This window comes from Rhizobium nepotum 39/7 (assembly GCF_000949865.1).
Taxonomy (GTDB): Bacteria; Pseudomonadota; Alphaproteobacteria; order Rhizobiales; family Rhizobiaceae; genus Agrobacterium; species Agrobacterium nepotum.
The window spans coordinates 288,358-329,784 of sequence record NZ_JWJH01000003.1 but is presented as its reverse complement, the minus strand read 5'-3'; the positions used below and the strand labels follow the sequence as shown (position 1 = coordinate 329,784).

The following is a 41,427-nucleotide window of genomic DNA, read 5'->3' as shown; positions in this document are numbered from 1 at the left end:
AGTAAAAGGGGTGAATGTTCAGTGCTGATTGACAAACCAAAAGCGTGATCGCCCAAAATAAGTGAACAGTGAGTCTATATTGTTCAATAATTGTGGATTGCGGCTGAAAAGTGGGCAGCAGCGGTGGCGGGCAGGATTTGTAGTGACGCTATCCGCTATCTGCTCTAAGTCAAAGATGCCTGCGGGCGCAGCATTTCGTTGACATACATCCTGACGTAAGGGTCAATCACACTACGGCTGATCTTGCCGTTCCTCCCAAGGACCTCTCTTTGTACTAAACTAGAGAAGAGCTGGAGGTCATTTTCATTAGTGAAATCGAAGACAGATGAACCTTTAACATCGTTGATGCAGTTTTCGATCAAGAGGTGCTGTGACTTCTCACCCATGTCGTAGCTGTGATGGCGAACCTCTTTTGTAACACGCAACGATAAATTGACCATTTCAGCTTTTAGGCTCTGAAGCTGCTCGATAATAAACTGTTCTGAACTAACCGTTTTGGTGTCGATACCAGCCAATTTGAATTTGCCGAAATGCCCAAGGAACGGCGAATAAGATTCGTCTTTCTCTTTCTTTGCAATACTGCCCTTAATCGCGGCAGATAGCCTTTTCTTAAAATCCCGGACGTCATCAAACCGAAGGTCCGCCCGATAGCCTATATGTTCGACAGGCGATGTATCAAAACTGTAGTCGGTCTGATCATCTTTGATGACGATAGTCGGTTTGTCGAAAGCCAGCCTAAGCCCGAGTTCAAACATGACGTTTGCATTCTTGCCGCTCACATCACACACAACAATGGGATCGTCGTATAGGTTCTGCACGATCCTTGCATGAATTACGCCGATATCTTCACTCTCACTGACGAGCCGAGGCGAATAGCCAGCGTCTTCGATGGCTTCGTTAAGGATGATGCGTACCCGGTCCCAATGGGACTTTTCATACTGCCCCATTGTAGCGATAGGCATGATGATGCCGCAAAAAGGACGGCTTACCTCTTTATTCGAACCTTCCGTCACGGGCTTTTGTGGTTTCGCGTTCATTGGAAATGCCTGCTCAATATCTTCGACTTAATCTCCTGAAACTCGGCATCGGAGATTGCGCCGGAATCCAGGAGGGCTTTGGCGCGATTGATTTCGGCTACAACCGTGTCAGTTGGGGTGACATCAATCGTCTGCCCTGAGACCAAAGCTGGTGCTTGGGCTTGTGGCTGCTGAGCGGCTTGCGGAAAGCCATGGAAATTTATCCCTCCCGATGCAGCGCGCTTCTCTTCCAATGTCCGGACACGGCGCTTTTCTTCCCAAGCGTGTTCCTGAGCCTGAGAATAGGTGTAGAGCTTTGCAGCTGTTTCAGGATCGACACCAGACACACTCATTATTCCACCGGGAGGGTTGATGAACGAGAAGGATAGGGAAGCGCCAAATAGGTTTGGCATAATGTTTTCGTCCATTTTCGCGTCCTGCAAATCCTTCCATTGCCGGTCCATCATCTGATAGCCGCCGAGAATTTTGCGCTGAACAAAGATCACCCGGCTATTCGTGATGAAAATCGCTAATCTGCGCTGGAAAAGCGACATCACGCGGTTTTCGATTACGTAGCCCACTACTTCCTCACCAGACATCAGCGTGTTGATGACCTTGGCTTGAATTTTCTCGCGTCGTTTTCTGCCGCCTACAAAGACAAAAAGCAGGTAGAGGGCGAGAAGAGGAACCCCGACAAGCGACATGATCAAAACGGTCGCAAGGAAGAGAAAGAAAATAATATTGAAAATACCACGCATTTTATATCCGAGAGATAAGAGGTGACTTGATACTGCTGGTGAAGCACGTCTAAGTTTAAGCTAATCCATTTTTCGCGTGATTTGTAAAGTCTATGGGGGTTCGATGGACATCGGGTTGATATTCAGGACAGGCGAGCCGCTTGACCGTAAACACTATGCGGTGGGAACTGCGCTCGTTTTAATAGTCTCTTTCGCGATATGGAGCATATTTCATACCGTTCTTCCCCGTCTTCCCTTGATTCTGTTTCTTCCGATACTAGCGGTCCCGGTAGCATTTCTCTTCCTGTTCAGGCTACGGCGTATCGTTGACATTGGATTTTCAAGCTGGACAACGGCTGGCTTTACGATGGTCGCTTATGCAGCCTTGGCGATTTTTGTGGGCAACGTTTTTCCGCCTTTGAAATTTCCCGTGGCGATTGTTTTCGAACTGGCGCTGCTGCTAGTGCCAACCGGAGCCAATATTCGAACTACTCGTCACTGATAGTCATTGATTTCTCAAATCTCTCCGCGAGAGCTACGATATTCGTGAACTGCTCAGCTATTGAGTGTTCAAGGTCGCTGCACCTTCTTTCGTCCGCCTCACTTTTGAATACGGAGATAAAATGTCCTCCGTTATCATACCCCTCTGTAATGCTCTGACGTCGCTCTTCATTGAGGCAAAAAATCGCATGCTCTATCGATTCGAACCAAGCTTGAATTTCGTCCCCAAACACAAATCTCGCTCTTGCACTCAACTCCACCATTTCCGAATAAGCTTTCCCAAAATGAGTGCTTTTGTGACGTTCGCCCAAGGAAATGAAATCAGAGTATAATTTGTATCGCTCTTGAAAAAGGCTCAATCGGTAGGTCTTCTTCGCGGTCTCTTCTGCCAACGTGTGTTGTTGCTGAAGCAAGTTCGATTGTTCGTTGATTGTTTTCAACTGCGCATCAACAACCTTTTGGTTCTCTACGAATTGATCGCGAGTTTCCGTCAATTCCTGCCTCTGCGTGAGGACTGCCGCCACGAGCCAAATGAATGCGAGCGGCGAAAAGACGCCAGCAATGAAATCCCCAACTTCGTTGAGGGAGTTGTTCGTGGGGTAGATAAGAATCCGATCAAGCCCAATCCAGCCTACGAAGGCGAGTGTGTAGGCGATGGTTGCGATGCCAGCCACGATCAGCCAATTGACCTTCTTCCAGTCCGGCATCTTCACATCACCAAGTTTAAGCGATGAATATCGAAGAATTTCTTGCATTTGGCATCGTGCTGGAAATGAATCATTTCAGCCGCAGCGGGCCTCCACGTCGAAGATATGAGAGCGATTATTTTTTCTTTCAACGCGGCTTCAACTTCACGAGGAATGCCTAACCCCGTCGAATAAACTAGCGTGTTCCTGTTTGGGACACCTGTCGGCTGTGTGTTCAGCAAGTCCATGTTCTGGGCAGCAAACCCGAAACCCATGAACACCAACTGCCGCGCGCTTCGCACCACCGTTCTCAGCTTATGTATTACTTCAAGGTCGGTGATAGTCTCCGACCAAGTGATGAGGTTTTCCGCCATAGCCGCGAAACGATCCGCTTTACCAAACGGGAAAGCACTGAGATTTCCTAGCCATCCATACGGATGTATAATGTTAATCTGACCTACAATTTTCCGCGCGTCTTCCAGTGTCAATTCATGGAAACCGCGCATCAAGGCATGTTCAAGATAGTGTTCGATGCACCTGTCATAGTTGAAGCAAATTATACTAATATTTTGCCCGACACTCTCAACATCGTCGGCTTTTACCCCATTCATTAGCGCTTTTGCGAAAGTCCAAATCCATGTTTCGTCCCCAACGCTAAAATTATCTGGAAAGTTATTATCATCACTTATGATGCTTTTCTTTTCAGCGAGTGAAATTGCGTGAGCTATATGTAGCTTTCCTATCTCAGCCACTAGCGGGTCACTTGCATACCGAAAAATATACTCGTCAATGCTCTCGGCACTATCGATTCCCTTCGCGATCTGACGCGATTTTTCTAAGTGCAGATTGAATTGTGCAACCTTTGCAGGGTCATTTCGACCAAATATTTTCTCATAGTGCTGAAAGACGTCGCGCGATCCAGCGGCGAGCCGGCTTCCGAATTCATCCAATCGAAAACTACAATTCGACTTTATGGTTTGAATTAGTGTTGAACCGACCGGCAGCCCGAACTCCGCACTCGCTCCAGCACCAATTACGAACACGGTATTATCCTTAAACATTGTCTAAGCCCGTAAATGAAAACTAGGCGCGCAGCCGCAGTTGCGCTGCCCGCAAAACGTCTTCTGAGAATAACGGCTTCCATCGCTCTTGGACAACCAGCGCCTCCACCGTCAAATCAACTCTGCCTTTTAGAAAAAATTTCGTGAAGGTCTCAGAAGCGGGGCTTGTCACAAGTCGTCGCGCCGTTTCTTTACCCCCGAGCTTTCTAAGCATTTCCCGAAACTTTGTAGCATTGTGTCCGAACTTTTTAGCCTCATCATCGGCGTGCATCATGGCGAGGTGGAACTCCTTTTCGAGTGCACGCATATCCTGACTCTCGATATTTTTGCCCTTCGCCATAGAATCGAGATATTCGACCGCGTCTTGCAAACCAAATACGGCATTTCGTTCATTCTGTTCGGGCAGGTTTTGGTGCTGTCTCTGGCTAAGAAAATGGGGGATCGCACGAAGCAACTCATTCCTGTCTTCGTCCGTAAACACGATTTTCCCAAAGCCCTCTGGGACGAAGTTTTTGCGCTTCACAGCCAAGGATAGGTCTGGGGATGAAGGCAACGCTGGAATAATCCTCCAAATGTCATTGAAGCTGATCGAGCCGTTCGTCTCGATGAAAAAATCCAAAGTCCAATCACCTTCGTGTAGGCACGTCTCCCAGCCCTCGTATGCTGAAATATCCTCACCGGAACGGTGATCATGTGCAATTGCGGAAAGACGTGAAGCTGCATCCACGCTTAATCCATCCTGCCAACATGCGACCTTTACAGTCGCCCATATTGGGTGGTCCAAATTATTACGAACCGTTTCGATCAAACCGACACTCGTTTTAACGATCATTGGACGGACAAATTGCCGCCGATCCCAAAGGTCGGCAGCAACCTTAAGATCGGCTTCGGTGATCGGGTTTGATGCTGCAAAAAGAGCGTCGAACCAAGCGCTCGTCTGTTCAAGCATCTTAGGATCAGTCGTAAAAACATTCGCTTCTGCCCAACTGGAGAGTTCTTTGCCCTCAACAGCCAAACCGTTTGCAGAAGCATTAGATGACCCGATTACGACACCTGACGGGGTCCAGTAGACCTTTGCATGTAGGCGCGGATTCGTTCTGACCTCGACATTGGTCGTCATCTTCAGCAGTTTTCGAATCTCGTTTGGATTGCAGGCACCGGACTCAAGATTGCAGATGATTTTGAGCGGCTTCGAACTGGAGGATATGCCTAACGTCGCGGCACCCTCACTTCCCCAAAACGCGACGGCGAATTTGCCGCTTTCGGCACCGGCGAGAAGCTTGCCTATCGCCTTTGGAGCTTCAATTTCAGTTAATAGTTTCATGCTGTACAACTCATCCCGATTAGCCCGCTGAGAACTAAATCATGCGTTGAGTTTGACTTGCAATACTATTTTTAGGAGATAAGTCGCGCTTTTCGAGATATACCCAGATTACTGCCAATGCAGTCAGCGCGATAACCGAAGCTAATACAACGGAAACCACACCTTGGGCAGAGACCTCGAGTCCCAGGAATTTTATGGTGATCTTGGGCATTGGACGCACCTCTTCATTAAAAATGAAATCGGTGCTGCTTGCTGCTTCGCAGTGTGAGGAAGCACGGCTCTTGGGTCAATGATGTTCTCGAAAACACCATTCTATCCACAACGAGATGGGGTGCATGCCGGTGGAAGACGGGAAGCGCAGACGCTCATTTTCTGTAAGCCGCTAACCCCATAGCCAAAATCGCGAGAATAAAGATAAGGACAACCGCAACGAGACCAGATGCACTGGCTTCGAAGAACAGGAATTTTACTGATATTTGCTGATCCATTGGGCGCACCTTTTCATTTAAATCAAAATGAAGGTGCTGCTTACTGCTTCGCATAGTGGGAGGCGGAAGAGATTCGTCAATGATATTGTTGCAACATCATTCTATCCCCAACAGCTAGTATTACCTACCGGTGGAAAACGGGGATGCGTACTGGCGATATTCCACTAGTCTCAAGAGACTCCCAAGACCGACGCTAGACCGGTGAGGAATAAACTTGAAAAAATTGCCCCAAGAACAATACGGTTCGCGGTCGCAGCATCTTTATTCTCCTCGAGACGGTTCACGGGGAATGCCCATTTCACATATCCAAAGAGAGCGCGATACGCGAACAATGAAATGCCGATGCTATAAATGAAGAACGCTATGCGGTAGGACCAGTTTGGACGATCATCGGGGAAGAAATACGCGGCATAAACCGCTATCCAGTATAGCGCGTAAGGAAACGCGCAAAGCCATAGCCCAATATCGTAAGCGAATTGCCCGTGGATGAACGAGTACCATTTTCTTTTGGAATTAAGGTGCCTGCGCACAATCGTCTGTGCAGCTCTGAAGAAAGGCACGTCTCGACACTTAAGGGTTGCTTCACTTTCGTTCGGTGTGGGGTCTGACACCAGAGGGTTTGGATCAAAAAGGGGAGGTTTGTCGAACGTCACTGTGATTTCGAAAAAGTTGGGTGGTTTATTTCCGTTGGCGTTCCGCTGAAACGCAGTGCGATTCGTAAAATAAATCGTTTTGATCGGGAACGGTACATCGTCGGCGTCGAATACATCTTGCGTTTCGCCGTATACAGTTTGTCCCTCAAAACCAATTATTGAGACAGTAACCCTGAACGCATCTTTGAGTAGGAAGTCTTTCCGGCTTACAAAGTCTTCATCGCTCTCGTCTTCGAACTTAACGAGTTTATCGACCATCGCGCTCTCACGCGCGTTGAGTTGTTGAAGCTCACGGTAGGAAGCCTTCACATCAGCGAGCCTGAAGTGATTTCCGCGAATCGGGATTTTTTCTTCGTACCAGACGGCATCCGGATTGTATCGCTCAGCTATAATAGTTTCGGACATCAGTCTCGCCTACCTGAAAACAACTTAGGCTGGAGTTTTCAAGTAGGTCGCTGATTCCGTCAAGCATTCCCGCCCCTCTCTCAACGACTTTAACCTAGCAGGGAAAGCCGAAACGCAGTTGCTATCGAAGTCCGAAAAAATCGAGAAGCGTCAGCAACACAGTCCCTACGGTATCTTTCTCCTTAGTAATCGACGATCAGGTTCAATTCGTCTTGAACCCGTTTTTTCGCCTTGGCATGTGCGAGAGCCGCGTCGATAAAGCCTTTTTCTTTGGCGATATGAATTAGCCAGTCATAGTGATCGAAGAATTCATTCCGCAACTTCTCACTCTTAACGAGCTTTTCAAAAGTGTATTTCTGCAATTTCCATATTCCATAATAGGAATATGCCGGTATTCATAATATAAATTAATTTCACTTCTCAGCATATTGAGTTGATATTCTGGTTTTTAGATTGGTATCTTTGCGTATTGCAATGCTTTCTCCAGCGCCTCCTTTTTGTTCTCGATATCGTATCCATCGCCGTAGTGCATCGAATGGGATTTGGTGTTGGTGTGACCGAGAATTGAATCCTTCAGGGTGTCATTCGCACCGCTCCGGCGAAGCCAATCCGCCATGTTGTGACGGAAGCTTCCGAAGCCTTTCCCCTTCCCCGGCGTGATCTTCCTGAAATAATCGGACATCGCACAGTTGACCTGAGTTGGTCCTTCATCTGTGTGGAAAATAGTAAAGCCGTTCGGGAACTCGCGCATGGCAATGAGTGCTTCACCAACCAAGGGAACATCTCTATGGCGCGCCCCTCCCCGCTTGACCTTGCCGCGAAGTTCATTGGGGCGAATAGAAATGTATGGATCAGACACATCCAGATGGATATCGGCGGGGGTTAGAAGCGCGAGTTCCTTCGCGTTCGCACCTGTGCACATCCCAATGCGGATAAGAGCTTTGATTTCAGGTCGTGCCCCTGATGTCTTCAAGCCTTCCGTAACTGCTGCTATCTCCGCAGCGGTGAGCGGCGCTCGTTTGCCATCGTCTTCGTAGCCAGAAATTCTGATGCCCGCGAAAGGATTCTCCTTCCCTTCGTATTCCTCATCAAACACGGTTTCTAAAATCACGCCGAGCCAGCTAATCTTTTTATTGGCTTCGTTGCTTAGAAACTCACCGGTATCGATCTTTTCCTTCAGAATTTTACGGTACTTTTTCACATCGTTCTTGGTGATCTTCAATACGTCAGTGTCACCCATCGCCGCGATGTAATCTTCGGTCTTAACTTCGTAGCGCCGCCAGAAACGCTTCGTCTGAAGCTCGTTCTTGCCCCTAACTTTCTCCGACGAGAGAGCTTTGAACTTCTCAAAAGCCTCTGCCCACGAGAGCGGCGGCGTTTCCATCGCGCCGACTAGACCGGCGGTTTGCACAACATTTGGCGTCGGCATAACAGCGCGGACATCAACGATTTCATTGATACGCTCTATCAATTGATCGACGGTTTTATCCGCGACTACCGTGTGGGGTTCATACCGTGAGGTCAGCTTCTCGGCGGTTGCCTTAACCCGCTTGTACTCAATATGAGCTTCATCGGGCAGACGGTTTTCATCGAAGAGCGGCAGGATTTGAGCGACATGCGTCGCCACCCGCTTCTTCGCCGTCGCTAAATCTCTGGTCCTCAAAGAGCGAAGAATTTGCCGTTTCGTCGTTGACGAGAGCAATCGCGTTGGGATGTTGACGCAGAAGTAATAATAACCGTTCTGCCGTTTATGAATGTAATTTTGCGTAATCATGGAACTAAAACCTCATCAATGTAACTGTAAGAAACCTCCTTCGGTTGTGACAACAATATCGAGATCGCGAATATTCGTCAACTATAAATTTGATAAAGCTGGATTTTTTACTTTCATTTCGTTTTAAAAACAAGTCACATAGAGAGATATATTTTGAAAATAACTTATAGTTCGACTGATATTTTGCTTTTGATTTAATCCCTCTGTCAGACTTATTAGCAATTTCATTAGCAATTTCTCCAATTGGCGGCTTGGATAGAAACATTTGAAGAAGAACATTTGACATGAGTTTTGAATTCTCCTAAGAAATCAACTCTTCCGAGGGGTGTGCTGCGGCACTGAGACGGCATTGCGCCGAACCCTTATCTACCTGATCCGGGTCATGCCGGCGTAGGAACGGAAACTGTCGCGCTAGTCAGCTGCTGCCCTTTCTCTTCTCCGCTTTGCCCGGATCTCCGTGATAGTCACAGCTGGAGACCGAACGATGATGCTGAAACATCCTTCCCTTCGTAAACGGTGCGGTTGCGTCTGAGGTCCGGCCCATGCGTCCCTCCCATGCGCTGAACGGCGTCTTGCTTCTGCTCATTCTCTGGCAGACAGGGACATGGCTGTTTGCGCCGCCCCGCTATATCCTGCCCTCGCCGGCCGATGTCGCCGCCGCATTTCTACGGCAGCCGGCCTTCCTGTTCGGACAAGCCATGGTGACATCAGGTGAAATGGCCGTCGGGCTTGCGGCAGGCATCGTCGCCGGTCTTCTCGTTGCCTTCACGATCGCGGCCATCCCGCGTCTCGGCCGCCTCGTCTGGCCCATGGTTCTCGTATTGCAGGCGTTTCCGGTCTTCGTGCTGGCCCCTATCCTCGTCCTCTGGTTCGGCTTCGGCATGGCCTCGAAAGTGGTCATGACGGCGATCATCATCTTCTTTCCCGTCGCCTCCGCCTTCACTGATGGTCTCAACCGCACGGATCGCGCCATCCTCGACGCCGCCTCGCTGACAGAGGCGAGCCACTGGCAGATTCTCACCCGGCTGCGTGTGCCGCTAGCGCTTCCCTCGCTCATTTCCGGGCTGAGAGTGGCAGCGCCACTCGCCCCGCTTGGCGCGGTCATCGGCGAATGGGTTGGCGCGTCGGCTGGGCTCGGTTTCGTCATGATCCAGTCCAATGCCCGCATGCAGACCGACACGATGTTTGCCGCCATGGCCATTCTTGCCGTCATGGCGGTGCTGCTGCGGCTTATCGTCGACCGGGCGACAGCCAATCTGGCCCCATGGGCCAAAGAAACAGAACATTTCATTCCTTTCAAATATTTGCGGAGACTTTCGGCACCATGAAACGAACTCTTCTTTCCCTCGTCGTCGCGGCAGCAAGCGTGCTCGCGCCCGTGCAATCTCAGGCGGCCGACAAGCTTACCGTGTTGCTGGAATGGTTCGTGAACCCGGATCACGCGCCGATGGTGATCGCAAAAGAACGAGGCCTGTTCGCAGATGCGGGGCTGGAGGTTGAACTGGTTCCGCCCGCAGACCCATCCGCCGTGCCGCGCCTCGTCTCGGCAAAACAGGCCGATATTGGCGTCCATTACCAGCCGAACCTTTATCTCGATCACGAAGCCGGGCTGCCGCTCGTCCGTTTCGGCACGCTGGTCGAAACCCCTCTCAACACCGTCACCGTTCTGGCTGACGGACCGATCAAGAGCCTGAAGGACCTGAAGGGCAAGAAGGTCGGTTTCTCCGTGTCCGGTTTCGAGGATGCGATGCTGAAGCGCATGTTGGAAAAGGACGGGTTGACGAAGGACGATGTGGAACTGGTCAACGTCAACTTTTCGCTCTCGCCTTCCCTGATCGCGGGCAAGGTGGATGCCACACTTGGCGGCTTCCGCAATTTCGAACTGACGCAGATGAAGCTCGAGGGTCACGAGGGCCGCTCCTTCTTCCCGGAGGAGCATGGCGTGCCTGCCTATGACGAACTGATCTTCGTCACCCACCGTGATCTCGCCAAAGACAATCGCCTGCCGCGTTTCCTCTCCGCCGTCGAGCAGGCCGCGATCTTCATCACCAACCACCCGCAGGAGGCGTGGCAGCTTTTCATCAAGGCCTATCCGAACCTTGACGATGCACTGAACAAACAGGCCTTTTTCGACACGCTGCCGCGTTTCGCCAAGCGCCCGGCCGCACTGGACCGCGCCCGCTACACCCGCTTCGGCGAATTCATGCGGGACATGCAGCTGATCAAGCAGGCGCCGGCAGCGGAAGACATCGCCGTGGAGCTGCAATGATCATGACAAACGGTTTTCCGACAGCGGCAAAGGCCGCCGAGATTCTCGAAAGAGTGAGGCAGACACGCCCGCGTGTGCATTGCCTGATGAACACCGTGGTGCAGAAATTCACCGCCGACGGCATCACCGTCGTCGGCGGCATTCCCTCGATGACCACCTCGCTCGAGGAAATCGGCGCTTTCGTCACGAAAGCCGATGCGCTGACGATCAATCTTGGCACACTCGATGCCGACCGGCGCAAAGTCATACGGTTTGCCGCCGAGATCGCCCGCGCGGCGGGCAAGCCGTGGATTCTGGATCCCGTGCATTGCGATTATTCTCCCTCGCGGCTGGCATTTGCGCGCGAACTGATCGCATTTCGCCCCACCATCGTGCGCGGCAACAGCGCCGAAATGAACCTGATCGGTGATGTTCCGAACGCGGTCAGGATTGAGACGGGGCCGGTCGATCACCTGCGCGATGCCACCCGTGACATCAGGATCGTCAATGGCCACCCGTGGATGGCGAAAGTGACCGGCACGGGTTGCCTTTCGGGCGGTGTCATCGCCGCTTTCATGGCGGTGGAAAAAGATGCGCTGACGGCTGCGGCTGCGGCACTTGCCGTCACCGGCGTTTCCGCCGAATTGGCCGCGAGACACGCAAAAGGCCCCGGCACATTCGAAGCGGCGTTTCTGGACGTGCTTTCCGAAATTTCCGGCGAAGACATCATAAACCATGCGAGGATCGAGCATGAACAAGGTTGATTACCGCCTCAACGCGCTGGTCGATGCGAGCCTCGGCGATGTCGCGCCCCTGGCCGAGCTTGCTCTGGCGGCCGCGCTCAATGGCGCGACCATCCTGCAATATCGCGACAAACACGCTTCAACTCGGGAGATGATCGAAAACGCCCGCGCCATTCATGAGGCCATTGCCGGTACCGGCGTGCCGTTGGTCATCAATGACCGGGTGGATGTCGCACTCGCCTCCGGAGCGGACGGGGTGCATCTCGGCGCTGATGATATGGATGCCGAAACCGCCAGACGCATCCTCGGCGAAAAGGCGATTATCGGCCTCACCGTCAAGAACCGGACCGATGCCGAACGGGCGGCGGCAATGCCCGCCGATTACGCCTGCATCGGCGGCGTGTTCGAGACCGTATCCAAGGTCAACCCCGACAAGCCGGTCGGTATCGACGGTTTTACGCTGCTGCGTGATCTTTTGCGGGAGTGGCGGCCGGAAATGCCGGTGGGCGCCATCGCCGGCATCGATCTTGCGCGCGTGCCATCCGTCATCACCGCCGGCGCGGATGGCGTCGCGGTCATTTCCGCCATCTTCCGCGCAGGCGATATTGCCAGTGCAACCAGGGACTTCCGCGCTGCAATCGACACTGCGCTGAAAGCGAGGCAGCCATGACAGCCATTGCATTAACCATTGCCGGCTCCGATAGCGGCGGCGGTGCTGGCATTCAGGCCGACATCAAAACCTTCTCGGCGCTCGGCGCCTATGCCGCAAGCGTCATCACCGCCATCACCGCCCAGAACACCAAAGGCGTAACGGCGGTGGAGGATATTTCCGTTGCCACCATCGTCGCGCAGATGGACGCGGTTTTTTCCGATCTCGCCGTCAATGCGGTGAAGATCGGCATGGTCTCGCGGATCGAAACCATTGCCGCCATCGCCGCGCGGCTTCCGCAGCAACAACAACCGGTGGTGCTCGACCCGGTTATGGTCGCGACCTCCGGCGACCGGTTGCTGCATGAGGACGCCATCGTGACGTTGCGGCGCGACCTGCTGCCGCTCGCCGCCATCGTGACGCCGAACCTGCCCGAGGCGGCACTTCTGACCGGTACGCCAGTCGCGACGACGGAAAAAGACATCGCCCACCAGGCCGAGATGATCCTGATGGCGGGCGCAAAAGCCGTGCTCATCAAGGGCGGCCATGGCGACGGGCCGCAAAGCACGGATTATCTCTTCGCGAACGGCACCATGCAGGCGCTTTCCGCGCCAAGGGTGGACACGAAAAACGACCACGGCACCGGCTGCACGCTGGCGGCGGCGATTACCGCCTACCTCGCTATGGGGCATGACTTGGCGGAGGCGGTGGGTCTTGCGAAGGAGTATCTGAATAGGGCGCTGGAAGCTGGTCGGGGCCTTGCCGTGGGTCAGGGTCGGGGGCCGGTGCATCATTTTTATCGGTGGTGGGGGTGAGGTCGAGACGCAGAGCGTGGGGCTCACCCCCCTCTGTCCTGCCGGACATCTCCCCCTCAAGGGGGAGATCGACAAGTGGTCTGCTCACCATATTCAGTAAGCCACGGTAACAGTAGTGAGACGGTTGCGTGGAACCGAGCGAAAGCCTCACCCGATCTCCCCCCTTGAGGGGGAGATGTCCGGCAGGACAGAGGGGGTGGCCCCACACTCCACGCGCACCTTCACTTCACCTTCGCCGTCGCCAACACATTCCGGATCGCAAAACTCGAATGAATCCGCGAAACCCCCGGCAGCTTCGACAAAATCTCCTTGTGGATACGCTCAAAATCGCCCGCACTTTCCGCTTCACATCGCAGGAAATAATCCGAGCCGCCCGTCATCAGGTAACATTCGCGAATTTCCGGATAACGCCGTACCGCATTCTCGAAACGGTTGAGGAAATCCTCGGTCTGGCGGTCGAGCGTGATCTGCACGATGACCGAGATCACCTCCCCGCCCGCAAGACCGCTGGTCAGCGCCGTATAGCCCCGGATGATACCTTCCCGCTCCAGAATATCGACCCGGCGAAGGCAGGCAGATGCCGAAAGCCCGACTTCTGCGGCAAGCTTCGTATTGCTGATGCGGGCATTGAGCCGAAGCAGGCGGATGATATGGCGGTCGGTTGCATCGAGTGACGACATAGAAAATTCCAATAGAGCAATGAAAGTTGCGTAGGTTGGAATTTTATCGCATTTTCTTCGAACAATAGCCAAGAAATTCGATAATCGTTGCAATACTCTCATATGATAAAAATGAGGGCGAACGACCATGGACATGCAGATCAGCCGCCAGCAGGCAGCCGGTGGTGCAAGCGGCCATCTGACCATCGATCTTGGCGCATTGCGCGACAATTATCTGGCGCTTGCGGCCATGGCCCCTGCCTCGCAGACAGCAGCCGTCGTCAAGGCCGATGCATACGGCCTCGGCGCCGATATCGTCTCGCAGGTGCTGTTCGATGCAGGCTGCCGCAATTTCTTTGTCGCCCATATCGATGAGGCGCTGGCGCTCCGGGTCCGTCTTTCCGCCAAAGCGAATATTTTCGTGCTCAACGGTCTTCAGCCCGGCAACGAAACCTCCTGCGCCGCCATGGCCGTCACGCCAGTTCTGAATTCGCTCGAACAGATCGCACAATGGGCGGCCCATGCCAAAAAGCTCGGCAAGCCGCTCACCGCCGCAGTGCAGATCGATACCGGCATGTGCCGCCTTGGCCTCTCACCCGAAGAGCTTGAAGTCCTCGCCTCCCGGCCGCAATTGCTTGATGGTATCGATATCGCTTTCGTGATGAGCCACCTCGCCTGCGCCGATGAGCCGGATCACCTCTCCAATGCCGCGCAGCTCTCCGTGATGCGAAAGGCCGCCATCGCCTTTCCTCACGTGCCCGTCTGTTTTTCCAACTCCGGCGGCATCTTTCTGGGCAATGATTATCATAATCACCTGCTGCGCCCCGGAATCGCTCTTTATGGCGGCGCGCCCTCCGTTGCCCGCCCAAATCCGATGAAGCCGGTCGTCCGTCTGGACATCGCCGTCATCCAGACCCGCACGGTTCCGGCCGGATCGCTGGTCGGTTACGGCGGTTCCTTCGAAGCGCCCGGCCCGACGAGCCTTGCGACGATCGCCGCCGGTTACGCCGATGGCCTGCCGCGCGCGCTCAGCAATCGCGGCGCGGCATGGTACGATGGCGTTCGCCTGCCGATCGCGGGACGCGTTTCGATGGACAGCATCATTCTCGACATATCCGCCCTGCCCCAGGGAACATTGACGCAGGGCAGTCTCGTGCAGATGATCGGGCCTGATCAGACGCTGGAAGACATTGCAGGCGATGCGGGCACGATCGCCTATGAAATCCTGACCGGCCTCGGACGCCGTTACCGCCGCGCCTATATTCAACCGGGCGAAACCCCGGCCGCCGCTTCAACATCTGTCAGCCATAAGTGAGACGATCATGAACGTCACTATCCTCGGAGCCGGCGTCGTCGGCGTGACCTCCGCTTGGTATCTGGCCAAAGCCGGACACAAGGTGACGGTGATCGACCGCCAGCCGGCCGCAGCACTGGAAACCAGCTTCGCCAATGCGGGTGAGGTTTCCCCCGGCTATTCTTCACCATGGGCTGCTCCCGGTATCCCGATGAAGGCCATGAAATGGCTGTTCATGAAACACGCACCGCTCATCATTCGCCCGACCGCCGACCCGGCGGCGTGGCGCTGGATGAGCCAGATGCTGCGCAATTGCACATCGGCGCGTTATGCCACCAACAAGAGCCGCATGGTGCGCATCGCCGAATATAGCCGCGATTGTCTGATGGCGCTGCGCGACGAGACCGGCATAGAATATGACCAGCGCATGCAGGGCACACTGGAGGTGTTCCGCACCCAGAAGCAGTTCGATGCCATCGGCAAGGATGTGGATGTGCTGACCGCGGGCGGTGTGCCTTTCGAGATTCTCGACCGTGATGGCTGTGCCGCCATCGAACCCGGCCTTTTCCCCGCCAAGGAAAAGATCGTCGGCGGCCTGCGCCTGCCCGGCGACGAGACCGGCGACTGCTTCATGTTCACCACCGAACTTGCGCGTATGGCGCAAGAGGCGGGCGTCACCTTCATCTACGATACCGGCATCATGCGCCCCATCGTCGAAGCGGGCCGCATCAAGGCCGTGGAGACCACCAAAGGGTTGGTGGAGGCCGATATTTTCGTGGCAGCACTGGGCAGCTATTCTCCGCAATTCGTGCGCCAGCTCGGCCTTACCCTGCCGGTTTATCCGGTCAAGGGTTACTCCATTACGGTTCCGATCGTGAAGGAGGAGCGCGCACCGGTTTCCACCGTCATGGACGAAACGTTCAAGGTGGCGATCACCCGGCTCGGCTCGCGCATCCGCGCCGGCGGCATGGCGGAGATCGCCGGTTTCAGCAAGGACTTGCCCGAAGCGAGAAAAGAAACGCTGGCCCATTCGGTGGAAGACCTGTTCGGTGGCGCGGGCGACCAGACACAGGCGAAATTCTGGTGCGGCCTGCGCCCGATGACACCGGACGGAACACCGGTCATCGGCGCTACCCGTTACAGCAATCTGTATCTCAACACCGGCCACGGCACGCTTGGCTGGACCATGTCCTGTGGCTCGGCCCGAGTGCTCGCCGATCTCATCAGCGGGAACAAGCCCGAGATAGACACACACGATCTGGCACTCAGCCGTTACGCAGCCTGAGGCGCGGCAGAAATGCCGATCCCCCACGAGGGGATGGGCAGCCGTTCAAAGCGCCAGCGCATCCTTCAGCGCCAGACCTTCCTTCATGCGAAGGTCGAGATCGGCCTCGATGTGATCGAGATGCTGCAGCATCAGCGCGCGGCCCTTTGCTGTATCCTTCGCCTCCAGCGCATCGAGCAGGTCGGCATGATCGTTATGGCCGCAGCTTGAAACACCCGAGCGCCCATAGAGCGCGATGACCAGCGATGAGCGAGCGACCAGCTCGTCCATGAATTTTTCCAGAATGGCATTGCCGGCAAGCGAGGCCAGCATCAGGTGGAAATCGCCCGACGCCTTGATTTCCGCGCGTCTGGCGTTCGGACCACGCTCATGCTGGTGGCGGCTTTCCTGAAGCAGATGCTCTCTCAGCTGTTTCACCGCCGCAGGCGTGATCTTTTCGATTGCCGCGTCCAGGACGCCGGGTTCGATCAGCCGGCGCGAGGCGAAAACCTGACGCGCCTCATCCGGTGTCGGATTGGAGACGAAAGCGCCGCGGTTGCGCTCGGCCTTTACCAGCCCTTCATAGGCCAACATCTGAAGTGCGGCGCGCACCACCGTGCGGCTGACGTCGAACAGCGTTCCCACTTCCGATTCCGACAATTTCGTTCCCGGTGCGAGCCGCCGGTCGACAATGGCGTCGCGTAGCGTATCGCGAATGGTCTGGGCACGATCTTCGTGCGACGAATCGGAATTGACGGTTATCTGGGCAAGGCTCATGGGCGTGTCCTGTTTGTTGTTGAGTTCTAGCGCGAAGCGTGCGGACCAAGCAAACAGGAATTGAGTAAGTACCGCCGCCGGCCCGCCACAATTCATTCAGCGGCCGTTCAGCAGGGGAGCTATATTTCTTTAACCATCGAATTTGCAACTGGCAGCGCCCTGCCAACCCGGATGGAAGAAGACCATGTCGTCCTTTGCAGCTAAAACCGTTCTGACTATCGCCGTCGCCGCTGCGACGATCGTTCCTTTCAACAGCGCATCCGCCGATGACTGGGGTCGCCGCGACCGTCGCGATGCCGCCATTCTGGGTGGCGTTCTCGGTCTTGCCGCCGGTGTCGCCGTTGGTTCAGCCCTTTCCCGCCCGGCACCCGTGGACGATGAGCGCGTCTATGTCGACCCGCCCCGCCGTTATGAGCCGAGCTACGTCTATGAAGAGCCGGAGTACCGGAACTACCAGCCGCAGCCGGTCTATCGTCCTGCCCCCGCCTATCGTCCGGCACCGGTTTACCGCGCGCAGCCCGTCTATGACAGCCGCCCCGTATACGGTCAGCGTCCCGCCTATCGCACCATCGAGCCGTGGACCAATGCGTGGTACGACTATTGCTCGCAGCGTTACAGAAGCTTCAATACCCGGACCGGCACCTTTACGGACTATGACGGCCAGCGCCACTTCTGCGTAGCGGGCTAATCGCGAGAGCGAGTTCCGGCAGGAGCCACAGCCGAGAGGCTGCGGCGTAAATACTGACGACGCGCGATAATTCTTTCTCCGCTATCCTCGCCCTTGAGGCGAGGACCCACACTTCTGTGCACCGATGGATCCTCGCCTCAAGGGCGAGGATGACACCGAGTGGGGCGAGCAACCCAAAACGCTGCGGCTCTTTTCACGCCGCGCCGTTCTTTACGTAATCCGCCCGGTTGATGCCGTGGCGTTGCAGCTTGTCGTAAAAGGTCTTGCGGGCAATGCCGAGCGTCGCGATCGTCTCCGCTACGTCTCCGTTCGATTGCGCCAGCGTTTCGCGGATGATCTGCGCCTCGATCTGGTCCATGCGCTCCGGCAGGGTGCCGGAAGCCGGGATAGCCGTTTGCGCAACCGGCGCAGCCGCCGCTTCCGTCTCCAGCCCCAGCACCACCCTTTCGGCGAAATGCCCGAGTTCGCGCACATTGCCCGGCCAGTCGTGATCGTTGAGACGGCGGGAAACGCCGGCGCTTATCTGCGGCACCGGCATGTTGAAACGGTTGGCGGCCTTGGTGACGAAGTGGGAGAAGAGTAGCGGAATATCCGCCCTGCGCTCGCGCAACGGCGGGATGGATAGTGTCACCACATTCAGTCGGTAATAAAGATCCTCGCGAAAGGTGCCGCGCTCGGCCGGATCGCCAAGATCGACCTTGGCTGCCGCCACCACGCGAATATCGACCTGCCGCTCCTCGTTGGAACCAAGCGGCGAGACTTCGCGCATTTCCAGAACGCGCAGCATCTTCACCTGCACGGCAAGCGGCATGCTTTCGATCTCGTCCAGAAACAGCGTGCCGCCACTGGAATGTTCAATGCGGCCGACGCGCTTTTTTTGCGCCCCGGTGAAAGCACCAGGCTCATGGCCGAAAAGCTCGCTTTCGATCACCGTTTCCGGCAACGCCCCGCAATTCAGCGCCACGAAATTACCCCTGGAGCGCTTCTTGCTCCAGCGGTGAAGCGCCGTTGCCACCACTTCCTTGCCGCTGCCCGTTTCGCCCGCCACCAGCACATCCACATCCGTATCGGCAATGTGCCTGAGCGTGGTGCGCAGGCGCTCCATTGCGGGGGTCTGGCCGATCAACGGCAGATCGTCCTCCGCTTGAGCCCCTGCCCGACGAAGGGCACGGTTTTCCAGCACCAGACGGCGCTTTTCCAAAGCGCGGCGGGCACTTTCCACCATGCGTTCGGCCGGAAAAGGCTTGGCGATAAAATCGTAAGCGCCGTTGTGAATCGCATCGACCGCCATCGGCACATCGCCGTGGCCGGTGATGAGGATGACCGGCAGATCGGCATCGATCCTGCGCACACGCTCGAAGAACTCAAGGCCGGTCATGCCGGGCATACGCACATCGGTGATGATGATGCCGTCGAAATCCTCGTTCAGCGCCGCAAGCGCCTGCTCGGCGCGGGAAAAGGACGTGACCGGCAATCCATCGAGTTCCAATGTCTGCACCATCGCCTTGCGCAGTTGGGAATCGTCGTCCACCAGAAATATGGTTGCATCCATCGTCATGTCATGCTCGCTTCAGATAAACGGAAAAAGACGTGCCCGCCCCGGTGCTCGTCACCTCGATGCGACCGCCATAGTCGGAAGCGATATCGTTGGAGATGACGAGGCCAAGGCCAAGCCCGCTTTCCTTGGAGGTATTGAAGGGCGAAAAAAGCTGGGCGCGGATGGCTTCGGGGATGCCTGCGCCATTGTCGCTGACCGAAAGCACGACCATGTCGCTTTCTTCGCGCACACGCACCTCGACGCGGGCAGCGCCAATCTCTTCAGTAGCTTCCAGCGCGTTTTGCAGAAGGTTGATGAGGATTTGCTCGAGCCGGATACGGCTGCCGAGTACTTTCATATCCTGATCCGGCAACACGATATCCAGCGCATCCATCTGTCCGGAAAAACGGCTGCGCAACAGCATGACCGCACCTTCGACGACCAGTCTGACGCTTACAGGCTCGGCGGCGGTGCGGCCCTTGCGGGCCAATATCTTCAAGTCGCCGGTGATCGTGCCGATACGCTCGGTCAAGGCCGCGATGTTTTCGAGATTTTCGGTCGCCTCGGACACGCGGTCGCGTTTCAGCAGGGTACGGGCATTGTCGGCAAAGGTGCGGATTGTCGCCACCGGCTGGTTGATCTCATGCGCCACACCCGCCGCCACCTGGCCGAGAATGGAAAGGCGGTTGGCCTGCACCAGTTCGTGCTGCACATTGCGCAATTCACCTGTCGTCTTTTCGTGCAGGGCAATTTCCGCCTGAAGGTGGTCGCGGGTTTTCGTCAGGTCGCGCGTCCGCTCCTGCACCTTGATTTCCAGCTCAGTGCGGGCGCGCTGTTCCTCTTCCTTTTCCCGTAGCGCCTTGTGCCTGCGCCACAACCACAGCGCCGAAAGAGCCATCAGCGGCATCAGCATCGCCAGCGCCACCACCCTGCCCTCGCGGATGGCGGCGTTCAGCGCCGGTGCGACGGGTTGCAGATAATGCAATGTCCATGAGGTGGTCGGCACCGGCATTTCCAGCCGCAGATAATCGCCGCGCTGCCCGCCGGGTTCGTCAACATGGACGAGAGGAGCACCATCCTGCGGCGACCGGGCTGCCCGGAAGGGCAATAAGGAAAGCGCCTCGTTGCCGAATTGCAGGCTTTCGGAAATGGCTTTCCGCCGCGCCCCGTCAATGGGTGCCACGGTCTTGAAGCGCCATTCCGGCACGCTCGTCATCAACACGACGCCGTTCCTGTCAACCACATAGACCGGCCTGCCGCCAATGTTCCAATCCGCTTCCAGCCGGTTGAACTCGACCTTGGCAATGACGACACCAAGCGGTCTTCCGTCGGCGGCATCGACGCGGCGGGAGATGTAGAGACCCGGCCGACGGCTGACATTGCCGAGCGCATAATGTTCGGACATGCCGGTATTCATCGCTGCCTGAAAATACTCCCGGAATGCATAATTGGTGCCGACGAAGCTGTCGGCCTGCCGCCAGTTGCTGGATGCGATGGTCAATCCGGTCGGCCCGGTGACATAGATCACCGACGACTGCGTGCCTTCGATCAGCCCTTCCAGCTTGCGGTTCAGCCGGTCAATGGCGGAGGCACCGCCGCCGTCCAGCGCGGTGGCCAGATCGGGATCGCCGGACAGAACCAGCGGAATGGCGCGGGGCCGTTCCAGCGCGACATTCAGAAGCGCAATCTTCAGTTCGGCATCCGTGGAAGCTTCAAGCCCCGTCGTCCGCATCGCCCGGATACGGGCGAACTCATCGGCCGCCAGCAGGATGCCGAGACTGACGAGCAGCCACAGGCCCGCCAGCGCCAGCCATTGCGCCCGCCGTTTCGCCTGGGAATGAGATACCTGCTCTTCATGGGCCATGCGACAATTGTGCGGATTTACACACCGATCGCAAGGGATTTTGTCCGGAATTCCACACAGATGTCTCCGGGCCGGCAAAGCGCCAATAAAAAGTACTTTTCAAATCAGTCAGTTACACCAAATAAGCACATCTGGCATGCGTATTGCACATGACTCCTCAATCGGCGCGAAGCCGTCAACGTCACGGCGATCCCGGGAGGCCAATAAAGGCAGGGTGAGGCCGAGGAGGAAAAAACATGATCGATACGACAGCCGTGGCTGCAGGCCACGCCAAGCAGCCATTTTACAAGCACCTGTATTTCCAGGTTCTGGTCGCCATCATCGCCGGTATCGCGCTCGGCCATTTCTATCCGGCCTTCGCCGAACAGCTGAAGCCGCTGGGCGACGGCTTCATCCGCCTCGTCAAGATGATTATCGCGCCCGTCATCTTCCTCACGGTTGCAACCGGCATTGCCGGCATGAACGACATGAAGAAGGTCGGGCGCGTGGCCGGCAAGGCCATGATCTACTTCCTGACATTCTCCACGCTCGCGCTCATCGTCGGCCTCATTGTCGCCAACACGGTGCAGCCGGGCGCCGGCATGAACATCGATCCGTCCACGCTGGATGCCTCGGCCGTCGCGACCTACGCCGACAAGGCCCATGAGCAGACCATCACCGGCTTCCTGATGAACATCATCCCGACTACCATCGTCGGTGCATTCGCCAGCGGTGATATCCTGCAAGTGCTGTTCTTCTCCGTGCTGTTCGGCATCGCGCTCGGCATCGTCGGCGAAAAGGGCAAGCCCGTCACCGATTTCATGCATGCCATGATGTATCCGATCTTCAAGCTGGTCGCGATCCTGATGAAGGCAGCCCCCATAGGCGCTTTCGGCGCCATGGCTTTCACCATCGGCAAATACGGCATCTCGTCCGTCACCAACCTCGCCATGCTGATCGGCACCTTCTACATCACGTCCGCCTTGTTCGTGTTCGTGGTTCTCGGTGCCGTCTGCCGCTATAACGGCTTCTCCATCGTCGCGCTTATCCGCTACATCAAGGAAGAACTGCTGCTGGTTCTCGGCACATCGTCTTCCGAAGCCGCGTTGCCCGGCCTGATGAGCAAGATGGAAAAGGCGGGCTGCAAGCGCTCCGTCGTCGGTCTCGTCATCCCCACCGGCTATTCCTTCAACCTCGACGGCACCAACATCTACATGACGCTGGCGGCTCTCTTCATCGCACAGGCGACCGGCATCCACCTGTCCTTCGGCGAACAGATCCTGCTGCTGCTCGTGGCGATGCTTTCGTCCAAGGGTGCTGCCGGCATTACCGGCGCAGGCTTCATCACGCTGGCCGCAACGCTCTCCGTCGTGCCTTCGGTTCCGGTTGCCGGCATGGCGCTGATCCTCGGCATCGACCGCTTCATGTCGGAGTGCCGTGCGCTCACCAACTTCGTCGGCAATGCGGTCGCAACCATCGTTGTCGCCCGCTGGGAAGGCGAACTGGACGAAGATCAACTCGCCCGCGTGCTGGGCGGTCAGGAAGAATTCACCGGCATAGCCGATGTGGATCAGCTTCCGGGTGCGGTTCAACCCGCCGAATAATACGGCCTCCCAAGGTCCGCCTGTCCCGGTTCTGTCCGGGCAGGCTTTTGCATGAAGGCCGGCGCATCACATCGATGCGCCGGCCTTTCATCGTTTGAAGCCTTCACAACCGCCGAAAACAGTTTTTAACGCCGTGCCGATGTTATAGGCCAGATCAAGCAAAAACGAATGCGAAGAACGGAGTAGGCCCGCATGAAGAACCTGTTTCTGGCCTGGCAATTCTGGGCGCTGCTATCGGCGGCTTTCGCGGCATTGACCGCGATTTTTGCGAAGATCGGCATCGAAAACGTCAATTCCGATTTCGCCACCTTCATCCGCACCATCGTCATCCTCGCCGCTGCCGGGCTGATGGTTTATGTCACCGGCAACTGGCAGCAGCCCTCCACCATTTCGGGGCGCACCTGGACCTTTCTCGTGCTCTCGGGTCTGGCGACCGGCGCTTCGTGGATATGTTACTTCCGGGCGCTGAAAATCGGCGATGCGGCCCGCGTCGCTCCCATCGACAAGCTCAGTGTCGTCTTTGTCGCCGTCTTCGCTGTGCTGTTTCTGGGAGAACGGCTGTCGCTGCCCAACTGGCTGGGAGTGGCGCTGATCGCCTGCGGCGCGGTGCTTGTAGCATACCGGGGATAAGGCGACTAAACAGCTATGCCCGGCCGGATAAACCGGCCGGGACCATTCGCAAAGTCGTCAGGCGCGTGCCGCCGCGACCTTGTCGAGACCGCGCTTCACACCGGCGAACAGGTCGTCAAGCTGCTCGGCCGTGATGATCAGCGGCGGGCAGAAGCAGATGGCTTCGCCGATCGGCCGGGTGATTACACCCTCCTCCTCGATGGCGGCGGCGATGGCGAGCGTCGCATCGCCCGGCTTCGTGCCCTCCCATGGCTTTATCTCCAGCGCGCCGAGGAGACCGACGCCACGCGAGGAATGCACAAGCGGGTGGTTCGCAAGTGCCTTCAGATGATCGAGGAACTTTCCTTCCAGCCGGGCGACATTGCCGACCAGATCGCGCTCCTGGATGATCTTCAGATTTTCCAGACCCACGGCCGTCGCGACCGGGTGGCCGGAGGCGGTATAACCATGACCGAAGGAGCCGATGCGATCGGACTCGTCGGCGATCGGCTGGTAGAAATCGTCATTCATGATGAGTGCCGAAAGCGGCATGTAGGACGACGATATCTGCTTGGAAACGACAAGCACGTCAGGCTTGATACCATAGGTCTCGCAGGCGAACATCTTTCCAGTGCGGCCGAACCCGCAGATCACCTCATCCACGACAAGCAGAATGTCGTATTTCTTCAGGATCGCCTGCACGCCTTCCCAATAGCCTTCCGGCGGCAGCAGCACGCCGCCCGCACCCATCACCGGCTCGCCCCAGAAGGCGGCGACGGTTTCGGGGCCTTCGCTGAGGATCAAATCTTCGAGTTCCTTCAGGATACGCGTAGTGAAATCCGCCTCGCTTTCGCCGTCCCTGCCGAAATGCACATAGGAGGGGCAGGCCGTGTGCAGCATGCGGTCGAGCGGCAGGTCGAAGCTTTCGTGATTGCGCGGCAGGCCGGTGATCGAAGCCGAAGCGATCGTCACGCCATGATAACCCTTGATGCGGCCGATGATCTTTTTCTTGTCCTTTTTGCCGAGCGCATTGGAGCGATACCAAACCATCTTGGCGACGAGATCGTTCGCCTCCGAGCCAGACGAGGTGAAATGCACCTTCGACATCGGCACCGGCGAAAGTTCGATCAGAAGTTCGGCAAGATCGACGGATGGGCCGTGCGTCTTGTAAGAGAACGTATGGTAATAGGGCAGCTTCTGCATCTGCTTCGTTGCAGCATCCACCAGCCGCTGTTCACCGAACCCAAGCGCTACCGACCACAGCCCCGCCATCGCCTCGATATAGCGCTTGCCGCTGCTATCGGTCACGTAGATGCCCTCACCACTCTCGATCACCAGACCGCCGGTCTTCTCGAATTTGCGCAGGTTGACGTTCGGATGCATCTGATAGGCGATATCGCGTGCCTCGACGGAATTCGGCAGGATGGTCATGGATAAAGGCTCCGTTTCGGTTGAATGGGCTGAAGCGTCAGACGTGCTGGCCGCCATTGATGAGAATTTCTGCGCCGTTGATGTAGCTCGATTCTTCCGAGCAAAGGAAATAGATGGTTTGCGCCACTTCCGCCGTGGTGTCGGCAACGCCGAGACGGCTTCCGCCTTCACCCTTCGGCGAGATACCGGCATTGTTGACGAGAGCGGCAAGCTTACCTTGTTGATCCGGCGCGCATTCAGACAGCATGTTAGAGCGCCGCAACCCGCTGACAAGCGCTTTTTTGCCACATCCCCCGAACGGCGGACAGAGCACGGGCTAATCCCATTTGATGTGGGCCTTTCACCCGAAGGGAATATTTGAAGCCGGCGATTTGCCCCTAATAATGCAGCCTCCCGAAAGTGTGATCTGTATTGGGAGGGGGACGAATGCGTATCGACATCATCGACACCGACGCCGGCTTCGAGGCGATCCGGCAGAACTGGGACGCGGTGTTCATGGCCGATCCCCACGCCCGGCATTTCCTGTCCTGGGGATGGCTGCGGGATTACATGCCGCGACGCAAGCGTTGGTTCATTCTGGCGCTGAGAGAACGCCCGGAAGGATCGCCCTATGTGGCGTTTTTTCCATTGCGCATCGTCACCGAACCGGACAAGAAAACCGGCCGCTTTCACGACAGCATCGTCATGGCCGGCAACGCGGCGGCGGATTACACCGGCTTCATCACCCTGCCGGAATATGAAAATAACGCGGTTGCCGGTTTCTGCTCCTATATCCGGCAGCAGAACTGGACGGAACTCAAGCTCGACTATCTCTCCGGCCCGCCGGAACGGCGCGATGCGATGCTCCGCGCGCTTCAGGGTCCGCTCGTCATGTTCCGCGACAACATGCCGACGAACTCCTACAACATCAACAATTGCATCTGCCCGGTCGTGACCCTGCCGGACACCTTCGACGGCTATCTCGACAGCCATATGAGCAGTCAGACACGTCAGAAGCTGCGGCGTTTCATGCGGAAGGTGGAGGGTGGCGACGAATACCACATCACTTTTGCGACCAGGGACACGATCAAGCGGGATATGGACATCCTGTTCGATTTCTGGCGCATCCGCTGGGCGCCTCACAAGGGCAAGGAGCGCACGGAACTTCTGATCGGCGCGACACGGCAGATGCTGATGGACTGCTATATTCGCGGTGATCTGGAAGTGCCGGTTCTCTGGTTCGGAGAGCAGCCGCTGGGTGCGCTTGCCAACATCATCGACCGGCAGAAAATGTCGATACTGTTTTACATCACCGGCCGTGACGAAAACTGGAAGACCCCCTCACCCGGGCTGGTGCTGCATGGGCACTGCATCCGCCGCGCCATAGAGCAGGGTTTCAGGACCTATGATTTCCTGCGCGGCAACGAGCCCTATAAATATTTCTTCGGACCGGAAGAACAGAAACTCAGCTGCACGCTGTTCCGCACCCGCTCTGGCGACAATCTCGGCGGCACACTCCACCCGCGCAGCATTCGCTTCGTCTACGAAGAGGGCCTCAAACTTTACAAGATGGGTAAGAAAGCGGCCGCCAACATCGCCTTTTCCCAGGTACTGGCGGCAGCGCCCGATCACCTTGGCGCGCAATTCGGGCTGGCCAATCTGACCTTTGACCGCGGCGAATTCCGGGAAGCGGAAATCGCTTTCCTCGGGCTCCTCGGCAGCGGTCAGGACCCGGTTCTGCTGTGGATGCGCATCGGCGAAACGCGGCTGGCGCAACAGCAATACCACGAGGCATCCGAAGCATTCCGTCAGGTGACCAATCGCGCACCCTTCCACCGCGAGGCTCTCTACAAATGCGCCGTCGCCCTCATTGCGGCCGAAAGAACGATGGAAGGCGCCGAAATCCTCGACAGGTTGCAGCATTATCATTCGGACGACGCGACGCATCTGGAATATGCCGAAAAGGCGCGGACCGCCCTTGCCCGGCTGGAACTGGCAAAGACCAGGGTTTCGCTGCCGGCTGACGTCATCACCCTTGCCGCGAAGCCGAAAACAACGGGCAAGCGCTGGCACCCGCCAAAGGTTTTGCATTGAAGGCATTGATCTGTAAGTTGCGGCGGGAAAAACTGGCCGGACGACTTGCAAGGATTTTTGATGTTTCTGACCAACAAGGACATGCTCGATCTCGTTGAGCTTCGCCATGATCTGCACCGTCATCCGGAAATTTCCGGCGAGGAGAAGGAAACAGCGCGGCGCATCCGTGCTTTCCTCGAGCAGGCAAAGCCTGATCGGCTTTTCGCCGATCTCGGCGGCCATGGCGTGGCAGCGGTCTATGGCAGCGGGAAAAGCGGTCCGGCGATCCTGATCCGCTCGGAACTCGATGCCCTGCCTATTCACGAAAAGAGTGAGGCAGAGCACCGCTCCGGCACCGACGGCAAGGGTCATCTTTGCGGCCATGACGGTCATTCCACCATTCTGACGGCGCTGGCGCTCGGTCTGTCCCGAAAGCGGCCGCAGACTGGCAGCGTCATCCTGCTTTACCAGCCTGCGGAAGAAACCGGTGCCGGTGCGACGGCCGTCATCGCCGATCCACGCTTTTCGGAGATAAAGCCGGACTATTCCTTTTCGCTTCATAACCTGCCCGGCCTGCCGTTCGGCCATGTCAGCCTGGTGGAAGGTCCAGTCAACTGCGCCTCGCGCGGTATCAAGATACGCCTCTCCGGCAAGACAGCGCACGCATCCTCCCCGGAACACGGCGTCTCGCCGATGCGGGCGATATCGGCGCTGATGCCGGCTCTGACCGATCTCGGCTCCGGCTTTCCGCCGCAGCCCGATTTTTCGATGGTAACGATCACCCATGCGTCAATGGGCGAAGCGGCCTTCGGCATTTCCCCGGCAGACGCAGAAATCTGGGCGACGCTCAGGACGCTGACCGACGACCGGATGGAAAAACTCTGCGCGGATGCGGAAGCCCTGGCGAAAAAGGTTGCGGGCGACCAGAAACTGACGCTCGACATCGCCTATGATGATATTTTCCTGCATTGCGAAAATTCCCCGGAGGCCGTCGAACAAATCCTGCGGGCGCTGGCCGAAGAGAAGATTTCTCATGGTTCGGAAGGCCTGCCCATGCGGGCCTCGGAGGATTTTGGCCGGTTCCGCGCCGTCTCGTCATCCGCCATGTTCTTTCTTGGCGCAGGCAGGGATTATCCCAACCTGCACAATCCGGACTACGACTTTCCGGATGCGCTGATCGGCATCGGCGCGCGTATTTTCATGCGCGTCATCCGCAACCTCACCGAAGAACGGCAATGAAGTACAGGGGAAAACTTGGCTTGCCGCACAGGACGGTGGAACCAATCGCGCCGGCATGGGTTCGCTGGGCGTGAGGTCGATAATTTTACGGTTGCAGCGCAATATGTCCCATGGTCTACTTGCCTCTATAGCTGCGTATTTTTATTGACCTACTTTTTTCATTCAACTGTAGAAACAGAGAGTTGACGCATGACTGTGCAATTTCCGAGTATCGCTCAGGCGCTTGCCGAAGAGATAGGAACATTACGGAAATGGCTGGACGAAGATGCCCTGCCGCTATGGTGGGATGCGGGTTCCGCCCGTCCGGACGGCGGCTTTTACGAACGCCTCGGCCAGGATGCGAAACCGGTTTTTTCCGATGATCGCCGCGCCCGCGTGCAGCCGCGTCAGGCCTATTGCTTCGCCGCCGCCGGCCAGCACGGCTGGCAGGGTCCGTGGAAGGAGGCGCTACTGCATGGTTTGAGCTGGTTCGAAAAGGTCTACCGTCTCGACAACGGCCTTTACGGCAACCTCGCCGACCAGACCGGCAGGCTGATCGACCCGTCCTTCGATCTCTACAATCAGGCTTTCGCACTTTTCGCCGCCGCACAGACCGCCGCAGCCCTTCCCGACCGCAAGGACGAGATGCGCGGCCGGGCGCTGGATATCCTTGCCATCCTCAAGCGCGACTACAAACACCCCGTCGCCGGCTTCGAGGAGGCAAACCCGCCGCGCACGCCGCTCTGCTCCAATCCGCACATGCATCTTTTCGAGGCGATGCTGGCCTGGGAGGTGCAGGATCCGGAAGGCCCATGGTCGGCGCTGGCCGACGAGATCGCCGGCCTTGCGCTCACCCGCTTCATCGACAACGGCAATGGCGGGCTGCGCGAATTCTTCGGTCATGACTGGATGCCCTATGAGGGCGACAAGGGCCGCATCATGGAACCGGGCCACCAGTTCGAATGGGCCTGGCTTCTGGTGCGCTGGGGCAGCCTGCGCAATAATGACGAGGCGATCGCCAAGGCCAAACGCCTGTTTGCAATCGGCGAGGAACACGGCATCTGCCCGCGCCGCAAGGTGGCGATCATGAGCCTCTATGATGATTTCACCGTGCATGACGCGCTGGCGCGTCTATGGCCGCAGACGGAATGGCTGAAAGCGGCGGTGCGCCTTGCCAGTGTCACGTCCGGCGAGGAGAGACAACGTTATCTCGCCTCCGGCCTAAGGGCCATCGGCGCGCTACAGCCCTTTCTCGACACGCCGGTCAAGGGACTTTGGTTCGACAAGTGGCCGGCCGACAGGCCGATGCTGGACGAACCGGCACCGGCCAGCACCTTCTACCACATCGTCTGCGCCATCTATGAGGCGGAGGCGGTGCTGGCGGTCGGCGGTTAAATGTCCGGGCGGGCGAACGGGCCGGGCGTCCGCTCGGCCCGCACCGGCCTCAGTTAAACCTTGGCCGGACGCACCACGCGCCAGTCGGGCTTACCGAGATTGTGCGGCCATGGATGTACTTCCTTGTCGTTGAAATAGACGACCTCTTCCAGCTTCGGAAAATCCGCCTGTTTCAGCGTCACGTCGTTCATCCATGGACGGACATAGGAATCGCCGCCTTCATAACCCAGTTCGGCAACCCAGACCGGTTTATTGAAGGTTTCGACAAGCCCGTAGCCCTTGCGCAGAAGATCGGAGAACTTCTGCGGCCCGCCATATTCGATCTTGTCGTACCCCTCGAGACCGAAGACCGAGAGACCGACCAGATCTGCGTAGTTATCACCGGGATAGTAGGTACGCAGACCATCCAGGCCTTTCGGAGACCACATCACCTTGACACCGGGGACCGCCTTGCGGGTCATGTCCACCATGCGCTTATAGGCCGTGATATAGTCCTGCGGGTTCCAGCCCGACCACGAGAAGCGGCCGGACATGTCTTCCATTTCCTGCCCCCAGCGCAGGATGAGCGGGCTTTTCATCGCCGACATGCGCGCGGTGATCGCCTGCATGTTCTTGTCATAGTCGCCCCCCAGCACCTTGCGGCGCAACTCGTCGGAGGTAAGACGCCAGTTGACGTCCCAGGACCATGGCTCGACCGTGATCAGAACATTGCGCTTGCGCTCCAGGGCATAGGCGTCCGCGAGCGCAAGGCTGTCGAGATCCACGTCCTCCCAGGGCAGGAACAGATGTTCCGTCGCCACCCCGGTCTGTCCGGTGAAATCGCCATGCGGGTCGTAAGCGCCGAAGCGGATGCCTTCCGCATGCAATGTCGGGCGTTTGTCGGCAAGCGTCTTCATGCCGGTGGAGCCCATGGGCGCGACCCCCTGAGCATCCAGTTTGAACATGGGGTACATGCTGGCTGAAGCAGCAACAGCAGCCCCACTTGCGAATAGCAGTCTTCTTCTTGTTATTTGCATGACACTTCCTCCTACCTCGTCGCAGTCATCGCCGTGCCATAGGCGGCGATCTGCGGAGTGACGTCGTCCTTGCGGACAAGTTTCAGGAATTCATCTCCGGGCCGCGGCGGGTTGTGTCGGAACACGTACCAGGGGCCGCCCTGTTTGCGCTGGTAAAGCACCTGGCCGATACGGCCGTGGTCGAAGCAGGTATTGGCCTTGCCGCTTCCCGCCACGCTTTTCCACGTGGCGCGCATGCACAGCGTGCCATTGGCATCCACTGTCCAGCGGCCTTCGCCGACCGACTTCGTGCCTTTCTCCGCCGTGGCGGCAATGAACTTGCGGCCATCGGCGATGAAACGTCCGCCGCCCGCGTCCCATTTCCAGGTCTTGTCGAAGTACATATCGACGACTTCGCTGGTCCGTAGCGGTTTCGGCGTCTTCGTGCCGCCTGCGGCGTGGACCGCGCTAGGCGCGGCCACCGCAAGGCAAAGTACGAAAGCGGAGAATCCGCATTTGCTTATTGTTGTTCTCATCACAGCCTCCTCCTTCTAATGTCCGACCCTATTGTCGGCCAGCATGATCTCTCCGGTCATCACCGGCGACGGCACCACGGTGGGTTCCGCCTGCACTTCCCGATTACCGGGCAGCCCCGGCACGGTGATGCGCAGCTTCAAACGCACCGATCTCGCACCTTCCACGCCCGCACCGGCGACCGTGAACCGCGTTTCGGTGAAACTGACATAAGGTTGCCCGTGCGACAGGGCTTCCAGCCCGCCAATCGCGTGGGAGCTGAGTTCCGCAGCACTACCGGCCACCAGCAGCAGCGAACAGGCGGCGGCAGTCGCCCCGCCGCGCAATGCCGGCAACCATGGCAGACCGTTTTCCACCGTGTGACGAATGAGAAGAAATACCGAAAGGCCGGCATAGATCACCACATTGATCGCCGCGAAGATGAAGAAGCCTTCCGCCCCGCTGTCACGCGGCGCCAGCGCCATGGCCAGAAGGCTGAGCGCCGCCAGAACCATGTAGGGCGCAATAACCCTGAAAGGCAGCGGCGGCTTTGCCTGGGTGCCCTTGGGCGTGATGCGGAAATCCACGAAATCGCCACGGATCGTATCGCGTATCGCCGCAAGCACGCCCATCAACGACCAGGGCCAGCGCAGGAACAGGAACACCATGGCTTCCCAGCTGAAAAGCCTCGCATCATGCGGGCGGAAAACCCCCGTGGCCCGCCAGAAGAATGCGAACACGATCATGATGAGCGAAATCGGCAGGAAATGCGCCAGAAACACCGGATAGGATGCATTGACGAGGACACGGCCGCTCAACAGCGCTACGGCGGGAAGCACGAACATCAGCACCATGAAGCCGGAAAACAAGGGATACCAGAGCTGCGAAAACAGGAACTGGAACTTCAGCCGCAAGGGCAGCTTCGTCACATACTGCCTTGAATATTGCAGCAGAATGGTCATCAGGCTGCGCGACCACTGGAATTCCTGCACCACGAGATCGGTAAAGGTCACCGGTCCGTCGCCGTGCGCAATGGCATTGACGGCATGAGCGCCGCGCCAACCGCCGGCATTCATCAGAAGCGTGGTGGAATGGTCCTCGGCAAGCTCCGGTCCAAGGCCGCCCACTTCACGCAGGGCCTTGGTGCGCACGGCATAATGCGAGCCGATGCACAGCGGCGCCCAGCCGTTATTGTAACCGAGTTGCAACGCGCCATGCAGGCTCGCTTCGGCATAAAGCCTGCCGCGCGCGGCCCAGCTTTCCTCGGCATTGGCATCGCAAATGCTCGGCGCGGAGACATATCCGATCGCCGGATCGGTAAAGGGACGGATGATTTCGCTCAGATATTCCGGTTCCGGCACATGATCGGCATCGAACTGCGCAACGAAATCATAACGCTCGTAACCGTAATGATCGTAGAAATAAGCGAGATTGCCTTCCTTGCAACGGGTACGGCGCGGCCAAGTTTTGCGGTGATAATCGGCGACACCCTTTCGGGTCGAAACGAAAACACCGTGCGCGCCGCACCATTTCAGCGTTTCCGCATCCGGGTCTTCATCCGCAAGCCAAACATCGAATTCCAGACCCTTTTGTTCCAGCATGGCCAGCAGCGTCTTTCGCACCACGGCGAAAGGCTCCGACGGCGCCTTGGTGACGACCATCGCCACCCGGCCCTGCGGCAAAGGGGAACGGCGGTCAACGACCCTGGCGTTCAGGAAGATAAAGATGAAATAGGACGGCAGAAGCGTGATCCACGCCAGCGTAACGGTGACGACGGTATAATAGGGCCAATCGATGATGCGGTCGCGATCGAGCCACCAGGCCCAGAAATAGACAAGCGTTACCAGCCAGCCGCCGATGCCGAGACGATAGGCCATGCGGTTCCAGCCGCTGAAGACCGGTAGCATCCGCAATTGACCTGCAGCGGCCCGCGATGATGTGACGGAAGGGGTTGAACGGGCTTTCATGACAGCACCTCCAGCCCGAAGCCGGGACCGGCCGTGCGGATGATGGTGTCGATATCGGAGCGGCTCGGCGCAAAGCCGAGCGTCTTCTTCGCCCTCTCTATGTCGGCGAACAGGGCCGGCGGATCGCCAGCGCGTCTTGCACCGAAATGCACCGGTACCGCCTGCCCCGTCACCCGATGGATCGCCCGGATGATATCGCCGACCGACGTGCCGTGGCCGGAACCGAGATTGACGCGCAGCGTCTCGCCGCCATTGACAAGATGGTTGACGGCGGCCACATGGGCATCGGCCAGATCGCTGACATGGATGTAGTCGCGAATGCAGGTGCCGTCGCTGGTGTCATAGTCCGCGCCGAATACATCGAGCTGCGGCAGCCGTGCGGCGGCGGCCATCAGGGCGCGGGGGATGAGATGGGTCTCCGGTTCGTGGCGTTCGTAAAGCTCGCCATCCGGGTCGGCGCCCGCCGCGTTGAAATAACGCAGCGCGACGAAACGCACGCCATAGGCTGCGGCATAATCATCGAGCGCCATTTCGAAAATCAGCTTTGTGCGACCATAGGGGTTGACGGGCATCTGCGCCGTTTCCTCGCGGATCGGCAATTGCGACGGCACGCCATAGGTGGCGCAGCTGGAGGAAAACACCAGCCCGCCGATATTCTGGTCGAGACACGCATCCAGCAGCGCCAGGCTGCCGCCGACATTGTTGCGGTAATATTTGCGCGGATCCTCGACGGATTCGCCGACATAGGCATTGGCGGCGCAATGGATGACGAAGGCCGGTGAGAATTCCTTGAGCGTGGCTTTCAAAAGGCCACGATCAAGGATGTCACCTTCGATAAAGGGACCCCAGCGAACGGAATCCGCGTGACCCGTCGAGAGATTGTCGTAAGCGATAGGCTTAAAGCCGGAATGCGCCAGCGCCTTGCAGATGTGGCTGCCTATGAATCCGGCCCCGCCCGTGACGAGGATTGTGCGGGGCATCTCATACGGCCTCCGCGACCTTCTTGCCGGTCAGCAGCGCATCGAAATAGGTGATGGTTTTTTCCAGCCCCATTTCGAGCGGTACGCGCGGTTGCCATCTGAGCAGTTCCTTCGCCCGCGAAATATCGGGACGGCGCTGCTGCGGATCATCGATCGCAGCGGGCAGATGCACGATGCGCGAGCGGGAATTCGTCATGCGGATCACGATATCGGCCAACTGCCGTACCGGGATTTCCGTGGGGTTACCGAGATTGATCGGCCCCGTGCAGTCCTTCGGCTTGGCCGAGAAGCGCAGGAAACCGTCGATCAGATCGTCGACATAGCAGAAGGAGCGCGTCTGGCTGCCATCGCCATAAATGGTAATGTCCGTACCCTTCAGCGCCTGCACGATGAAGTTGGAAACCACGCGTCCATCATCCGGGCGCATACGCGGCCCATAGGTGTTGAAAATGCGTCCCACCTTGATATCGACGTCGTGGCAGCGATGATAATCGAAAAACAGCGTTTCGGCGCTGCGTTTCCCCTCATCGTAGCAAGCTCGCGGCCCGATTGTATTTACATTGCCGAAATAGCTTTCCGGCTGCGGATTGACGAGCGGATCGCCATAGACTTCCGAGGTCGAGGATTGCACCACGGTTGCGCCGCATCTGCGGGCGACTTCTAGCACATTGACGGCGCCGAGCACATTGGTGAGCAGGGTGCCGACGGGATCGCGCTGATAGTCCGGCGGCGAGGCCGGCGAGGCGAAGTTGAAGATCAGCGAAACGTCGATGTCATAGGGTTTGCGGACATCATGCTCGATCAGCGAAAACCGCTTATTGTCGCGCAAATGCTCCACATTCGCCATCCGTCCGGTCGAAAGATCGTCGAGACAGATCACCTCGTGGCCGCAGCCCAGCAGACGTTCGCAAAGATGGGAACCAAGGAAACCGGCCCCGCCATTAACAAGAACGCGCTGGCCTGGCCGCCACTCGGAATAGATTGTGACGCCGTTGTCGTGCTCGTTGGGAACGAAATTACGCATTACACACTCCTCCCCATGAGGAATCAGCCCAGCTGATTCGACTTGATCTAGAACAAACTCCCGATTGTGGGATACCTTGAATATCGTCCTCCGGTTTTTATTTCTTCTGGAGGTTTTAATATTCGGATTCTATATATTTCAACTTTTATGATAGGCGTGTCAAAAAGCAGGTCAACTTAATTTTATCGAAATATTACAATTGATTACCCTGCATTACTCAAAATAACCCTTTTGTTTAATACTTTTTAACTACGCCTCCATTATGCCTTTCTTATTGAGCATTAGCGCAAGCTTCACTCAACCAGTCGGGACTATTCTGGTTTTGTTAGGCTCGGTCCACCGGGACAAAACCGCCCGGCGAGATACGACAGACAGTCGATTTCAGGGGACATACACGATGAATGAAATGCCTTATTCCCATGGCGGCAAAACAGCCCGCCACCGCCGCCTCGCACTTGTCGCCGCAGCACTTGCGGCTTTCACTTTCGCGACTGCTTCTTGCTCCGTGGTCGAAGATGCCGTTCTGATCAAGACCGCATCCGCGAATACGGCGACGATCAAGAGCCGGGTTGCTCCGGCAAAGGCGTCCTACGGCTACGACAAGACAGGCAACGCGGCTGTCATGCTTGTTGCCGACGCTTCCGATGCGCCCGCAATATCGCCGCGGCATTCCTATTCAGGTTCTTCTCCCTATATCTGCTCGCCGAGCGGATTTGGTCAGAAGTCCCGCTGCTTCCTGAGGCCCTGAGCCTCCAGGATATCCTCTGCTGGAAACTGACGCCCGGGCGGACTTGGCCTACCTGAGGATCAGTTCTTCCAGCCGGAGAAGGCTGCGTCGTCATCCTTGTGGAAGAAACGTGACGCCGCCTCCGTGCGGTTACGCACGTTCATCTTCTTGTAGATGTTGCGAACGTGTACCTTCACGGTGTTCTCGGACAGATGCAGCCGGTCAGCGATGATCTTGTTTTGCGTTCCCTTGCAAAGCAGGTCGAGGATTTGTACCTCGCGCGTCGTCAGCGCCGCAATTTCGCTCCTGCTGACTGCAAGGGCATCGGCGCGGTTGGCGATCACGGCGTTGTCTTGAACGCTCTTGCCATTGACGCCATGGGAATAGGGCGTGAGCTTGCCGAGAAGAGCGGCCGGAAAATGCTCTCCGCCTTTCATAAGCAGATCCACCGCCGCCATGAAGACATCGAGCCGCAGATTAAGCGGCAGCACGCCATCGATGATACGCATCTCCACCAGCTGCTTCAGCCGCTCCTCGACCTTGTCGATGGATTCGACGACGAGCGCTATCGGTGCGTCCGGGTGCTTTTCACGGACCGCCGACAGAACGGCATGAAGCCGCTCGCCCGACATGCGGTACGGCAGCACCAGCCGGACATTGGCGCCGTAGTCATCGTCGATCTTCTCCGACGACGCCACGCTCACCACAGCGAATGTAGGGAACTTTTTGCCCAACGCCTCCACGAGACATTCGGAAAACAGATCCGGATCCGCTATGATCAATAAAGTTCCATTTATAGGAGCAACGGCACTACCCTGTTTTGCCGCATAATCTGAAGTTCCCATGAACATTGACGCCTCCCTAAAGCGCTTACGCATTACATTCTTTTTGGTTGTGCAGTCCGTCATTCGCCGGGATACCCCTAAAAACAAAGGGGGCGATTCCCGCATCAAGCCATGTCAACTATCATTAATTACCCGTTAATTAAGGAGGCTAATACGAAAAGCTGTGTAAATAAATGGCCCAAACGGGTTATTTCTTGCAATTGACGTACAAAATTGGTTACGCGGATATAGAATCATTCATCTTGGAACCATTGCAAAAACAAACACATCGGAAAAGCTTTCGCTGCGGTTTCGCAATCCGAGAAAATATAACTTTTAGTTGATATCCCTTTACATAGCTGCCCGGTGAACAACCTCCCCGGACGTGCCATTTCGGGATAACGGTGTTTTTCCGCCGTAATAAACCATGTTTTCAAAAATGCCGCTTTCTCCTGCCGAATCCGCTGTTATTTGCGCCTGAGCCTGCGGGAAAATCCCCGATCGGCCACCTCTCGCATATATATTCGGGCGAAGGCGCCGATATGTTTAGCCCGAATTGATAGCTAGGAAGTCCGATTTTTCTCCGGCACAGTCTGGCCGTCGCTGAAAACGGCGATCGATGGAAAGACACCCCCGGCCTTTGACGTGTGTTTGCAAACGCCGGCTCCTTTTCAAGACATAACGACAAGCAAAAAGACGAAGCCACCGCGCTCCCCATCGGAGCGAGGAACGGATTTGTGCGCCTTTATACCGAGTAGCGCACAAGGGCTGAACGAAAAGAGCCCGGTCACGGGCCAATGCCGAGCCGCAGATGAAACGTACCGAGTGCATCTGCAAAACATCAATCTTTGTGCAACACGGAGCAAGCGCGAAAAAATCCCGTTTTAGATGAGAGGGATTTCGAAAGCTGCTCCGAGCTTTTTCGGAGGAAATCGAAATGGGTTACAATCCACAGCCTGCGGGCGATGACATCACCAAGATCGGCGCGCTTTCCGAGGGTTTTGCCAATACCTCGACCAATGACGCCAAGGTGGAAGACAGCAATGTCGGCACCGCAAACGGTGAAAACCGCAACAACGACAACAGCGACAACAGCACCAATGTGGATGTTGACGCCAAAATCGATGTGGCAGTCGGCAATGGTGACAATCGCGACAACGATTATGACTGGAGCTATGACAGCAAGTCATACAGCGACAACGACACAACCACCAAGACCAGCACCGAAACCAATACCGACATCAAGACTGATTACGACTGGAGCTACGAAAGCAAGTCGTACAGCGATAACGACACCAATGTGAAGACGGTCACGGATACGGACACCAAGACCTTCTCCTATTCCGACGACGACACGACAACAACAACCACGACGACCTCCGACAGCTTCAACTCCGCTGACAGTTTCTACAAGTCGGATGACGACTTCGGCAACATCACGGGCGTCAAGGATGTCGGCAATCTCGGCATCGCCGGCGGAGACCTCACCTTCAACCTCGGTGACGACTTCTCCTTTACGCTGGACGTCGACAACATCCTCAACGGTTCGCTCAACGGCGACGGCAACGACACGGGCTTCAGCCTTGTGCAGGCCAACCACCTGGCAGATCAGGATCAGGCCTGGGATATCAAGATGGACAACGGTGGTGCCCAGAACCACCTGAGCGCCAATGCCGGTGACGCCTATGGCGCCGAAGGTATGGACGGCAAGGGATGGGACCTCAAGGCCGGCGACGACGCTGCCGGTACAAGCACTGCGGATGCATCGGCAATTCTTGCAAATTCCGGCTTCCATCTGGAACTGGTGCAGGGCGCCAACATGCTCTCCAATGCCGTTGACGCCACGATCACAGGCGGTAACTCGCATGTTTCGGACGTCGGTGAAGATCACTCCTGATAATCACCTCTCTACGAAAAGAGCTGCACCGGCACCCGCCGGTGCAGTTCGCGGTTAAAAGACCAGGCTTGGCGAAATGAAGCACCGCCTCTGAGATGTGTGCCCGCCATTCCAGGGTCCTGCCGCGAGGATCAGGGAGGGACCTGCAATGCATATCGACAGAATTTCAGACATCATCGCGCATTTCATCGGCCTGTTCGACACGGTAATCGACGAAGCGCGCCTGAGAAGCAACCCTACCGAAGGGGCGGTACAATCGGATCCCGACCGGTTGCCGGATGACGAAGCGGCAAGGCTGCTCGACAAGAATTATGACGTTCCGCTGCAGGATTATGATCCCGGCGTCAAATACCACGCCGGCTATTATGATTTCGACTATCTGCAACCGCATTTCGCCCGCATGGTCGAACACGACATGCAGCAGCTTGCAAATGCGATACCGGTCGATATTTCAGCCGCGCATTTCCGCTTTCCCGGCCGTCTTTCCTTTGAGGAAGAGCGCGAACTGGTGGTGCATACCGGCCCCGGCTCCGTCATTGCCCATATCGCGCAGGTCAATATTCTTCAGGACGATGACTATCTGAACATGACGGACGGCCCAAATGTGGCGCGCGACACCAGTTTCGTGACCCAGCGCACCGTCGAGTTCTATAACGAAGCGGCCGTCTTCACGCCTTTTTCCGTTTTCCAGCGCACCGACAGTTACGACGCGTTGCAGGCACTGGCCAAATCCGCCCATGATTATATCGATCACGCCCGTGAAAACGATGTTACCTCCCTCGGCACCGGCGCGGATCAGGATTTTGTTCTGGCCGGCAACGAGATCAACGGCCTCTATATCAATGGCTCCATAGCCAGCGAAAAGCCGACGCTCGACGACTTCATGCCGGATCGTGGCATTGCCAAGCCGGCTGAAGAGCCGGAAAAGAGCGATGTTTCCCTGCATGAGGACAGCCCCGCCGGCAACAGCCTTGATGTGGCGGCCGGCGCCAATATCGTCGCCAACATCGCCACGCTGGTCAATACCGGCGTCATGACCTCCGTTACCGCCGTCATGGGCGACTATCACCAGATCGACGCGATCACCCAAGCCTATATCTATAGCGACCGAGACGACATCGCCTCCGTTTTCACGCAATCCGAAGACCACGCGGCAACTGCCGCCTACAATATCGCAAGCTTCGAACGCAGCGTCTATCCGGGGGCGGAAGACACCGCCGACAGCAGCAACGATAACGGTGAAACGCCGATATTTCCCACCGCCTGGCGTGTCAGCGTGCTTGAAGGAGACGTGTCCTTCGTGCACTGGATCGAGCAGTACCAGTTCATCAGCGATAACGACACGCTGACGATCACCACTGCGGGCGCCAGCGTCAGCCTGCTGACGGGCGGCAATGCCGCGCTCAACATCGCCAATTTCCTCGGCATCGGCATGCAATACGATCTGATCATCGTCGGCGGCAATGTGCTGGACATGAACATCATCAGTCAGATCGCCGTGCTTTACGACAATGACTGGGCGCGCGCCAATGCCGGTGCGCCCGATGGCGCCACCATCCAGTCCGGCAACAACCTGCTGTGGAACGATGCCGCCATTCACAATGTCGGCGGCAACGACCGTTTCGAAACCATGCCGGACTACATGACGCAGACGGTGAACGCGATCAACGAGCGCGACCCCAACATACCGGATGCGCTTGCCCATGATGTCAATTTCGCCGGCTATGAGGGGCTGAACGTTCTCTACATCACCGGCAACCTTTATGACGTCAGCATCATCAAACAGGTGAGCGTGCTGGGCGATTCCGACGATGTGACACAGGCCGCCGCCAAGGTTCTAGAAAACAACGAAAACGCCACCGTCCACATCGACACCGGCAGCAACGCCGTCGTCAATCTCGCGCAGATCATCGATTACGACAGCTTCGGTTCGACAACCTACGTTGCCGGCGGAGTGTATTCCGACGCCATACTGATACAGGGCGGCATCATCGAAAACGATGCGTCGCAACCGGGGCAAAACGGCCAGCTGGCGAACGAGATCATCGCCTTTCTTCACGACGACCCCGCCACCATCCAGAATGAATCCGATGGCATCATCAATGCCGGTCACGACATGTCGTGGTCGAGCGCCCATTCATCCGACGTCATGCAGGGGGTCACTGCATAGGTTTTGGCGGGCGGAGGAGGAAACATCCGCCACCGAAACCGCAGACACCGCAAGATTACCGAGGGGACCACTATAAATGGATCATATTTCAAGAAAAACCATTGCCGACGGGCGCTCGCTGGACTTGTCGCTGGATCAGGACGCGGAAGACAGCAAGCTGACGGATGCCTGCATCTCAGCCATCAACGAAGCCGTCGAGAACCTGCGCCAATTATCCGGCGCGGAACAGGTGGCGAAAACAGCTCCCCCCTCCGCCGAGACCCCACTGACGCCGCCTCTTTCGCAACCCTCCCCGACCGCACAACCGGCGCAAATGCGCGACGCTCCTCGGGAAAGGCCCGCGCCGCAGCAGGACAGGCAGCCCGCCTCCCCGCCGACACCGCAGGCCAAGGTGGACAATACCGAGCTGAAGACCGCGCCCGAACTGCCTTTCGTCAAGACCATCGACAATAATGACGGACCGATCCGTGAAAACGAACGCCGGCCGGTGACGGGCGGCGGCGGCAACGGCAAGGATCCCTTAGACAATGGCGGTGGCGGCGGTGGTGGCGGCGGAAGCCAGAGCGGCTTCCACAAGCGCAGTGAGCCGGTCAATTTCGCCGCAAGTCTCGCCAAGGGCATTGCTGCCGTGCGCCGTAACATGGTGGTGGTGATGCTGTTTACCGTCGCCATCAATGTCCTGCTGCTCGCCATTCCGCTCTATCTGTTCCAGATTTCGGACCGGGTGCTGACCAGCCGCTCGATGGATACGCTGGTGATGCTGACGGTCGCCGTCCTCGGCGCGGTTCTGCTGCAGGCCTTCATGGATGCCATTCGGCGCTTTATCCTGATGCGCACCGCCGTCGAGCTGGAAGTGCAG

Annotated in this window: 38 protein-coding genes, 1 pseudogene and 1 riboswitch (1 of these 40 only partly in view); of the genes and pseudogenes, 18 read left to right on the top strand and 21 right to left on the bottom strand. The window is 57.1% G+C overall.

The window, feature by feature from the left end:
- Window positions 1-164 precede the first annotated feature (164 nt).
- Window positions 165-1,037 carry a hypothetical protein gene (locus tag RS75_RS04680; protein ID WP_052679655.1) on the bottom strand — a complete coding sequence of 291 codons (873 nt, stop codon included), beginning with the start codon at window positions 1,035-1,037 and terminating at the stop codon, window positions 165-167.
- On the bottom strand, window positions 1,034-1,774 hold the full coding sequence (locus RS75_RS04675) for an SHOCT domain-containing protein (protein WP_045017829.1): 741 nt from the start codon (window positions 1,772-1,774) through the stop codon (window positions 1,034-1,036). Before RS75_RS04675 ends, RS75_RS04680 begins: the two co-directional genes overlap by 4 nt.
- 103 nt (window positions 1,775-1,877) lie before the next feature.
- Between RS75_RS04675 and RS75_RS04670 the strand changes: the two genes are divergently transcribed.
- Window positions 1,878-2,255, top strand: coding sequence for a hypothetical protein (locus tag RS75_RS04670; protein ID WP_152643109.1), 378 nt, complete (start codon window positions 1,878-1,880; stop codon window positions 2,253-2,255).
- Here the strand turns inward: RS75_RS04670 and RS75_RS04665 are convergent.
- The 7 genes from RS75_RS04665 to RS75_RS04640 form a co-directional block, all read right to left on the bottom strand.
- A complete protein-coding gene (locus RS75_RS04665; protein ID WP_152643108.1) occupies window positions 2,242-3,009 on the bottom strand; it encodes a hypothetical protein in 768 nt (255 codons plus the stop codon). The genes RS75_RS04670 and RS75_RS04665 overlap by 14 nt on opposite strands.
- Window positions 2,964-3,983, bottom strand: a complete 1,020-nt coding sequence (locus RS75_RS04660; protein ID WP_152643107.1) for a hypothetical protein — start codon at window positions 3,981-3,983, stop codon at window positions 2,964-2,966. The genes RS75_RS04665 and RS75_RS04660 overlap by 46 nt, the downstream gene beginning before the upstream one ends.
- Before the next feature lie 40 nt (window positions 3,984-4,023).
- A complete protein-coding gene (locus RS75_RS25045; protein ID WP_052679653.1) occupies window positions 4,024-5,325 on the bottom strand; it encodes a phospholipase D family protein in 1,302 nt (433 codons plus the stop codon).
- Window positions 5,326-5,359: 34 nt separating this feature from the next.
- On the bottom strand, window positions 5,360-5,536 hold the full coding sequence (locus RS75_RS26595) for a hypothetical protein (protein ID WP_160297176.1): 177 nt from the start codon (window positions 5,534-5,536) through the stop codon (window positions 5,360-5,362).
- Between the two features lie 447 nt (window positions 5,537-5,983).
- Entirely contained in the window at window positions 5,984-6,871 is an 888-nt protein-coding gene (locus RS75_RS04645) for a hypothetical protein (RefSeq protein WP_045017826.1), read from the bottom strand.
- A gap of 182 nt (window positions 6,872-7,053) precedes the next feature.
- Window positions 7,054-7,233: a hypothetical protein gene (locus RS75_RS26180; RefSeq protein WP_152643106.1), complete on the bottom strand. Its 180-nt coding sequence runs from the start codon at window positions 7,231-7,233 to the stop codon at window positions 7,054-7,056.
- 86 nt (window positions 7,234-7,319) lie between these two features.
- Window positions 7,320-8,645 carry a DUF6538 domain-containing protein gene (locus RS75_RS04640; RefSeq protein ID WP_045017825.1) on the bottom strand — a complete coding sequence of 442 codons (1,326 nt, stop codon included), beginning with the start codon at window positions 8,643-8,645 and terminating at the stop codon, window positions 7,320-7,322.
- Window positions 8,646-8,956: 311 nt separating this feature from the next.
- Window positions 8,957-9,059, top strand: a riboswitch (TPP riboswitch).
- 128 nt (window positions 9,060-9,187) lie between these two features.
- Between RS75_RS04640 and RS75_RS04635 the strand changes: the two genes are divergently transcribed.
- The 5 genes from RS75_RS04635 to thiD are packed head-to-tail and all read left to right on the top strand — an operon-like array spanning window position 9,188 to window position 13,100.
- Window positions 9,188-9,973: an ABC transporter permease gene (locus RS75_RS04635; protein WP_045017824.1), complete on the top strand. Its 786-nt coding sequence runs from the start codon at window positions 9,188-9,190 to the stop codon at window positions 9,971-9,973.
- The gene (locus RS75_RS04630; RefSeq protein ID WP_045017823.1) at window positions 9,970-10,914 is read left to right on the top strand and encodes an ABC transporter substrate-binding protein; all 945 of its coding nucleotides are present in this window, start codon (window positions 9,970-9,972) and stop codon (window positions 10,912-10,914) included. The genes RS75_RS04635 and RS75_RS04630 overlap by 4 nt, the downstream gene beginning before the upstream one ends.
- Window positions 10,915-10,916: 2 nt before the next feature.
- Window positions 10,917-11,657 carry a hydroxyethylthiazole kinase gene (locus tag RS75_RS04625; RefSeq protein ID WP_045017885.1) on the top strand — a complete coding sequence of 247 codons (741 nt, stop codon included), beginning with the start codon at window positions 10,917-10,919 and terminating at the stop codon, window positions 11,655-11,657.
- Window positions 11,644-12,306: a thiamine phosphate synthase gene (thiE, locus tag RS75_RS04620; protein WP_045017822.1), complete on the top strand. Its 663-nt coding sequence runs from the start codon at window positions 11,644-11,646 to the stop codon at window positions 12,304-12,306. Before RS75_RS04625 ends, thiE begins: the two co-directional genes overlap by 14 nt.
- Window positions 12,303-13,100: a bifunctional hydroxymethylpyrimidine kinase/phosphomethylpyrimidine kinase gene (gene thiD, locus RS75_RS04615; RefSeq protein WP_045017821.1), complete on the top strand. Its 798-nt coding sequence runs from the start codon at window positions 12,303-12,305 to the stop codon at window positions 13,098-13,100. Before thiE ends, thiD begins: the two co-directional genes overlap by 4 nt.
- 221 nt (window positions 13,101-13,321) lie before the next feature.
- Here the strand turns inward: thiD and RS75_RS04610 are convergent, their stop codons facing one another.
- Window positions 13,322-13,780, bottom strand: a complete 459-nt coding sequence (locus tag RS75_RS04610) for an Lrp/AsnC family transcriptional regulator (RefSeq protein ID WP_045017819.1) — start codon at window positions 13,778-13,780, stop codon at window positions 13,322-13,324.
- Between the two features lie 127 nt (window positions 13,781-13,907).
- Between RS75_RS04610 and alr the strand changes: the two genes are divergently transcribed.
- Both alr and RS75_RS04600 read left to right on the top strand, forming a co-directional pair.
- Window positions 13,908-15,074, top strand: a complete 1,167-nt coding sequence (gene alr / locus RS75_RS04605; protein ID WP_045017817.1) for an alanine racemase — start codon at window positions 13,908-13,910, stop codon at window positions 15,072-15,074.
- A gap of 7 nt (window positions 15,075-15,081) precedes the next feature.
- Window positions 15,082-16,338: a D-amino acid dehydrogenase gene (locus RS75_RS04600; protein ID WP_045017816.1), complete on the top strand. Its 1,257-nt coding sequence runs from the start codon at window positions 15,082-15,084 to the stop codon at window positions 16,336-16,338.
- A gap of 45 nt (window positions 16,339-16,383) precedes the next feature.
- On the opposite strand, the gene RS75_RS04595 is transcribed toward RS75_RS04600, so the two are convergent.
- On the bottom strand, window positions 16,384-17,094 hold the full coding sequence (locus tag RS75_RS04595) for a GntR family transcriptional regulator (RefSeq protein ID WP_045017815.1): 711 nt from the start codon (window positions 17,092-17,094) through the stop codon (window positions 16,384-16,386).
- Window positions 17,095-17,278: 184 nt separating this feature from the next.
- Between RS75_RS04595 and RS75_RS04590 the strand changes: the two genes are divergently transcribed.
- The gene (locus tag RS75_RS04590) at window positions 17,279-17,782 is read left to right on the top strand and encodes a BA14K family protein (protein WP_045017812.1); all 504 of its coding nucleotides are present in this window, start codon (window positions 17,279-17,281) and stop codon (window positions 17,780-17,782) included.
- 193 nt (window positions 17,783-17,975) lie between these two features.
- On the opposite strand, the gene RS75_RS04585 is transcribed toward RS75_RS04590, so the two are convergent.
- Both RS75_RS04585 and RS75_RS04580 read right to left on the bottom strand, forming a co-directional pair.
- Window positions 17,976-19,340 carry a sigma-54-dependent transcriptional regulator gene (locus RS75_RS04585; protein ID WP_045017810.1) on the bottom strand — a complete coding sequence of 455 codons (1,365 nt, stop codon included), beginning with the start codon at window positions 19,338-19,340 and terminating at the stop codon, window positions 17,976-17,978.
- 1 nt (window position 19,341) lies between these two features.
- Window positions 19,342-21,183, bottom strand: a complete 1,842-nt coding sequence (locus RS75_RS04580; protein WP_045017808.1) for a sensor histidine kinase — start codon at window positions 21,181-21,183, stop codon at window positions 19,342-19,344.
- A gap of 236 nt (window positions 21,184-21,419) precedes the next feature.
- On the opposite strand from RS75_RS04580, the gene RS75_RS04575 reads away from it, so the two are divergent.
- Both RS75_RS04575 and RS75_RS04570 read left to right on the top strand, forming a co-directional pair.
- Window positions 21,420-22,766 carry a dicarboxylate/amino acid:cation symporter gene (locus RS75_RS04575; RefSeq protein WP_045017807.1) on the top strand — a complete coding sequence of 449 codons (1,347 nt, stop codon included), beginning with the start codon at window positions 21,420-21,422 and terminating at the stop codon, window positions 22,764-22,766.
- A 192-nt stretch (window positions 22,767-22,958) separates the two neighbouring features.
- On the top strand, window positions 22,959-23,396 hold the full coding sequence (locus RS75_RS04570) for an EamA family transporter (protein WP_045017806.1): 438 nt from the start codon (window positions 22,959-22,961) through the stop codon (window positions 23,394-23,396).
- Between the two features lie 57 nt (window positions 23,397-23,453).
- On the opposite strand, the gene RS75_RS04565 is transcribed toward RS75_RS04570, so the two are convergent.
- Both RS75_RS04565 and RS75_RS26175 read right to left on the bottom strand, forming a co-directional pair.
- A complete protein-coding gene (locus RS75_RS04565) occupies window positions 23,454-24,806 on the bottom strand; it encodes an aspartate aminotransferase family protein (protein ID WP_045017883.1) in 1,353 nt (450 codons plus the stop codon).
- A 37-nt stretch (window positions 24,807-24,843) separates the two neighbouring features.
- A pseudogene (locus RS75_RS26175) lies at window positions 24,844-24,945 on the bottom strand (SDR family oxidoreductase); the annotation flags it as partial.
- Window positions 24,946-25,232: 287 nt separating this feature from the next.
- Between RS75_RS26175 and RS75_RS04555 the strand changes: the two are divergent.
- The 3 genes from RS75_RS04555 (at window position 25,233) to RS75_RS04545 (ending at window position 29,471) form a co-directional block, all read left to right on the top strand.
- Complete coding sequence (locus RS75_RS04555; protein WP_045017803.1) at window positions 25,233-26,879, top strand: GNAT family N-acetyltransferase; 1,647 nt, start codon at window positions 25,233-25,235, stop codon at window positions 26,877-26,879.
- Between the two features lie 60 nt (window positions 26,880-26,939).
- The gene (locus RS75_RS04550; RefSeq protein WP_045017800.1) at window positions 26,940-28,097 is read left to right on the top strand and encodes an amidohydrolase; all 1,158 of its coding nucleotides are present in this window, start codon (window positions 26,940-26,942) and stop codon (window positions 28,095-28,097) included.
- Window positions 28,098-28,286: 189 nt separating this feature from the next.
- On the top strand, window positions 28,287-29,471 hold the full coding sequence (locus RS75_RS04545) for an AGE family epimerase/isomerase (RefSeq protein WP_045017798.1): 1,185 nt from the start codon (window positions 28,287-28,289) through the stop codon (window positions 29,469-29,471).
- A 53-nt stretch (window positions 29,472-29,524) separates the two neighbouring features.
- On the opposite strand, the gene RS75_RS04540 is transcribed toward RS75_RS04545, so the two are convergent.
- Genes RS75_RS04540 through RS75_RS04520 form a run of 5 tightly spaced genes read right to left on the bottom strand, consistent with a single transcriptional unit; the run spans window position 29,525 to window position 34,950 of the window.
- Window positions 29,525-30,487, bottom strand: a complete 963-nt coding sequence (locus tag RS75_RS04540; protein WP_045017796.1) for a glycosyl hydrolase — start codon at window positions 30,485-30,487, stop codon at window positions 29,525-29,527.
- A gap of 11 nt (window positions 30,488-30,498) precedes the next feature.
- Window positions 30,499-31,002 (bottom strand): DUF995 domain-containing protein, encoded by a 504-nt coding sequence (locus RS75_RS04535; protein ID WP_045017794.1) that lies wholly within the window; start codon window positions 31,000-31,002, stop codon window positions 30,499-30,501.
- A 15-nt stretch (window positions 31,003-31,017) separates the two neighbouring features.
- Complete coding sequence (locus RS75_RS04530; RefSeq protein WP_045017792.1) at window positions 31,018-32,946, bottom strand: glycosyltransferase family 2 protein; 1,929 nt, start codon at window positions 32,944-32,946, stop codon at window positions 31,018-31,020.
- Window positions 32,943-33,926, bottom strand: a complete 984-nt coding sequence (galE, locus tag RS75_RS04525; RefSeq protein WP_045017790.1) for a UDP-glucose 4-epimerase GalE — start codon at window positions 33,924-33,926, stop codon at window positions 32,943-32,945. The genes RS75_RS04530 and galE overlap by 4 nt, the downstream gene beginning before the upstream one ends.
- Before the next feature lies 1 nt (window position 33,927).
- Window positions 33,928-34,950, bottom strand: a complete 1,023-nt coding sequence (locus tag RS75_RS04520) for a UDP-glucuronic acid decarboxylase family protein (RefSeq protein WP_045017788.1) — start codon at window positions 34,948-34,950, stop codon at window positions 33,928-33,930.
- A gap of 397 nt (window positions 34,951-35,347) precedes the next feature.
- Here RS75_RS04520 and RS75_RS04515 point away from each other — a divergent pair, with 397 nt between their 5' ends.
- Window positions 35,348-35,698 (top strand): hypothetical protein, encoded by a 351-nt coding sequence (locus RS75_RS04515; protein WP_045017785.1) that lies wholly within the window; start codon window positions 35,348-35,350, stop codon window positions 35,696-35,698.
- 59 nt (window positions 35,699-35,757) lie between these two features.
- On the opposite strand, the gene RS75_RS04510 is transcribed toward RS75_RS04515, so the two are convergent.
- Window positions 35,758-36,528 carry a helix-turn-helix transcriptional regulator gene (locus tag RS75_RS04510; protein WP_045017782.1) on the bottom strand — a complete coding sequence of 257 codons (771 nt, stop codon included), beginning with the start codon at window positions 36,526-36,528 and terminating at the stop codon, window positions 35,758-35,760.
- 910 nt (window positions 36,529-37,438) lie between these two features.
- Here RS75_RS04510 and RS75_RS04505 point away from each other — a divergent pair.
- From RS75_RS04505 to RS75_RS04495, 3 genes are all read left to right on the top strand, one after another.
- Window positions 37,439-38,398, top strand: a complete 960-nt coding sequence (locus RS75_RS04505) for a fibrinogen-binding protein (protein WP_045017779.1) — start codon at window positions 37,439-37,441, stop codon at window positions 38,396-38,398.
- A 148-nt stretch (window positions 38,399-38,546) separates the two neighbouring features.
- Entirely contained in the window at window positions 38,547-40,568 is a 2,022-nt protein-coding gene (locus RS75_RS04500; RefSeq protein ID WP_045017777.1) for a hypothetical protein, read from the top strand.
- A gap of 76 nt (window positions 40,569-40,644) precedes the next feature.
- Window positions 40,645-41,427, top strand: partial view of a type I secretion system permease/ATPase gene (locus RS75_RS04495; RefSeq protein ID WP_045017774.1) — the 5' portion only. The gene runs 1,437 nt beyond the window's last position; the window shows 783 of its 2,220 coding nt (coding positions 1-783); its start codon is at window positions 40,645-40,647; the stop codon falls past the right edge of the window.

What these genes read in the sequence shown, in the direction of transcription:
- RS75_RS04680 (WP_052679655.1), bottom strand. Translation starts at nt 1,037, where the DNA reads ATGAACGCGAAACCACAAAAGCCCGTGACGGAAGGTTCGAATAAAGAG.
- RS75_RS04675 (WP_045017829.1), bottom strand. Translation starts at nt 1,774, where the DNA reads ATGCGTGGTATTTTCAATATTATTTTCTTTCTCTTCCTTGCGACCGTT.
- RS75_RS04670 (WP_152643109.1), top strand. Translation starts at nt 1,878, where the DNA reads ATGGACATCGGGTTGATATTCAGGACAGGCGAGCCGCTTGACCGTAAA.
- RS75_RS04665 (WP_152643108.1), bottom strand. Translation starts at nt 3,009, where the DNA reads ATGCAAGAAATTCTTCGATATTCATCGCTTAAACTTGGTGATGTGAAG.
- RS75_RS25045 (WP_052679653.1), bottom strand. Translation starts at nt 5,325, where the DNA reads ATGAAACTATTAACTGAAATTGAAGCTCCAAAGGCGATAGGCAAGCTT.
- RS75_RS26595 (WP_160297176.1), bottom strand. Translation starts at nt 5,536, where the DNA reads ATGCCCAAGATCACCATAAAATTCCTGGGACTCGAGGTCTCTGCCCAA.
- RS75_RS04645 (WP_045017826.1), bottom strand. Translation starts at nt 6,871, where the DNA reads ATGTCCGAAACTATTATAGCTGAGCGATACAATCCGGATGCCGTCTGG.
- RS75_RS04640 (WP_045017825.1), bottom strand. Translation starts at nt 8,645, where the DNA reads ATGATTACGCAAAATTACATTCATAAACGGCAGAACGGTTATTATTAC.
- RS75_RS04635 (WP_045017824.1), top strand. Translation starts at nt 9,188, where the DNA reads ATGCGTCCCTCCCATGCGCTGAACGGCGTCTTGCTTCTGCTCATTCTC.
- RS75_RS04630 (WP_045017823.1), top strand. Translation starts at nt 9,970, where the DNA reads ATGAAACGAACTCTTCTTTCCCTCGTCGTCGCGGCAGCAAGCGTGCTC.
- RS75_RS04625 (WP_045017885.1), top strand. Translation starts at nt 10,917, where the DNA reads ATGACAAACGGTTTTCCGACAGCGGCAAAGGCCGCCGAGATTCTCGAA.
- thiE (WP_045017822.1), top strand. Translation starts at nt 11,644, where the DNA reads ATGAACAAGGTTGATTACCGCCTCAACGCGCTGGTCGATGCGAGCCTC.
- thiD (WP_045017821.1), top strand. Translation starts at nt 12,303, where the DNA reads ATGACAGCCATTGCATTAACCATTGCCGGCTCCGATAGCGGCGGCGGT.
- RS75_RS04610 (WP_045017819.1), bottom strand. Translation starts at nt 13,780, where the DNA reads ATGTCGTCACTCGATGCAACCGACCGCCATATCATCCGCCTGCTTCGG.
- alr (WP_045017817.1), top strand. Translation starts at nt 13,908, where the DNA reads ATGGACATGCAGATCAGCCGCCAGCAGGCAGCCGGTGGTGCAAGCGGC.
- RS75_RS04600 (WP_045017816.1), top strand. Translation starts at nt 15,082, where the DNA reads ATGAACGTCACTATCCTCGGAGCCGGCGTCGTCGGCGTGACCTCCGCT.
- RS75_RS04595 (WP_045017815.1), bottom strand. Translation starts at nt 17,094, where the DNA reads ATGAGCCTTGCCCAGATAACCGTCAATTCCGATTCGTCGCACGAAGAT.
- RS75_RS04590 (WP_045017812.1), top strand. Translation starts at nt 17,279, where the DNA reads ATGTCGTCCTTTGCAGCTAAAACCGTTCTGACTATCGCCGTCGCCGCT.
- RS75_RS04585 (WP_045017810.1), bottom strand. Translation starts at nt 19,340, where the DNA reads ATGACGATGGATGCAACCATATTTCTGGTGGACGACGATTCCCAACTG.
- RS75_RS04580 (WP_045017808.1), bottom strand. Translation starts at nt 21,183, where the DNA reads ATGGCCCATGAAGAGCAGGTATCTCATTCCCAGGCGAAACGGCGGGCG.
- RS75_RS04575 (WP_045017807.1), top strand. Translation starts at nt 21,420, where the DNA reads ATGATCGATACGACAGCCGTGGCTGCAGGCCACGCCAAGCAGCCATTT.
- RS75_RS04570 (WP_045017806.1), top strand. Translation starts at nt 22,959, where the DNA reads ATGAAGAACCTGTTTCTGGCCTGGCAATTCTGGGCGCTGCTATCGGCG.
- RS75_RS04565 (WP_045017883.1), bottom strand. Translation starts at nt 24,806, where the DNA reads ATGACCATCCTGCCGAATTCCGTCGAGGCACGCGATATCGCCTATCAG.
- RS75_RS04555 (WP_045017803.1), top strand. Translation starts at nt 25,233, where the DNA reads ATGCGTATCGACATCATCGACACCGACGCCGGCTTCGAGGCGATCCGG.
- RS75_RS04550 (WP_045017800.1), top strand. Translation starts at nt 26,940, where the DNA reads ATGTTTCTGACCAACAAGGACATGCTCGATCTCGTTGAGCTTCGCCAT.
- RS75_RS04545 (WP_045017798.1), top strand. Translation starts at nt 28,287, where the DNA reads ATGACTGTGCAATTTCCGAGTATCGCTCAGGCGCTTGCCGAAGAGATA.
- RS75_RS04540 (WP_045017796.1), bottom strand. Translation starts at nt 30,487, where the DNA reads ATGCAAATAACAAGAAGAAGACTGCTATTCGCAAGTGGGGCTGCTGTT.
- RS75_RS04535 (WP_045017794.1), bottom strand. Translation starts at nt 31,002, where the DNA reads ATGAGAACAACAATAAGCAAATGCGGATTCTCCGCTTTCGTACTTTGC.
- RS75_RS04530 (WP_045017792.1), bottom strand. Translation starts at nt 32,946, where the DNA reads ATGAAAGCCCGTTCAACCCCTTCCGTCACATCATCGCGGGCCGCTGCA.
- galE (WP_045017790.1), bottom strand. Translation starts at nt 33,926, where the DNA reads ATGCCCCGCACAATCCTCGTCACGGGCGGGGCCGGATTCATAGGCAGC.
- RS75_RS04520 (WP_045017788.1), bottom strand. Translation starts at nt 34,950, where the DNA reads ATGCGTAATTTCGTTCCCAACGAGCACGACAACGGCGTCACAATCTAT.
- RS75_RS04515 (WP_045017785.1), top strand. Translation starts at nt 35,348, where the DNA reads ATGAATGAAATGCCTTATTCCCATGGCGGCAAAACAGCCCGCCACCGC.
- RS75_RS04510 (WP_045017782.1), bottom strand. Translation starts at nt 36,528, where the DNA reads ATGTTCATGGGAACTTCAGATTATGCGGCAAAACAGGGTAGTGCCGTT.
- RS75_RS04505 (WP_045017779.1), top strand. Translation starts at nt 37,439, where the DNA reads ATGGGTTACAATCCACAGCCTGCGGGCGATGACATCACCAAGATCGGC.
- RS75_RS04500 (WP_045017777.1), top strand. Translation starts at nt 38,547, where the DNA reads ATGCATATCGACAGAATTTCAGACATCATCGCGCATTTCATCGGCCTG.